Here is a 57,671-nt window from a genome sequence, read left to right as displayed (position 1 = left end):
TCTTCAGCAAGGCTCTCGAAAGAGACAAAGCCACTCCGCCGCGGTGATCGCGGCCTCGCTCGTCCTGGTCGCGGCGGCCCCCACCGCGGCCTTCGCGCAACCGTCCGGACCCCTACAGAAGCCCTCCGGGGAAACATCGTTCAGCTCCTCCTTCGAGGACGACGAAAAGCAGCCGGACTGGCGTAATACCGTCGAAGAGGGTCAGGACGGAAAGAAGAGGGCATCGGGCATCGACGGCGGTTTCTCCGCCGGAATACCGGGCAATGTCACCGATCAGGTCACCGAAGTCCGTGCGAGCGGCGAGAACACCGGCGGCGGCGAGGTCAAGGAGAACCTGGTCGATGTCGAGTCCGGCACCAAGTGGCTGGCTTTCACGTCCTCCGGCTGGGCCGAATTCGATCTTGTGGAACCCGTCAAGGTCGTGACATACGCGCTCACTTCCGCAAATGACCACGCCGAGCGCGACCCCAGGGACTGGACCCTGAAGGGTTCCGCCGACGGAAAGACCTGGACGGATCTGGACACCCGGACCGACCAGACCTTCTCCGAGCGTTTCCAGACCAAGTCGTATGATTTCACCGCCGAAACGGCCTATCAGCACTTCCGGCTGGAGATCACGAAGAACAACGGCGCGTCGGACGCGATCCAGCTCGCCGACGTCCAGTTCTCCGACGGCGACACCACCACCCCCGCGCCCGCCGACATGCGCAGCCTGGTCGACCGCGGCCCGTCCGGCTCCCCCACCGCCAAGTCGGGTGCGGGGTTCACCGGGAAGAAGGCCCTGCGGTACGCGGGCACGCACAAGCCGGACGGCCACGCGTACTCGTACAACAAGGTCTTCGACGTCGACACCGCCGTCACCGAGGACACGCGGCTCTCGTACCTGGTCTATCCCCAGATGACCGAGACGGACCTCGACTACCCGGCGACCCATGTCGCCGTGGACCTGGCCTTCACCGACGGCACCTACCTGAGCGGGCTGAAGGCCACCGACAGCCACGGCGGGCTGCTGACCCCGCAGGGCCAGGCCGACGCCAAGCGGCTGTACGTGAACCAGTGGAACAGCGTCGCCTCGCGCATCGGCACGGTCGCGGCCGGCAAGACCGTCGACCGGATCCTGGTGGCCTACGACTCCCCCAAGGGCCCCTCGAAGTTCCAGGGCTGGATCGACGACATCACGATCGCCCCGAAGGCTCCGGAGAAGCGCAAGGCGCACCTTTCGGACTACGCCTCGACGGTCCGCGGCACCAACTCCAGCGGCGGCTTCTCGCGCGGCAACAACTTTCCGGCCACCGCCGTCCCGCACGGCTTCAACTTCTGGACGCCGGTGACCAACGCCGGCTCCACGAGCTGGCTGTACGACTACTCGCGCGGCAACAACGCGGACAACCTGCCGACGCTGCAGGCCTTCAGCGCCAGTCATGAGCCGAGCCCCTGGATGGGTGACCGCCAGACCTTCCAGATGATGCCGTCGGCGGCCTCCGGCACCCCGGACGCCTCCCGCACGGCGCGCGCGCTGCCGTTCCGCCACGAGAACGAGACGGCGACCCCGCACTACTACGGGGTGACGTTCGAGAACGGCCTCAAGGCCGAGATGACGCCCACCGACCACGCGGCGCGCATGCGGTTCACCTACCCCGGTGACGACGCGATCCTCGTCTTCGACAACGTCTCCAACGACGGCGGTCTCACCCTCGACCCGGAGACCGCTTCCTTCACCGGCTACTCCGACGTGAAGAGCGGCGGCTCCACCGGGGCCACCCGGCTCTTCGTGTACGGCTCCTTCGACGCACCGGTCACCGACAGCGGCAGGCTGAAGGGCGGCGGCGGCGACGACGTGACGGGCTTCTTCCGCTTCGACGCGGGCAAGGACCGTACGGTCGGCCTGCGCCTGGCCACCTCGCTCATCAGCGTCGACCAGGCGAAGAAGAACCTCGCCGTGGAACTGCCGGCGAAGACCTCCTTCGACAAGGTGAGGAGGAACGCGCAGAAGGCCTGGGACGAGATCCTCGGCAAGGTCGAGGTCGAGGGCGCCGACGCCGACCGGCTGACCACGCTCTACTCCAGCCTCTACCGGCTCTACCTCTACCCGAACTCGGGCTTCGAGCAGGTCGACGGGAAGAGCACCTACGCGAGCCCCTTCTCGCCGCAGACCGGCGCGGACACCCCGACGCACACCGGTGCGAAGATCGTCCAGGGTGAGGTGTACGTCAACAACGGCTTCTGGGACACCTACCGGACGACCTGGCCCGCGTACTCCTTCCTCACCCCGAAGCAGGCCGGCAAGATGGTCGACGGCTTCGTCCAGCAGTACAAGGACGGCGGCTGGATCTCCCGCTGGTCCTCCCCCGGCTACTCCGACCTGATGACGGGCACGAGCTCGGACGTGGCCTTCGCGGACGCGTACGTCAAGGGCGTGGACTTCGACGCGGAGGCGGCGTACGACGCGGCCGTCAAGAACGCCACGGTGGCCCCGCCGTCCTCGGGTGTCGGCCGCAAGGGCATGGTGACCTCGGTCTTCACCGGATACGCCGACACCTCGACGCACGAGGGCCTTTCCTGGTCGCTGGAGGGCTACCTCAACGACTACGGCATCGCGCAGATGGGCAGGGCGCTCTACGCGAAGACGAAGAAGGCGCGCTACAAGGAGGAGTCCGCGTACTTCCTCAACCGCGCCCAGAACTACGTCAAGCTCTTCGACGACAAGGCCGGTTTCTTCCAGGGGAAGAAGGCGAACGGCGACTGGCGCCTGCCCTCGGACCAGTACGACCCGCGGGTCTGGGGCTACGACTACACCGAGACCAACGGCTGGGGCTACGCCTTCACCGCCCCGCAGGACAGCCGTGGCCTGGCCAATCTGTACGGCGGCCGCGACGGTCTCGGCGAGAAGCTGGACACGTACTTCTCGACCCCCGAGACCGCCGGACCCGAGTTCGTCGGTTCGTACGGCGGCGTCATCCACGAGATGACCGAGGCGCGTGACGTGCGGATGGGCCAGTACGGCCACAGCAACCAGGTCGCGCACCACGCCACGTACATGTACGACGCGGCCTCGCAGCCCTGGAAGACACAGGAGAAGGTCCGCGAGGTCCTCGGCCGGCTGTACACGGGCAGCGAGATCGGCCAGGGTTACCACGGCGACGAGGACAACGGCGAGCAGTCGGCCTGGTTCCTCTTCTCCTCGCTCGGCTTCTACCCGCTGGTCATGGGCAGTGGCGAGTACGCGATCGGCTCGCCGCTCTTCACGAAGACGACCGTGCACCTGGAGAACGGCCGCGAGCTGGTCGTCAAGGCTCCGAAGAACAGCGCGAAGAACATCTACGTCCAGGGCCTGAAGGTCAACGGCAGGAAATGGACGTCCACTTCGCTGCCGCACGACCTGCTGGCCAAGGGCGGCGTGCTGGAGTTCGACATGGGCTCCAGGCCCTCGTCGTGGGGCACGGGCAAGAACGCGGCCCCGGTCTCCATCGCCCAGGACGACAAGGTGCCCGCCCCGAAGGGCGACGTGCTCAAGGGCGACGGCGCGCTGTACGACAACACCTCGGCCACCTCGGCCGCCGTCGAGTCGGTGGACCTGCCGGTGGCTTCGGCCACGAAGGCAGTCCAGTACACCCTGACCTCGTCCGCGGCGGCGAAGGCCCCGACGGGCTGGGTGCTCCAGGGCTCCTCGGACGGCACCACCTGGAAGGATCTCGACAAGCGGTCCGGCCAGACGTTCGCCTGGGACAAGCAGACCCGGGTGTTCTCGGTGGGCGCGCCGGGCTCGTACGCGAAGTACCGGCTGGTGAGCACGGCGGCGGCGACGCTGGCGGAGATCGAGCTGATCTCCTGATCACCTGACCGGAGTTACGGGGCCGGGGGCGGCCACCCGCGTGCGCGGGTGGCCGCCCGAGCGCGCAGGCGGACAGGAGCACCGGGAAGAGCACCGCCGAGATCTACGACACGCCGTCCGGCGCGGTGCCCGCGGGCGGCGGCGGCGTCCCGGACACGGAGAGCGTCAGCTCCGGGAGTGAGTCGGACATCGGGGCGGCCTCGGCCGCGTTGGTGGCCGGCGCGGCCGGAATCGCCGGGCTGATCATGGTGCGCCGATCCGCACGCCGCCGCGACAAGGTGAAGACCTGCACGAAGGAGAAGTTCCCGGACGAAAAGGTGTACGGGGCCACCGGCCGTCCGGAGCTCAGGCTCCTGACGTGCGGCGGACGCTTCGGCAAGAAGGGCGGCTGCTCGGCCAACGTCGTCGTCTTCGCCCATCTCACGTCGATCAGGAAGAAGGCGGCCTGATCCACGGCACGCCGCACGGAACCGGCCGGTGCCTCGGGGGCGAGGTACCGGCCGTTCGTGCTGCCGGGCGCCTGAACGCCTGACCGAGAAATGCGTACCGGCCCTTCCCACGACCGATGAGTTCGCACGCGGCCGGCGGTCTATCAGTCAGAGTTCGCGTACGGCAGCCGCGCGAACGGCCGAAACCGGCCGCCGGCGGACCTGCCGGGAACCAGAACACGAGATATCGGGAGATCTTCGATGCGCACCCTGATCAGCACCGCCTTCGTCTCGCTCGACGGCGTCATGGAGGCCCCCGGCGGCGAACCGGGGTACCGGAACTCCGGCTGGACCTTCAAGGACGTGGAGTTCCTCCCCGAGGCGTTCGAGATCAAGGGCCGGGAGCAGCAGGAGGCCACCGCGATGCTGCTGGGCCGGGCCAGCTACGAGGCGTTCAGCCCGGTCTGGCCGGGCATGGCGGACTTCGCCGAGTACAAGGACATGCCGAAGTACGTCATCTCCACCACCCTCACCGAGGACGCCCTGGTGTCGGACTGGGGCCCGACGACGATCCTGCGGTCGCTCGACGAGGTCGCCGCACTGAAGGAGACCGACGGCGGCCCGATCATCGTCCACGGCAGCACGTCCCTCAACCGGGCCCTCTCGGACGCCGGACTGATCGACCGTTACCACCTGCTCGTCTTCCCGCTCCTGCTCGGCGCGGGCAAGCGGCTGTTCAGCGACACGGACAAGGACACGCAGAAGCTGAAGCTCGTCGAGCACGAGGCGTACGCCAACGGCCTGCAGAAGAACGTCTTCGACGTCGTCCGCTGACCCCGTTTGCGCCGCCCTGCCGTGCCACGGAGCGGAACGTGCCCTGGAGCGTCCGTCGGCGCCCCTCCCCCTCACGTCGCCGAGGAAGGCCTCCCGCCCGGCGCACCCGCTGCGGACAGCACGCCGTGGCGGTCGGCACCCCGGGGCAGGGTGCCGACCGCTTCGTTCACCCCACGACGCAGTCGAGCGCCAGTGCGGGGTCCGGGGCGCCGCCCGCGGTGACGTAACCGAAGTTCGTCGATTCACCGGGGTCCAGCGAACCGTTCCAATCCGCGTTGTGGACCATCACCTCCTGCCCCTGCGTCGTCATCGCGCCGCTCCAGAGACTGGCCACGCTCTGTCCGGCGGGCTGCGTCCAGTCCACCATCCAGCCGAGCATGGGCACGGTTCCGGTGTTGGTGACGGTCACCTCGGACTGATAGCCGCCGTTCCAGCTGCCGGTGGTGCTCCGGGTGGCGGTGCAGGCTCCGGGCGGGGGTTCGGTCGGCGTGGTGGAGCCCTCCTTGACCCCGGTCACCTCGCCGTTCCCTCCGTCGAAGACCACGTCGGAGCAGGAGTAGAAGGTCTCCTGGCTGTCCGAGCGCTGCCAGACCATGTAGATGAGGTGGCGGCCGTCCTTGCCGTCGGGCAGGGCCCCGCTCCACCGGTAGTCGGCCTCGACGGTGCCCGGCGAGCCGTTCAGCGCCGGGTGGTCGACGGAGAGGAAGGGGGCTTCCTCCATGTCGTCCCAGGTGAGCGTCTGCGTCGGGTCGAAGCCGTCCTTCGTGATGTAGACGTAGAACCAACCCGGGTGCGCGGCCCAGGCGTTGTACGAGAAGTCGATGGTCGCGCCCTCGGTCAGGTGGGTCAGCGGCCAGTCGTTCCGTGCCTGGTTGAAGCCGGTGAAGTTGGTGTTGCCGCCACTGCACAGCTCCCCGTCGGGCACGAAGCCCCGCGTACGGCCCGCCCCGTCGGAGCGGAGCACGGAGAACCAGTTGTAGAAGGGCGTGGTCCCGCTCTGCTGCGCGGCGGCCTTGCACGCGGGGTTGACGGGCTTGATCTCACCGGTCTCGGTGAGCCCGTCCTGCCAGCACAGGAAGGTGCGGCTGGCGGGCTTCATGGGCGTACCGTGCGCCTGGGCCTTGTCCCCCGTGGTGACGACGAGGCCAAGGGCGGGGATGGTCGTGAGGATCGCCAGCAGGGTGAGGAGCACAGCTCTTCGCCCGGTGCCGGCCAGTAATCGGTGCCTGATCAGATGGATCACGATGTACGTCCCTTCGCTGCGGGGGGCCCGGTGGGGGCCGGGGCGGTGCGATATTGGGAGCGCTCCCACTCGTACGTACTGCGGGAGGCTAGCGCTCGGCCGAAACCGTGTAAACGCTTCGCGCAGCACGGGTTCGCGCTTACCCGTCCGGGTGACGCGGCCGGATCCACGCATACGGGGGCGGGGTAACCCGCTACGTTCCGCACCATGCCACAGCCCAAGGACCTCGACCCGTACGCGAACCCGCGCACGTTCTACGGCTCGGAGCTGCGCCGCCTGCGGGAGGCGGCGGGGCTGTCGCAGAACCAGTTGGGCGAGCGGGTGTTCTGCTCCGGCACGTACATCGGCCTGTTCGAGGCGGCGGAGCGGAGGCCGCAGGTGGAGCTGTCCCGCGCGCTGGACGAACTGCTGGGCAGCGGCGAACACTTGCAGCGGCTGTGCCGGCTGGCACGGACGTCGAAGGTGGCGGGGTACTTCGCGGATGCGGCGGAGCTGGAGACCCGGGCCGCCAGCATCTGTGAGTACGCTCCGATGCTGGTGCCAGGGGTACTTCAGACGCGCGAGTACGCGGAATCGTTGCTCAGGTCGGCAAGGCGAGCCTCCGAGAACGTGCTGCAACAGCAGGTCGACGCACGTCTGGCGCGTGCCGAACTGCTGGCAGGCGGTACGTGCACGGCCTTCTGGGCCATCCTCCATGAGGCCGCCCTACAGGTGCCGATCGGTGGCACGACAATCATGCGCGAGCAACTGGCCCACCTCATCGAGACCGCTCGCACCCATCAGCACGTGGTTCTTCAGGTCCTGCCGTTTTCAGCCGGAGCTCACCCCTTCCTCAACACCATGATCTCCATCATGGATTTCCCCGACGCCCCCGCGGTCGTCTATACGGAGGGCGTCTATACCGGGCAACTCATCGATGAGCCCACGCTGGTGGCCGACCACCGGTCGGCCTATGATCTGGCCAGGGCCCTCGCTCTGTCGCCAGAGGCGTCCCTGGACCTGATCGCCTCCACCGCGAAGGACCACTCACCCCATGAGCAGTGCACGTGACCTGACGGTGAACAAGTGGCGTAAGTCGTCCTACAGCAACGCGGACGGCGGCAGCTGCGTCGAGGTGGCCGACGGTCTCCCCGGCCTCATCCCCATCCGCGACAGCAAGGTCCCCGACGGCCCCGCGCTCACCTTCACCACCACCCCCTGGACCCCGTTCGTCGACGCCCTCAGGCGCGGCGACCTCTGACTCGCCTCGCTCGCTCCCGGCTCCACGCATCGTGACCGCCCGTCGGACACGACCTCACACGTGACGGGGCGTGAGCGCCGCTACGTCGTTCCGCCGGTGTCCGCGACCATGCGAACGAGGGTGCCGACGAGTTCGTCCGCGGTGGTGAGCCACCTGTCCGCGGCCAGGTGGCCGCTGAGCTCCATGCCCGCGATGCCGTGGGCGCCGGTGAGCAGCAAGGCGCCGTAGTGCCGCGCGTTCCGCTCCCCCACCAACGCGGCGACGATGGCCACGAACTCGTCCTGGAAGCGTTCGGCCGCGCGGACGGCCGCGGCCGGGTCACCCACCGGTCCGCACAGCCGGCGCAGGACGCGTCCTTCCCCGCCCGGTCCGCGCCGCCTGAACAACAGCTGGTACAAGGTGCGGCCGGTCGCGGCCGACGCCGGGCGAACAACGCGTTGATGGCGTCGGGCACCGATACGGGCCTGGCCGCCGACGCCGCCGCCCTGGCCATCGCGAAGGCCGTGACGACCCGCAGGCCACGCACCCGCTGCACGGCGGGCCGGGATGCCGCCCTGATCATGCGCCTGGGCCCGCTGCTGCCCGACCGCACGCTCGATCGCATCCTCGGCGCCGATCTGCGCCGCCACTACCCGAAGGGAGCCACCGCCGCCGCTTCCCCGGACCGCCGGGTGGAAGAAGCCCGGTCCCAGGACCTGTCGGGTTCTCCGGTTCCACAGCATGCGCGCCCGCGTACGAGCGGGCGTGAACAGGCTGTTTCGTACCCGGGGGAGTGATCTCTCCGGATTTGGGTGGGCTGTCGGCGCGCGCCTCGTAACGATGGCGGTTCGGCATGATCGCCGCGACACGAAGGAGACGTAGAAGCATGTCCAAGCCTGTCGTCAACATCTGGGGCACCCCTGAAGGAGCTGCGCCCGCAGCCGCGCAAGCCGCCCCCTGGGACACGAAGTGGGATCTCCGGGGCGGGACCGCCTGGGTCTTCTACAGTTCGTCCGGCCGGACGAACGTGAGGCGGCCGGTGATCCTCGCCGACGGCTTCGCCCCGGGAGGCAGCGACGGCGGCGCGCTGTACGAGGGCCTGGAGAACGGGGACTACCCGTTCGTGTCCACCCTGCGCGAGGCCGGCTTCGACGTGGTCCTGCTGGGCTTCGCCGACCGCACCGCATCCGTCCTCGACAACGCCGACGTCGCGATCGAGTGCATCAGGAGGACGATCGCCGACCGCGAGGGCGAGGCCCCGCTCACGGTGGGCGGCTTCAGCATGGGCGGACTGGTCACCCGCTACGCCCTGGCCAAGATGGAACGGCAGAAGGAGCGGCACGAGACCGCCACCTACCTCTCCTACGACACCCCGCACCGCGGCGCGTGGCTGCCCCTGGGAGTCCAGGCCTTCGCCCACTACGTGAAGGAACACTGGGGAGGCCCCCTCACGCCGCTCTACAACTCCTTCTCCAACCTGGTCAACAGCCCTGCCGCGCGCCAGATGCTGCGCTGGCACCTCGACACCGCCACCGGGACCACCCTCGACGTCGCCGACGGCCGGCACCAGGACCGCACCGACTTCCTCGACGCACTGGAGAGGATGGGCGACTGGCCCCAGATCCCCCGTCTGCTCGGCGTCGCCAACGGCACCGGCACCGGCGCCGGGAACGACATCCCCGCCGCCGTCACCGCGATGGCCTCCTACGGACCCGAGCTGATCGGCCGGCTCGACACCCAGGCCGGGGGCTCGCAGACCGTCGCCCGGATGGACAAGCCCGGCCAGGAACCGACCGAGATCCGCACCACCGGCTTCCCCGAACTCGACGGCGCCCCCGGCGGCCTCTTCCCCCAGGCCCCCGCCCTCGGCGACGCCGCCAACTTCGGCATCGCCGCCATGCTCGCCGGCCGCGTCAACAGGACCGAGGCAGAACTCACCTACAACGCCTCCACCTTCGTACCCACCATCAGCGCCGTCGCGTCGGCCGACATCAACGACCACGACGCGCTCTACGCCAAGATCGACCCCGAGCGCAGCGACCTCCACGACTTCCTCTGTGCCACCACCAACGAAGGCCACACCACCATGACCCGCGAACTCGGCGAGTGGATCGTGACCAAGCTCAAGGAAGCGTGACCACCGGCAGGCCCTCGGCAGGAGCGATACCCGTGTGGGGCCCGGGGCCGTCGGGTCCCGGGCCCCACACGCGCCGCCGGGACCGAGGCCGGGGCGGCACCCTCGGCCCGCAGCCGGCCGGCTCGCCCGGACGGCGGTGCCGAAGCACCGGACCCGCGTCCCCGACGGTCACGGCGCCCGCCCTCGTACGGGCCGAGCGGACGGACGCGGGACCGGACCGACGGGCGTAGAGGCGGGAGTGGTCGCCGTGACCGATGCGCCTGTGGGCACTCCCCCGGAGCCGGACGTGGCTGCGCCTGGCCGTCCCCCGCACCCTCAGGCGCAGGCCACCCCGTACAGGCTCTCCGGCAGTGCCACGTTCAGCGCCGTGACGACCGGCTTGCCGTGTTCCGTGCCGAGGCGGGAGACCGCGCCCGTGGCCAGCTGGAACAGGGCGCCGCTCGCCGTGGTCAGTCCCAGGTAACGGGCGACGAGGACGCGCAGGAAGTGCGAGTGCGCCACCAGGACGATGTCGGTGTCGCCGAGGCGTGAGGCCGCTGCCCGGACCTCGGCCAGGACCCGGTCGGCGCGCGCGCCGACCTGGGCGGGGTCCTCCCCCGGGTTCGCCCCGGGGCCGAGGGCGACGCCGTCGGTCCAGAGGTTCCAGCCGGGGCGGGTGACGCGGATCTCGACCGTGGTGACGCCCTCGTACGCCCCGTAGTTCCACTCGTGCAGGTCGGGGGTGATGCGGGGGGCGAGCAGACCGGCCAGTTCCGCGGTGCGTCGGGCGCGGAGCAGCGGGCTGACGAGGGTGAGTCCGATGTGGCGTCCGGCCAGGACGGGGACGAGCGCGCGCGCCTGGCGTTCGCCCAGGTCCGTCAGGGGCAGGTCGGTGTGGCTCGTGTGCTGCCCGGACCGGGACCATTCGGTCTCGCCGTGCCGGATCAGGATCAGCTCACCCATGGACTCCGCCTTCGCGCCGAGGAGCCGGCCCCCGGGCAGGGACCGGCTCACAGGATCTCAGCCTACGACCGTGACCCTGTACGGCCGGTCCGTGTCCGCCGTGACCCGGACCTCACCGCTCTCACGGACCACCTCGTACGTCGCCGCGGGCGCGCCCGTCAGGTCGGGGACCGTCACCGTGCGGGTGAAGTCGCCGGTTCCGGCCGGGGCGAACACGCGGAGTTCCAGGTCGTCGAGCCACTCGCCGTCCGGGCGGGACTCGTCCGCGCCGAGCGCCAGTACGGCACCGGGGCGGACCAGGAGGGGCAGGCTGTCGAAGCCGTGGGTCTCGCGGCGCCACCCGGGGCCGGTGACGGTGTCGCCGGTGAGGAGGTGGGTCCAGGTGCCCTCGGGGACGTAGTACTCCACCTGCCCGTCGTCGGTGAAGACCGGCGCGACCAGGAGGTCCGGGCCCAGCAGGTACTGGCGGTCCGCCGTGCGGGCGGTCGCGTCGTCGGGGAACTCCAGCAGCATGGGGCGCATCGTCGGGACGCCCGTGCGGTGGGCCTGGACCGCCGCCCCGTAGAGGTACGGCATCAGGCGGTGCTTGAGCAGCGTGAACTGCCGGGCCACGTCCACCGCTTCCTCGCCGAACTCCCACGGCACCCGGTAGGACGAGGAGCCGTGCAGCCGGCTGTGCGAGGAGAGCAGGCCGAAGGCGAGCCAGCGCTTGAAGACCGCCGGGTCGGGCGTCCCCTCGAAGCCGCCGATGTCGTGGCTCCAGAAGCCGAAACCGGACAGCGACAGGGACAGCCCCCCGCGCAGGGACTCCGCCATGGCCTCGAAGGAGGACCAGCAGTCACCGCCCCAGTGCACCGGGAACTGCTGGCCGCCCGCGGTGGCCGAGCGGGCGAAGAGGACGGCTTCGCCCTGGCCGCGCTCCTTCTCCAGGAGGTCGAAGACGGCCTTGTTGTACAGGTGCGTGTAGTAGTTGTGCATGCGCTCCGGGTCGGAGCCGTCGTGCCAGACGACGTCCGTGGGGATGCGCTCGCCGAAGTCGGTCTTGAAGGCGTCGACGCCCTGGTCGAGCAGTCCCTTGAGCTTGCCCTGGAACCAGGCGGTGGCCTCGGGGTTGGTGAAGTCGACCAGCGCCATGCCGGCCTGCCACTTGTCCCACTGCCAGATGTCGCCGTCGGTGGTCTCGACGAAGTAGCCCTTGCGGGCGCCCTCTTCGTACAGCGCGCCCTTCTGTGCGATGTACGGGTTGATCCAGACGCAGATCCGCAGGCCCTTCTCCTTGAGCCGGGCGATCTGGCCCACCGGGTCGGGGAAGGCGGCCGGGTCCCATTCGAAGTCCGACCACTGGTACTCGCGCATCCAGAAGCAGTCGAAGTGGAAGACGCTGAGCGGGATTCCGCGTTCGGCCATCCCGTCGACGAAGGAGTTGACGGTCTTCTCGTCGTAGGAGGTGGTGAACGACGTGGACAGCCAGAGGCCGAACGACCAGGCCGGCGGCAGGGCCGGGCGGCCGGTGAGCGCGGTGTAGCGGGCGAGGACGTCCTTCGGTGTGGGGCCTGCGATGACGAAGTACTCCAGCGCCTGGTCCTCGACGCTGAACTGCACCTGGCCGACGGCCTCGGAGCCCACCTCGAAGGAGACCTTGCCGGGGTGGTTGACGAAGACGCCGTAGCCGCGCGAGGAGAGGTAGAACGGGATGTTCTTGTACGCCTGCTCGCTGCTGGTGCCGCCGTCGGCCTGCCAGATGTCGACGGTCTGGCCGTTCTTGACGTACGGGGTGAACCGCTCGCCGAGGCCGTGGACGGTCTCGCCCACACCCAGGGCGAGTTGGGCGACCATGTGGTGGCCGCCGCCGTCGACGGTGGCGAACGCGGTGCCCTTGCGCCCGGCGGAGGTGAGGGTCCGGCCGTCGCCGTCGAGGAATTCCAGGCCGAAGGCGCCCTCGGTGGGCAGCCGCAGGGTCAGCGGGCCGCTGGTGAGCTCGGCGGTGGCGCCCTCGGTCCGGACCGTGGCCGCGGAGCGCGCCGAGGCGCCCGGGAGCTCGAAGTCGGGGCCCTTGGGCCGCTTGCCGGTGTGGTGGGTGAGGCGCACCGCGATGACACCCTCGGCCGGCGCGTGGGCCTCGACGGTGATCAGTGGCGCGTTCAGTGTGTCGCCGCGGCGCTGGACACGCTTGACGGCGGCGTAGGCGGCGAGACGGTCCTCGTCGAGCCGGACGTCGCGGACTTCGGTGGCGTACGAGGCGTGCACACCGCTGCGCAACTGCCAGAAGCCGTCGGTGAACTTCATGGGGGTGGTCCTTAGCCGTCTCGGAAGTCGGTGATGCGGGACGTCAGGCGCCTGCGGCAGACGCGGCGACGGGTCCTCCCGATTTTGATCGTACACAAAACAAATACGACCGGGCGGGCGCGTACACGACAGGAACCACCGGATTGCCCGAGTATCCGAACCCCCGGCAGGACCGACGGATCGGCCACATTGACACCGAGTGAACGAAACATCACGGAAACGGTCTAGAAACCAACGGCGGGATGGAGTATTAGTACTGCAAGCAAACAAATTGGTCGGTCGGCGCGCAGCCGTCCGTGACTTCGTCGACAAGAGGCTGATCAATGTCGGACCGCTTCACCCCCACCGCTGCGGACAAGTTCACCTTCGGCCTCTGGACCGTCGGCTGGCGCGGCAACGACCCGTTCGGTGACGCCACCCGCCCCGCGCTCGACCCGGTCGAGTCCGTCGAGCGGCTGGCCGAGCTCGGCGCCCACGGTGTGACGTTCCACGACGACGACCTCATCCCGTTCGGCTCCTCCGAGAGCGAGCGCGCCACGCACATCGCGCGCTTCAAGGAGGCGCTGGAGCGCACCGGGCTGAAGGTCCCGATGGCGACCACCAACCTGTTCACGCACCCCGTGTTCAAGGACGGCGGCTTCACCTCCAACGACCGCGACGTCCGTCGCTACGCGCTGCGCAAGACCATCCGCAACATCGACCTGGCCGTCGAGCTGGGCGCCGAGACGTACGTGGCGTGGGGCGGCCGCGAGGGCGCCGAGTCCGGCGGGGCCAAGGACGTGCCGGTGGCCCTGGACCGCATGAAGGAGGCCTTCGACCTCCTGGGCGACTACGTCACCGAGCAGGGCTACGACCTCCGCTTCGCCATCGAGCCCAAGCCCAACGAGCCGCGCGGCGACATCCTCCTCCCGACCATCGGCCACGCCCTGGCCTTCATCGAGCGCCTGGAGCGCCCCGAGCTCGTCGGCGTCAACCCGGAGACCGGTCACGAGCAGATGGCCGGCCTGAACTTCCCGCACGGCATCGCCCAGGCCATGTGGGCCGGCAAGCTCTTCCACATCGACCTCAACGGCCAGTCCGGCATCAAGTACGACCAGGACTTCCGTTTCGGTGCCGGCGACCTGCGCCAGGCCTTCTGGCTCGTGGACCTGCTGGAGCAGGGCGGCTACGAGGGCCCCCGTCACTTCGACTTCAAGCCGGTGCGCACCGACGGCATCGACGGCGTGTGGGAGTCCGCGAAGAACTGCATGCGGAACTACCTGATCCTCAAGGAGCGTGCCGCGGCCTTCCGTGCCGACCCGGCCGTGCAGGAGGCGCTGCTCGCCTCCCGTCTGGACCAGCTGGCGCAGCCGACCGCCGCCGACGGGCTCAAGGGCCTGCTCGCGGACCGCTCCGCGTTCGAGGAGTTCGACGTGGACGCCGCCGCCGGGCGTTCGATGGCCTTCGAGGCCCTGGACCGGCTCGCGATGGACCACCTGCTCGGCGTCCGCTGATGTCGCGGGTGTCCGGCGGTCCGCCGCCGGGCACCCGGCCTTCCGCGTGCGGCCTCGCCGAATCCGCGCACGGTCTTGACGATCAGCCCGTGGGAGCGTTCCCATGGGTCGGCCACCCCCTCATGCAAGGGCACCACCGTGACAGAAATATCCCCGGACGGAACGGACCGACGCCCCAGCCGCCGCACCAGGCGGATCGTCGTTCCTCTCACCGTCGTCTCCGCGATCGTCGCCGGCACTGTTCTGTCCGGGTGCGGGCAGCAGCGGGACGAGGACGTCTACACCGTCATGAACTCCTCGACCGACGAGTCGTACCACCGCTGGGACAGTGACACGCTCGCACGCTGCAGCAAGGAGCTCGGAGTCACCATCGAGCAGCAGAGCGTGCCGGCCGCACAGGTGATGACGAAGGCGCTGCGCATGGCGTCGTCGAAGTCGCTGCCGGACGTCCTCCAGCTGGACGCCTCCGAGATGCCGACGTTCGCCGAGCCCGGCGGGCTGATCCCGCTGAAGGATCTCGGGCTGACCACGACGGACATACCCGACGGCATCGTGGACTTCGGTTCGTACGACGGGACGTACTACGGGGCCGCGCGCACGGTGAACACCCTGGCGCTGTTCTACAACAAGGACATCCTCGACGAGGCCGGGCTGAAGGTGCCCACCACCTGGGACGAGATGCGGTCGACCGCCAAGGAGCTCACGCAGGGCAAGCGCTACGGTCTCGCGCTGAGCGCGGGCGGCGCGGAGGACGGCGTCTTCCAGTTCACCCCGTTCATGTGGTCCAACGGCGGCGACGAGACGAAGCTCGACAGCCCCGAGGTCGCCGGTGCGCTCGACTACTGGAAGGGCCTGCTGAAGGACGGCTCGCTCTCCAAGTCCACGGTCAACTGGACCCAGGCCGACGTGAACGACCAGTTCATGGCCGGGAACGCGGCCATGATGATCAACGGCCCGTGGCAGGTCGAGAGCCTGAACGCCAAGAAGGGGCTCAACTGGGGCATGGCCGAGATCCCGGTGCCCGAGGCCGGGGACGACTCGGTCGGTCCGCTGGGCGGCGCCGTGCTGACCGTGCCCAACACCGGTGACAGCGAGCGCGAGAAGATGGCCGCCGAGATCATCGGCTGTATGGCGAGCGAGCAGGAGCAGATCACCTACGCCCTGAACAGCTGGATGGTCCCGGCGAACACCAAGGCCGCCGCCGTGTGGCGTACGAAGGCCCCGGAGCTGGCGGCCCTGGCCGGACAGGTCTCGACGGCCCGTTCCCGTACCGCGAAGGTCGGCGCGCAGTGGTCGTCCGTGTCGCTCGCCCTGCAGAGCGCCTTCCAGTCCGCCCTCACCGGCGAGTCCAGCGAGGCCGCTCTGAAGCGTGCCCAGCAGCAGGTCACGAGCGGGAACTGAGGTACCGAACGATGTCATCCACCACAGCCTCCGCCGCAGCGCTGCAGGCCGACCCGAAGGCCCCCGCGGCCGGCACGGTCAGGAAGCCCGTGAGCCCGCGGCGCGCCAAGCGCCGCAAGCAGCTCGCCCAGTGGGGCTTCATCGCCCCCGCCGTGATCTTCATGGCGCTGTTCTTCGGCTACCCGCTCGTCCGCAACATCGTGATGAGCTTCCAGGACTACTCGCCGTCCACGTTCTTCACCGGTGAGGCGCCGTTCAACGGAACGGACAACTGGAGCAACGTCTTCAACGACGGGCTGTTCGGCAAGGCCCTGTGGCAGACGATCCTCTTCACCGTCGGATCGCTCCTGGGCCAGTTCTGCATCGGTCTCGCCCTCGCCGTCTTCTTCACCCGCCGCTTCCCGCTGAACGGGATCCTGCGCTCGCTGATCCTGCTGCCGTGGCTGGTCCCGATGGTCGTCTCCGGCATCGTCTGGCGGCGCATCTTCGACCAGGACACCGGTGTCCTCAACTCCTTCCTGGGCACCATCGGCTTCAGCGGCGACACACCCTGGCTGACCAGCACGAGCATGGCGCTGGTCTCGGTGATCCTGGTGAACATCTGGATCGGCATCCCGTTCAACATGGTGATCCTCTACGGCGGCCTCCAGGAGGTCCCCAAGGAGCTGCACGAGGCGGCAGCGCTCGACGGTGCCTCCGCCTGGCGTACGTTCCGCTCGGTGACGCTGCCGATGCTCAAGCCCGTCATCACGGTGGTGCTGGTGCTCGGCTTCATGTCGACGGTCAAGATCCTCGACCTGGTGCTCGCCCTCACCGACGGCGGCCCCGCCGACTCCACGCAGACGCTCGGCACGCTCACGTACCAGAACTCGTTCGTCCAGATGGACTTCGGGGCCGGTGCCGTGGTCGGCAACATCCTGATCCTGATCTCCGCCGTCTTCGCGGTGTTCTACCTGCGGGTCAACCGCAACGAGGGGAAGTGACCGGCATGGCGACCACCACCCAGATCCCCGCCGCCCCGGCACCCGCGGCCACCCACCGGCCGAAGCGCCGCTGGGGTGCGACCGTCTTCGGCGTCGTCATCCTCGCCGTCATGCTGTTCCCGCTGTACTGGATGATCAACACCGCCCTGCAGCCGGACGCGAGCCTGGTCGACGTGGGCCCGGTGCCGACGGGCATCGACTTCTCCGGTTTCACCTCGGCCATCACCGACCAGGGCGCGAACCTGCTGACCTCGCTGGCCGTCGCCCTCGGCGCCGTGGCCATCTGTCTGGCGATCTCGGCCCCGGCGGCGTACGGACTGGCGCAGTTCAAGCTGCGCGGCAGCAAGACGATCGTCTTCGGCACGCTCATCACCCAGATGGTGCCGGGCATCGTCATCGCCAACGCCCTGTACAGCGCGTACGTGGACCTCGGCCTGGTCAACTCCTACTTCGGGCTGATGCTCGCGGACGCCTCGCTGGGCATCCCGTTCGCGATCGTGCTGATGCGCTCCTTCATGGTGTCCATCCCGCGCGAGGTCATAGAGGCCGCCGAGGTCGACGGCGCGGGCCGCATCCGGACGTTCGTCCAGGTCGTCCTGCCGATGAGCCGCAACTCGCTGATCACCGCCGGGCTGTTCTCCTTCCTGTACGCGTGGAGCGACTTCATGTTCGCGCTCACGCTGAACACGACGGACGACGTCAAGCCGATCACGCTCGGCATCTACCAGTACATCGGGGCCCACGTCGGCGACTGGGGCTCGGTCATGGCCGCGTCCGTGCTCTCCGCGGTGCCCGCGGCGGTCCTGCTCGTCCTGTCCCAGAAGTACATCGCCGCCGGGATCTCCGGCGGCTCGGTCAAGTAAGGGTTCCCATGAGTGACTTCCCGGTCTTCCCGCCCGGATTCGTGTTCGGCGCGGCCACGGCCTCGTACCAGATCGAAGGCGCCGCACGGGAGGACGGCCGCGGCCCGTCCATCTGGGACACGTACAGCCACACCCCGGGCAGGACGGACGGTGGCGACACCGGCGACGTCGCCTGCGACCACTACCACCGCTACCCGGAGGACGTGGCACTGCTGCGCGACCTCGGGGTGGACTCGTACCGCTTCTCCATCGCCTGGTCCCGCATCCAGGCCGACGGCAGTGGGGCGGTGAACCCCAAGGGGCTGGACTTCTACTCCCGGCTCGTGGACTCGCTCCTGGAGGCGGGCATCGAGCCGGCCGCGACCCTCTACCACTGGGACCTCCCCCAGGCCCTGGAGGACCGGGGCGGGTGGCGGGTACGGGAGACGGCGGAGCGGTTCGGCGAGTACACCGCGATCATGGCCGAGCACCTGGGCGACCGGGTGCCGCGCTGGATCACCCTCAACGAGCCGTGGTGCAGCGCGTTCCTCGGCTACTCCGTGGGCCGGCACGCGCCGGGCGCCCAGGAGGGGCGCGGGGCGCTGGCCGCCGCGCACCACCTGCTGGTCGGTCACGGCCACGCGATGGACGCGCTGCGCGCGGCGGGTGTCCGCGAGGCGGGCATCACGCTGAACCTGGACCGCAACGTCCCGGCCACCGAGTCGGACGCCGACCTCGCCGCCGTCGTCCGCGCGGACACCCAGCACAACCTGGTGTGGACCGAGCCGCTCCTCGCGGGCCGCTACCCGGCCACCGAGGAGGAGACCTGGGGCGAGCTGATCACCGGTCAGGACTTCCGCCGCGAGGGCGACCTGAAGCTGATCTCGCAGCCGATGGACTTCCTGGGCATCAACTACTACCGGCCGATCGTGGTCGCCGCCGCCCCGCACCGCGAGGCGGACCCGGCGCTGCGCGTCGCCACGGACAACCGGTACGCGGAGGGCGACTACCCCGAGGTCCGCAGGACGGCGATGGGCTGGCCGGTCGTCCCGCAGTCCTTCACCGACCTGCTGACCGTGCTGAAGCAGACGTACGGTGACGCCCTGCCGCCGGTGCACATCACGGAGAACGGCTCGGCGGAGTTCGACAGCGTCGAGGCGGACGGTTCGGTCCGGGACGCCGGCCGGGTGGAGTACCTGCGCACCCACCTGACGGCTCTGCGGGCGGCCATGGACGCCGGGGTCGACGTACGCGGCTACTACGTGTGGTCGCTGCTGGACAACTTCGAGTGGGCGCTCGGCTACGCGAAGCGGTTCGGGATCATCCGGGTCGACTACGACACCCTGGAGCGCACGCCGAAGGACAGCTACCGCTGGTACCAGCAGCTGATCGCGGCGCACAGGGCCTGATCGCCTGATTCCTCGACCCGGGGCGTACGCGTGCATCACGGCGCGTACGCCCCGGGTCCGTGTGCACGGTGGGTACGCCCCTGCCGGGAGGCTCCGGAAATCGGGAGCGCCGACGGCGAGGGCTGTGCCCTTCTGTATGGCTACTGATCCGTAGGTGTTCGTGCTGGTCGGGTTGTGCCTGGCCAGCCGGTTAGAGGTGTGGGCGGGGCGGTGCGACAGATGTCGTGCACGTATCTGGCCTCTCTTGTTGTCGGCGCGTAGGGGCACTGAGGTGAGGTACGGGTTCGAGTGCAGCCTCCTGAGGAAGGCTGATTGGACGGAGGCGGCTTTGCGCTGATCGCCCGGATGGGTGCGCGGCCGTGCTTCACCATGTCTCCTTGTGACGAGCACCTTGATGACCACGGTCATCGCGATCGTCGGCACGCTGCTGGGCAGCGGGCTGACGGCGCTTGTGACCGCTCGGATCGAGCGGCGAAAAATGAGGCTCTGGAACGGCAGCAGATACGCCAAGAGGTCGCGCAAGATCGCGCTGCGCCTCGTGAACTACGGGTCGGGCACCGGAGGTGGCGCCGGGATCGTCGACAAGCTGCTTACCAAGGCTTGATGGATGCAGCTCATGAAGCGCAGGGGGCTGTCTGGCAACTGGCACGGCTGACGCTGGAGCCCTACGACCAGCATCGTTATGACATACGGCGTGGTGCAGCCATCGATGCGGTACGCGCGCCTCGGCAGGCGGCGACCTCGGTTGAGCTCGAAGGACCCGCTGGTGTGGCGCAGCCTGGTGCCGAGTACGCCGAAGCCATAGATCGGCACATCCACCCGCCCATCCAGTACCTGATGGAACTGAGTAAGGGGCCGCCGACTGATGAGCAGAAGGATCGCTATCGCTCCTCAGCAGCGGAAACGGGCCCTCTCGTGGAGGACATGCGGCGGCGCTTCGTTCCTCTCGCCCGTGCGGCTCTGGACGAGTTGGTGGACGAGGCTGACCAGGGACGCAAGCGGCTGCATGAGGTGTGGAGCGGCTATCGGAGTTGGGTGCAGATCTTTTGAGGGTCTGGCCCACCTGCGGTTTTGTACGGATCGAGTCCATCGTCCCACGGAGCCCGTCGCAGCCGACCTGCCCGTCTGTCTCTCACAGCACCCGTTGATCCGCGTCGGCGCCGTACGGCCGGGCGTTACTGACACGGCGTAGCCCTGCTGGATCACGAACCCGCAGGTCACGCTCGTGCCAGACACCCTCAAAGGATCTGCACCCATACGGCTTGCAGGATCCGTCAGGTCCGTACGCTCTTGGGCCGGGGTTGCCGACGGGCCGCCCCGCCGATGGTGCCGACCTGCCTGAACAGGACCCGCAAGGTGCCTGGGCGCGCATGGCACAACGTGCTCGCAAGTCACGGCAGCGTGATGGAGTCCTGCCAGTGCCGGGACCGGCAAGTTCTCCCCACCGAGGAGCGTCGTCCAGTGATCGCAAGGTGACCAGCGCCTCGTACGGGGTGTCTTGAGCGCCGTGGACGACACGGTCGGCAAGGCGTTGGGCCCGGTGCGCACTCCGCCGAACCCAGCGCGGCCACCGCTGTGGCCACCGGCGGCAGCAGCGCACCGCGGCCCGCCCGGGACCCGACGAGTGAACCCACGCCCACCGCGATGGTCAGGTAGACCGTGGTGACGAACGCCGCCGGCAGGGAGTACAGGACCGTCTTGCGGATGACGGTGTCGATGTCGTACAGCCGGTACCGGAAGATCGCGATGCCGATCGCGACCGGAGGTCGGCTTTCCCTGGCCCGGCCCCGCGGCCGCGCCAACGACGAGATGCCCGCTGCACCGGGAGTGTTCTGATCGTGTCTCAGCCCGTCGCGAGTCGCGTCAGGCTCCCTTGGCGGCCGTGATCAGGTGGTCCATGACCGCGGCGAACAGGGGATGGTTCTCGGAGCCCGTGCGTACCGCGGCGAAGAGATTTCGGCTGGGCTGCTGTCCCGCGGGCGGGCGCAGCACCAGTCCGCCGCGATGCAGCGGCTGTACCAGCCGGGGTACGAGTGCCACCCCTGCTCCGGCCTCGACGAGGGCGGCAAGCGACTGCCAGTCGTTGACGGCGTGCCGGATTTCGGGGGTGAAGCCGCCGGCGGCGCATACGGAGCGGGTGACCGCACCGCAGCAGCTGCGGGCGTCCCCGACGATCCAGGGGTCGGCGGCGAGGTCTCTCAGGGGGACCCGGTCCAGATGCGCGTAGCGGTGGTCGGCGGGCAGAGCCAGGTCGAGGATGTCGGTGAGGAGACCGGTACGGGTGTAGCGACGGTCGGTGTACGGCGGTGCCTCGGCGAAGTCCACTGCGACGGCCACATCGATCTGCCCTGCGTCGAGCCGGGTGAACAGGTCCGGCGGCTCAGCCTCCACGACCGCGATGTCGATGTCCGGCCGGGTCTCGGCCAGAGCGCGCAGCACAGCGGGCAGCAGGCCCGAGATGGCGCTGGAGAAGGCACCGATGGTCACCGATCCGTGGCGGCCGTGGTTCCAGGCGGCGAGGTCCGCGCGGGCTCGCTCCATCTGGGCGGCGATCAGGTCGGCGTGCTGCAGGACGACCTGGGCCTGCCCGGTGAGCCGAACCCCGCGCCCCTCCCGCTCGATCAGCGGAACCCCCAACTCGCGGGAGAGTGCGGCGAGTTGCTGGGACACTGCGGAAGGAGTGAGGTGCAGGGCCTCGGCCGTCCTCGCGAGGCTGCCCCGGCGGCCCAGCTCGCGCAGCGCCCCCAGGCGGCGAAGATCTATCATGAAGGTTCTGCTTACCTGTTCCATATACAAACATTAACTGGACCTCAGGCGTGGGATGGGCCGACGATCGCTTCATGACCTCGTTCCTGATCCTCCATGGATTCCAGAACCACCGGCCCGCGGGCCATTGGCAGCACTGGCTGGCAGACGAACTGACCGCTCTGGGCCACCATGTGAGTTATCCGCAGCTGCCGAATCCCGACGACCCCGACCTGGAGGTGTGGCTCGGAGAACTTCACCGGCTGCTCGGCGAACTACAGGGCGAGGAGCGAGTGGTCATCTGCCACAGCCTTTCCGTCCTGCTGTGGCTGCACGCCACGGCACGGGGCACGGGTGACGTCCGCGCCGACCGGGTGCTTCTGGTCGCACCGCCTTCGCCCCAAGTGGTCGGAGAATACCCGGAGGTCGCCACGTTCGCCCCGCCGGAGGTTGACGCCCCGCGGCTCCACGCCGCCGGGCACACCCGGCTCGTCGCCGCTGACAACGACCCGTACTGCCCGGGAGGCGCCGCCGCGCACTACGGCCGGCCGTACGGCCTCGACACCGACACGGTGCCGGGCGGAGCCCATCTGGACCTGCCCGCTGGCTACGGCCCCTGGCCGTCAGTCCTCGACTGGTGCCTCGAACCCTCGGCCCCCGTCAACCCCCGGTCTGCGGGGCAGGTACTGGAGCGGCCTCCCCGCACATAGTCGCGTGTGCAGTCCGCCGGCCGTCGGCGGGCGGCGTGCCTCGTGACCGCGGGCATCCTGGTCAGGTGGATCGTGGAGATCCGACCAACAGGATTTCCCGTTGGGGGCGTCGACGTGCTCGCCTGAATTCCAGGAGGACGCTGTCGCGTTGTGACGCCCCGGGCCGGGTGGGAATGTACTCGTCCGCGGCCAGGACCCTGGGACCGACCACGAGACTCCGTACACGGGTGCGGGATGCCGGTCAGGCCGGCCGGCACTCCTTCCTGAGGGTGCGACAGGCGGTTCAGCCGGCCTCGGTCGCGGTGAGCCGCTGGCGGATCCAGTGGGTGACGGAGTCGTTCCCGGGCTTCCATCCCAGCTGATCGCGGGCCTGCCGACCGCGCACCCGACTGTTGGACCCGAGGGGTCCCTCTTGGCGATTGCCACCGATCGACGCCGTTCATCTGCCTACGATGCCGTCCGCGAGGTCGGGGATGCACGGGTTCGAAGCGGTGGCCGTCCGGCTGACGTCGATGGTGGCCCGGACGGTCGCGAATCGATGCTAACGCCGAAGGGTGCAGATCCTTTGAGGGTGTCGGGAACGAGCGTGACCTGCAGGTCTTGATTCACCACGGCTACGCCGTGTCAGTAACGCCCGGCCATACGGCGTCGACGCGTCCGGACGGGTGCCATGAGAGACAGGCGGGCAGGTCGGCCGCGAAGACTCCGTGGTGACGACGGACTCGATCCCTACGAAATCGCAGGTGAGCCGGACCCTCAAAAGATCTGCACCCATCGGAGTTCTCATCAGGGCTTGGCCTTCGTGGTGTTGAGGGTGGCCATGGCGTGACTGGCACGAGGTACTCGGAGAACGTGCCTGCGCCTCCTTCGGACACGACCCGGACCCCCTCGCCGAACGCCTCGGCGACACCGTCCGGCTGACCGTCGACGCCGACCGGAGTGACAGCCCGGTGATCGAGCTGTCCGCCACCGAGCTCGGCCGCCTGCTCGACGGTGCCGAACGTGATCTGGCCGCGTTCCTGGCACTGGCCGGCGCATGGGTCTCCGAGAATCTGCCCGGCCACTCCGCCCCGGTCACCGCGGCACTCGCGCGCGCCCTCGACCTGTGAACGGCAGGAATCCGGCGGGACCGGGCAGCGAAGCCGCTCGCGGCAACGGCCCGTCAACGCGTCGTGTACGCCGCCGGGTTGTCCAGTACGCCGTGCACCACCCGGGCCGCCGCGCCCCGCGCCGCGTCTCCGGAGAGTGACGAGGCCCGGAGCCGGCTGCCCTTCTCGTGCCACCGGCCCGACACCACGCGCGCGGTGAGCTGGGCGTCCGCGGACTCCTCCAGCCAGGGCATCAGGTTCCGGTATATCCCGCCCAGGACGACCGCCTCCGGGTCGAAGAGGTTCACCGCACCGGCCAGCACCACGCCCAGCCGGTCCCCCGCCTCCCCCAGCGCCTTCACGGCCCGCGCCTCCCCGGCCGCGGCCCGCTGCTCCAGCTCGCCGATCCCCCGGACCCCCGTGTCGGGGTCGATCCCGGCTGCCTCCAGCAGCGCCGCCCGGCCCGCGTACCGCTCCAGGCAGCCGTGTGCCCCGCAGCGGCAGAGCGGGCCCTGCGGGTCGACGACCATGTGGCCGATCTCGCCCGCGAATCCGTGCGCGCCGCGCAGCATCTCGCCGTTCAGCACGAGCGCGCCACCGACGCCGATCTCACCGGTGACGTAGAGGAAGGTGCGTACGCCGCCGAGCCCACCGAACCAGAGCTCGGCCAGGGCCGCCAGGTTGGCCTCGTTGTCGGAGCCGACCGCGAGGGCCCGGCCCGCCGGGCGCAGGGTGCTGAGCGCCTGCCCGAAGATGCCCTCGGCGGCGACCCTGTTCCAGCCGAGGTTGGGTGCCTGGCGCACGACGCCGCCGGAGACCAGGCCGGGCAGGGCCAGCTCGACGCCGACGACGCGCAGTTCCTGTTCGCGGGTGGACCCGATGACCCGGTTGGTGAGCCGGGCCGCGTGGGCGAGCACCTCGGCGGCCGGGACGCCCCGGTGGTCGGTGTGCTCGGTGACGCGGACCCGGTCGGTGCCGGTGAGGTCGACTGCGCACACCGACACGTAGTCGATGTTGATCTCCACCCCGAGCCCCGCCGGACCGGTCCTGGCGAGTTTCAGTACGGTGCCGGGGCGGCCGGCGGATCCGCTGGAGGTCTTGCCGGACTCGCCGATGCAGCCGAGCGCGAGGAGTTCCTCGACGAGGGAGGAGACGGCGGCCCTGGTGAGCCCGACGAGGCTCGCCACCCGGGCCCGGGTGACCTCGCCCTCGTCGCGGACGGTCCGGAGGACCAGGCTCAGGTTGTGACGGCGCACGGACTCGTGTCCGGCCTTGGCCGCCGGCGAGGTGAGGTTGTTCTTCATCAGGTGGTGAGCCTAACGGCGAAGGGCCGTACCCCGGGGGGTACGGCCCTCGTTGCCTTCGGATCCCTTAGCTGCGGATCAGGCTGCGGAGCACGTACTGCAGGATGCCGCCGTTGCGGTAGTAGTCCGCCTCACCGGGGGTGTCGATGCGGACGACGCCGTCGAACTCCACTCCGGTGTCGGTGGTGACCTTCACGGTGGTCGGCGTGGTGCCGTTGTTCAGCTCGGTGACGCCGGTGAAGGAGAAGGTCTCCTCGCCGGTCAGACCGAGGGACTCGGCGGTCTGCCCCTCCGGGAACTGGAGCGGGAGGACGCCCATGCCGATGAGGTTGGAGCGGTGGATGCGCTCGTAGGACTCGGCGATGACGGCCTTGACGCCCAGGAGCGCGGTGCCCTTGGCCGCCCAGTCGCGGGAGGAGCCGGAGCCGTACTCCTTGCCCGCCAGGATGACGAGCGGGGTGCCCGCGGCCTGGTAGTTCTGCGAGGCGTCGTAGATGAACGAGACGGGGGCATCCGCCTGGGTGAAGTCGCGGGTGAAGCCGCCCTCGGTGCCCGGCGCGATCTGGTTGCGCAGGCGGATGTTGGCGAACGTACCGCGGATCATGACCTCGTGGTTGCCACGGCGCGAGCCGTAGGAGTTGAAGTCACGGCGCTCGATGCCGTGCTCCGTGAGGTACTTGCCGGCCGGGGTGTCGGCCTTGATCGCACCGGCCGGGGAGATGTGGTCGGTGGTGACCGAGTCGCCCAGCTTGGCCAGGACGCGGGCGCCCGTGATGTCGGAGACCGGGGTGGTCTCCATCGTCATGCCCTCGAAGTACGGGGGCTTGCGCACGTAGGTGGACTCGGAGTCCCACTCGAAGGTGTTGCCGGTGGGGATCGACAGCGCCTGCCACTGGGCGTCGCCCGCGAAGACGTCCTGGTAGGACTTGTTGAACATGTCCTCGCCGATGGAGTTGGCGACGACGTCGTTGACCTCGGCCTCGGAGGGCCAGATGTCCTGGAGGTAGACGGGCTTGCCGTCCTGGTCGACGCCGAGGGCGTCCTTGGTGATGTCGACCTTCATCGAACCGGCGATGGCGTACGCGACGACCAGCGGCGGGGACGCCAGGTAGTTCATCTTGACGTCGGGGTTGATCCGGCCCTCGAAGTTGCGGTTGCCGGAGAGCACCGAGGTGACGGCCAGGTCGTGCTCGTTGACCGCCTTGGAGACCTCGTCCGGCAGCGGGCCGGAGTTGCCGATGCAGGTGGTGCAGCCGTAGCCGACGAGGTTGAAGCCGACCTTGTCGAGGTACGGGGTCAGGCCCGCCTTGTCGAAGTAGTCGGTGACGACCTTGGAGCCCGGGGCGAGGGTGGTCTTGACCCACGGCTTGCGGGTCAGGCCCTTCTCGACCGCCTTCTTGGCCACGAGCGCCGCGGCGACCATGACGTACGGGTTCGAGGTGTTGGTGCAGGAGGTGATCGCGGCGACGGTGACGGCGCCGTGGTCGAGCTCGTACGTCGTGCCGTCGGGGGCCGTGACCGTGACCGGGTTCGACGGGACGCCGTTGGAGGCGGCCGGGGAGTCGGAGGCCGGGAAGGACTCCTTGCCCGCCTCCTCGTCGTCCGCCACGTAGTTGCGTACGTCCTGGGCGAACTGCGCCTTGGCGTTCGCGAGGACGATGCGGTCCTGCGGGCGCTTCGGGCCGGCGATGGAGGGGACGACCGTGGAGAGGTCGAGCTCCAGCTTCTCGGAGAAGTCCGGCTCGGCGGCCGGGTCCAGCCAGAGGCCCTGCTCCTTGGCGTACGCCTCGACGAGCGCGACCTGCTGGGCGTCACGGCCGGTCAGACGGAGGTACTTCAGCGTCTCGTCGTCGATCGGGAAGATCGCGGCGGTGGAGCCGAACTCCGGCGACATGTTGCCGATGGTGGCGCGGTTCGCGAGGGAGGTGGCGGAGACGCCCTCACCGTAGAACTCGACGAACTTGCCGACGACGCCGTGCTTGCGGAGCATCTCGGTGATGGTCAGCACGAGGTCGGTGGCGGTGGTGCCGGCCGGGAGCTCACCGGTCAGCTTGAAGCCGACGACGCGCGGGATGAGCATGGAGACGGGCTGGCCGAGCATCGCCGCCTCGGCCTCGATGCCGCCGACGCCCCAGCCGAGCACACCGAGGCCGTTGACCATGGTGGTGTGGGAGTCGGTGCCGACGAGCGTGTCGGGGTACGCCTGGCCGTTGCGGACCATGACGGTGCGCGCCAGGTGCTCGATGTTGACCTGGTGGACGATGCCGGTGCCCGGGGGGACGACCTTGAACTCGTCGAAGGCGGTCTGGCCCCAGCGCAGGAACTGGTAGCGCTCCTTGTTGCGGCCGTACTCCAGCTCGACGTTCTGCGCGAACGCGTCGTTGGTGCCGAACTTGTCGGCGATGACGGAGTGGTCGATGACCAGCTCGGCCGGGGCCAGCGGGTTGATCTTCGCCGGGTCGCCGCCGAGCTCCTTCACGGCCTCACGCATGGTGGCGAGGTCCACGACGCACGGGACGCCCGTGAAGTCCTGCATGATCACGCGGGCCGGCGTGAACTGGATCTCCTGGCTGGGCTGGGCCTGCGAGTCCCATCCACCCAGTGCCCGGATGTGATCGGCGGTGATGTTCGCGCCGTCCTCGGTACGGAGCAGGTTCTCCAGCAGCACCTTCAGGCTGTAAGGGAGGCGCGCCGAGCCCTCGACCTTGTCCAGCTTGAAGATCTCGTACGACTCGTCGCCCACGCGCAGCGTGCTGCGGGCGTCGAAGCTGTTCGCCGACACGACAGTCTCCTTCTTCAATGTGCGCGTATCTCCGCGCCGCGCCTCATGGCGGCCTGCGCCGCTCGGTGCCGCCTGCGGCCCCCACCATCCGCTAAGCTAAGGATTAGTTAGGTAACCCTTACTGAGCGGCGGCTGCGGTATGCCTCGGCAGATATCTCGATGTCGAGATAACTCTAGTACATAGCCGCCGCCCGGTCATGCGCGGGCGCCCCCGTCCGTTCCCGTCCGGTCGGGTGGTTCTCCCGGCGAACCCGCTCGCCGCACCCTCCGCTCCGGCTCGCCACGCCGCCCGTTCCGGTGGACCCGGCCGCGCAGGTAATCACGTCGGAGGGCCGGGAGCACCGGCACAGGGTGGCTCCCCGGCACGTCGAGGGGCAGACCATGGAGATCACCGTCCAGTGGATACGGACGTCGTCCAAGCGGTCCCGGGGAGGGCCGGCCGCCACGCTCAGGAACGCCGCCCCGGCCGGCTTCCCCCTCCCACAGGCAGGGGCCGCCTCGGGCACGTGATCCGCATGCGCGAGGACGACGGCTTCGTACCGCGCGAGACCCGGGAGGACCGTCGCGCGGTAGCCGTCCGGCTCCGCGAGTCCGACGGGCGGCTGGGGGTCCTCCCCCGGGTGGAGCCCTGGTACGGCCTGCCGCCCCGGCCGCGTCGCCCCCCGGCGGTGCGGCTGGCCCCGGGCCAGTGGGTGCGCCGGCAGCTCAACTACCGCTTCAGCAGCAAGGCCGGGATCAGGGACTGGTCGTACTGGCTGGACACCTTCAACATCGCCTGCGGGCCGGTGGACGCCGAGGTGTTCCTGTCCACGCCCACCGTGTTCGTCGACGAGCGGGGGCCGGTGCGCCGACCCGTCCCACCGGCGTCGCGCGTCTTGGCCGACCCCCGGGCCGACACCGATCCGCCCCACCGGGCGGGTCACGCCTCCTCGCCGACCCCCGGCCCGACACCGACCCACCCCACCGGGCGAGTCACGCCTCCTCGCCGGCCTCCCAGGCGGTGCGCTCCAGTCGGTCCCGGTAGGCCGCCCACCAGGCCTGGTCGCCCGGCGGCATGCTGTCGTTGCCTCGGTTCATCCCGACGGCGCCGTCCATGAGCTCCCGGAGGATGTCGGCGTGCCCGGCGTGCCGGTGCGTGTCGGCGATCACGCGCACCACGGCATGGTGCAACGTCAGCTCGTCCCGGCCGGCCGGCCACCACGGCACCCGGGCGCGCGTGTCCAGCGTCAGCGCATCGATCGTCGCGTCCGCGTGCGCCCACGCCCGGCGGTAGAACGCGACGATGTGCTCGCGTGACTCGTCGGCGGTGGCCCACATGTCCGCGTTGGGCTCGGCGTCCTCGTCGAGCCAGGGCTGCGGCTCGCCGGACGGCCGTCCGAAGACCTCCCCGAGGTAGCCCAGCTCCGAACCGGCCGCGTGTTTGACCAGCCCCAGGAGGTTGGTGCCGGTCGGCGTCATCGGCCGCCGTACGTCGTACTCCGGGAGCCCGTCGAGCTTCCACAGCAGGGTGTCGCGGGCTGACTGCAGGTAGAAGTGGAGGTCGGCCTTCGGATCGGATGCGCTCATGGCGCCAGTCTGCCGCCCGCGCGATCTTTGTCCACCGGCCTTTCGGGGGGCACCGTGGGGCGACGATCCCGCCCCACGGTGCCCCCGAAAGTGCCCTGGTCGGCCCCGAGGGGGCCTGGTCAGGCGCCGACGTAGGCCGCGAGGTGCTCGCCGGTGAGGGTCGAGCGGGCGGCGACGAGATCGGCCGGGGTGCCCTCGAAGACGATCTGCCCGCCGTCATGTCCCGCGCCGGGACCGAGGTCGACGATCCAGTCGGCGTGTGCCATGACGGCCTGGTGGTGCTCGACGACGATGACCGACTTGCCGGAGTCCACGAGCCGGTCGAGCAGGCCGAGCAGTTGCTCGACATCCGCGAGGTGGAGGCCGGTGGTCGGCTCGTCGAGGATGTAGACGCCGCCCTTCTCGCCCATGTGCGTCGCCAGCTTGAGCCGCTGCCGTTCGCCGCCGGACAGCGTGGTGAGCGGCTGGCCGAGACTGAGGTAGCCGAGCCCGACGTCGGCGAGCCGCTCCAGGATGCGGTGCGCGGCCGGCGTACGGGCCTCTCCGTCGCCGAAGAACTCGGCGGCCTCGGTCACCGACATCGCGAGGACCTCGCTGATGTCGCGGCCACCGAGGTGGTGCTCCAGCACCGATGCGTGGAACCGCTTCCCCTCGCACTCCTCGCAGACGGACGCGACACCGGCCATCATCGCGAGGTCCGTGTAGATGACACCGGCGCCGTTGCACGTGGGGCAGGCGCCCTCGGAGTTGGCGCTGAAGAGGGCCGGCTTCACGCCGTTGGCCTTCGCGAACGCCTTACGGATCGGGTCGAGCAGTCCGGTGTACGTCGCCGGGTTGCTGCGCCGCGAGCCGCGGATCGCACCCTGGTCGATCGAGACCACGTCCTCGCCCGTGTGGATCGACCCGTGCACCAGCGAGCTCTTGCCGGAACCGGCGACGCCGGTGACGACGACGAGTACCCCGAGCGGGATGTCCACGTCGACGTCGCGCAGGTTGTGCGTCGTCGCGCCGCGGATCTCCAGCGTCCCGGTGGGCTTGCGCACGTCCTCCTTGGGGGCCGCCCGGTCGTCGAAGTGGCGGCCGGTGACCGTGTCGCCGGCCCGCAGTCCCTCGACGGTGCCCTCGAAGCAGACGGTGCCGCCGCCCGTACCGGCACCGGGACCGAGATCGACGACGTGGTCGGCGATCACGATCGTCTCCGGCTTGTGCTCCACGACGAGCACGGTGTTGCCCTTGTCCCGCAGTCGCAGCAGCAGGTTGTTCATCCGCTGGATGTCATGGGGGTGCAGGCCGATGGTGGGCTCGTCGAAGACGTACGTGACGTCGGTGAGCGAGGAGCCGAGGTGCCGGATCATCTTCACGCGCTGTGCCTCGCCGCCCGACAGCGTGCCCGCCGACCGGTCGAGGGAGAGGTAGCCGAGCCCGAGCTCCACGAACGAGTCGAGGGTTCCGAGGAGAGTGGTGAGCAGCGGCGCGACCGAGGGCTCGTCGAGGCCCCGGACCCATTCGGCCAGGTCGCTGATCTGCATCGCGCAGGCGTCGGCGATGCTGATCCTGGCGATCTTCGACGACCGGGCCGCCTCGCCGAGCCGGGTGCCGTCGCAGTCGGGGCAGGTGGTGAAGGTGACGGCACGGTCCACGAACGCCCGGATGTGCGGCTGCATCGCCTCCCGGTCCTTGGACAGGAACGACTTCTGGATCTTGGGGATCAGCCCTTCGTAGGTGAGGTTCACGCCCTCGACCTTCACCTTGACCGGCTCCCGGTAGAGGAAGTCGTGCATCTCCCTCTTGGTGAACTTACGGATCGGCTTGTCCGGGTCGAGCAGGCCCGACTCTGCGTAGACCCGCACCGTCCAGAAGCTGTCCGACTTCCATCCGGGGATGGTGAAAGCGCCTTCGGCGAGCGACTTGGAGTCGTCGTAGAGCTGGGTGAGGTCGATGTCGGAGACATTGCCGCGGCCTTCGCAGCGCGGGCACATGCCGCCGACGATCCGGAAGTCGCGGCGCTCCTTCACGGTCCGCCCGGCGCGCTCCATCGTGACCGCGCCCGCCCCGCTGATCGAGGCGACGTTGAAGGAGTACGCCTTGGGCGAGCCGATGTGCGGCTTCCCGAGCCGGCTGAAGAGGATGCGCAGCATGGCGTTGGCGTCGGTGGCGGTGCCGACGGTGGAACGTGGGTCGGCACCGAGGCGCTGCTGGTCGACGATGATCGCCGTCGTCAGGCCTTCGAGTACGTCGACCTCGGGGCGTGCCTGCGAAGGCATGAAGCCCTGGACGAAGGCGCTGTAGGTCTCGTTGATCATCCGCTGCGACTCCGCGGCGAGCGTGCCGAACACCAGCGAGCTCTTGCCGGAACCGGAGACACCGGTGAACACCGTCAGCCGGCGCTTCGGGATCTCGACGCTGACGTCCTTGAGGTTGTTCACGCGCGCCCCGTGCACGCGGATCAGGTCGTGGCTGTCTGCGGCGTGCGGCGCAGGCGACTGCGCGTCCTTCTTCGTGGCCATGCTCGTCATGTCTCCATCTGTGGGGCGGGCCCGCCGGCGCGGCCTCCGTCGGTGTCGCCCGGCTCGGTCCGACCAGCTTCCGGCAGTACGTCCGGCACCTCGTGTCGGTGCCGGTGGACGGCTCAGCGGCGCTCGTTGATGCGGACGAGGTTGCCCGCAGGGTCGCGGAAGACGCAGTCGCGGACACCGTACGGCTGCTCGGTCGGCTCCTGGACGACGTCGGCGCCGCCGGACCGAACCCGCTCGAAGGTGCCGTCGAGGTCGTCGGTGGCCAGGATGATGTGACCGTAGGTGCCCTTGGCCATCATCTCGACGACGGTGCGTCGCTCGTCGTCGGTGATGCCGGGGTCGACGGCCGGCGGGGTCAGGACGATGGACGTGTCGGGCTGACCGGCCGGGCCGACCGTGATCCAGCGCATCTCGCCGTAGGCGACGTCGTTGCGGACTTCGAAGCCGAGCGTGTCGCGGTAGAAGGCCAGGGCCGCGTCCGGGTCGTCGTGGGGGAGGAACGTCGAGTGAATCGTGAGGTCCATGGGATTCACGCTAGCTTCGGCCCGGTGGCCGCGCTTCTCGATTCCTGATCGGTCTGGTCACCTGTTTCGCCACGCACGACGGCATGCCCGCGGTGGCCCGGGCAGCCTCTCGCCGGTAGGTGCTGGGCGGCATACCGACCAGCTCCGTGAAGCGCGTACTGAAGGTGCCCAGCGACGAGCAGCCGACCTCGAAGCAGACCTCGGTGACGCCGAGGTCGCCACGGCGCAGCAGCGTCATCGCGCGCTCGATACGCCGTGTCATCAGATAGCCGTACGGCGACTCGCCGTACGCCTGCCGGAACTCACGGCTGAGGTGCCCGGCCGACATGTGCTCGCCCCGGGCCAGCGCCTCGACGTCCAGCGGCCGCGCGTACTCCCGGTCGATCCGGTCACGGATCCGGCGCAGCCGCACGAGGTCGCTCAAGCGCTGCTCCGTGGTGGGTCTGCTGGTCACGTACGAGAGCGTACGACGCACCGGGGCCACCCGGCAGCCCGATTCCACCGACGTTCTACCGAGGTCCCGCACCTGGACCGCCCCGGGACCGACGCCGGGCCTGACGCCGGGTCGGCACCCAACCATCACTCGAACGGCACACCCCGCCGCGCTCTTCATCTCATATCTGAGATAGCGTTCGGGCATGGAAGACGACTACCTCGTACGTATCGGCAAGCTCATCCGTGACGCCCGTCAGCACCGGGGCTGGACACAAACACAGCTTGCCGAGGCGCTCTCGACCAGCCAGAGCGCCGTCAACCGCATCGAGCGCGGCAACCAGAACATCAGCCTTGAGATGATCGCCCGTATCGGCGAGGCCCTCGACAGCGAAATCGTGTCGCTCGGTTACGCCGGACCGATGCACCTGCGGGTGGTCGGCGGACGTCGGCTGTCCGGCTCCATCGACGTCAAGACGAGCAAGAACGCCTGTGTCGCCCTGCTCTGCGGCTCGCTGCTCAACAAGGGCCGGACCGTGCTGCGCCGGGTGGCCCGCATCGAGGAGGTCTTCCGCCTGCTGGAGGTCCTCAACTCCATCGGTGTGCGCACCCGCTGGATCAACGACGGTGTCGACCTGGAGATCCTCCCGCCCGCCGAGCTCGACCTGGAGTCCATCGACGCGGACGCCGCGCGCCGGACCCGGTCGATCATCATGTTCCTCGGCCCACTGCTGCACCGCCTGGACCGCTTCACCCTGCCGTACGCGGGCGGCTGCGACCTCGGCACGCGGACCATCGAGCCGCACATGATCGCCCTGCGCCGCTTCGGCCTGGAGATCGCGGCGACCGACGGGCTCTACCACGCGCAGGTCGACCACGAGGTCCGGCCCGGCCGCCCCATCGTGCTGACCGAGCGCGGCGACACCGTGACCGAGAACGCCCTGCTGGCCGCCGCCCGGCACGACGGCACGACCGTCATCCGTAACGCCTCCTCCAACTACATGGTCCAGGACCTGTGCTTCTTCCTGGAGGCGCTCGGCGTCAGGGTCGACGGGGTCGGGACGACGACCCTCACCGTGCACGGCGTACCGGAGATCGACGTGGACGTCGACTACTCCCCGTCGGAGGACCCGGTCGAGGCGATGAGCCTGCTGGCCGCCGCCGTGGTGACGGAGTCCGAGCTGACGATCCGCCGGGTCCCCATCGAGTTCCTGGAGATCGAGCTGGCGGTGCTGGAGGAGATGGGCGTCGACTGCGACCGCACGTCGGAGTACGCCGCCGACAACGGCCGCACCCGGCTGGTGGACCTGACGGTCCGGCCCTCCAAACTGGAGGCACCCATCGACAAGATCCACCCGATGCCGTTCCCCGGACTGAACATCGACAACGTGCCGTTCTTCGCGGCCATCGCGGCCGCCGCGCACGGCAAGACCCTGATCCACGACTGGGTCTACGACAACCGCGCCATCTACCTCACCGACCTCAACCGCCTCGGCGGCCGACTGCAACTCCTCGACCCGCACCGCGTCCTGGTAGAGGGCCCGACCCGCTGGCGCGCCGCCGAAATGATGTGCCCGCCCGCACTGCGCCCGGCAGTGGTGGTGCTGCTGGCGATGATGGCGGCCGAGGGAACGTCCGTGCTGCGCAACGTGTACGTGATCAACCGGGGGTACGAGGAGCTGGCGGAACGCCTCAACTCCGTGGGCGCGCAGATCGAGATCTTTCGGGACATCTGAAAGTCCGCAAAAATGGCCCCGTCGCACCCCTTCTGACCTGCACAAATGCAAGTTGAGGCGGGGTGTGGCGGAGTCCCTGGGACTTTTCTGGGACTTTGGGCCAGGAGCGACGACGTGCACCGCGCTCTTCACGTGATGAGTCATCGGAAAGACGTCGACCTGGGCAAGTCACGGAAAACCCCAGGTCAGACACCATTTTTCAGCTCGCCGTCCTGCGTGTGGGTACCTGGAGCGTCAAACGAGCGTCACAGCCAACAGTCGGTGAACAGGCCGCCAAAGTGCCCGCCGGGGCCGGCTACAGGTGCAGTCCCACATGGTTCGCGATGTACCGCTTCCCCTCGGAGTCGAGGGCGAAGTAGATGCGTCCGACCTCGTTGGGCGAGACGGCGTCCCGTACCTTGATGTGCGGCAGTCCGTCCCAGCGCTTCCCGTTGACCGTGAAGTAACGCTTGTCCTTGTCCTTGCTGAGTTTCTCGTCGTTGGGCGCGAATCTCAGTCCGTGGTCGTCGTAGAACCACTGGGCCAGCCTGGGCATCTTGCCGGAATGGGAGTATAGGTCCATCGCAGCCTGCGCGAGGGCGGTCAGCCGGTCGGTCATCTCCTGGGGGGACGGGTAGCGGGAGTCCTTCCAGGCGCGCGCCGCTCTCGCCGTGAACACGATGTGCTCCTCCGACGCCTTGGTGAGAGCTTCGAAAGTGAGCACGGAATCCGATCCGAAAGGAGGGTTCTCGCTCCAGGCATCCATGCAGCTCTGTGCCATGTCCTCCCAGGACGTGGCGTCCTCTTCTAGCTGCCAGACACGCTTCTGCAGTGCTTCGAGCTCGGCGGTCGTGTCTCCGGCGGCTTGGGCGCGCGACAACTGCTCCGCCGCCCTACGGCCTGCCGCGCGGTGCACGCCACGCTGGGTGGAGCTGAACCGCTGGAGAAGCACAGCCTCGAGGGGTTGCGCATGGGTCGTGGGAACGGACGGTGCAGTCATCCGCCCACGATGGCGACGCTCAGCACTCGCAACCAGGTGCGACGCGGGTACGCCGTCCCGGCGCACCCGCCCACGCGTGGCCGGTACGCAGCACAGGCAATCACACCCGGTCGGCCTCGTCCGGAGATGGCACCGTGGATGACCTCCGGTCATGTCGAGGGGAAGGCCCCTGCGCTTCAGAGGTCTTGCAGGCGACTGCGAGGCTGCTGGTTCGACGGCGTGGACAGGACGTCTGCGGCTGCTTCTATATCGACGTCGACCTGGACTCTGCGGAACTGTTCAAGAGTCTCGAGCTCTTGGTCCGTGAAGCCTCCTTCGCTCAGACGAATGGCCTCCGCCAGGAATTGAATGGTCTGCCCGATGCGAACGGCGTCCTCTGCGGCGCCGCGGTGGAGCGATCGATAGGACGTGGCAGTGGGGCCCTGCCAGCCGGCCTCGATGCCGTCGACGATCTCGTCCATGCGCTTGAACTGCTTGCCGAGATACTCGTGCATGTCATCCAGATCGTCCGCCAGTTTTTTCAACTGCGAAGACGTATAAGCGAGTTTCGGCTCATCACCCATGTCGGTCCCCCACGTTCGAACCTGTGTTGCAAGCCGACCAACCCTAGCAACAGGGACACAACTTCACAGGCATGGGGTGTCACGCACACGGACACCTCCATCACCTCTGCCACTGAGGGGCCAGGCTTCGAATTAGGCAGACATGTGGCCGACAGGCGACCCGGTGCCCGCACGGACTCCGCTCAGGTGATGAATAGCATCATTGGTGACTGTTTTCTAGGGGGATCAGCACCGTGCCGGACGAGGACCGCATCACCGTTAATTTCGCTACTTTGCAACAGCTTTCGGGTGACCTGGAGGGCATCCTCCGCGTCCTCAACGAGAAGCTGGACACGTTGTACGAGCGGACCGCTAAAGCCGTGCTGAGCTGGGACGGTGAGGCACGCGAAGCGTTCATCGACGAGCTGGACAAGTGGAGCCACTCTGCCGGCGACCTCAAGGCAACCCAGGCTTGGCTCCACGAGGTCGTGGTGAAGGGGCACCTGAACTACGCCGCGGCCAACAGGTCCGTACTCGAAGGCTGGGGAGGCGGTGCCTGATGGCCGGCCCTTCCTCACCCGCCCAGCCGCCAGGTGGCAGCGGCACCATCGACGTCAAGCCGAGCGACCTCTGGTCGGTCTCCGGTCGGGTCGCCGCGCAGCAGGACTTCCTGGTACGGGGTGCCAAGACGCTTCTCGAGGAGCTGGGCAAGTACCCGGACGCAGGCGGTGCCGGCACAGAGGCCGAGAAGTTCGCCCGGACATACAAGAGGATCGGCAATCGCTGGCTGGAGGTCTGGGGCCGGTCCGTGCTCAGCGTCGGCGGCGTAGCGGTCGGATTCACCGAGACGGCCAATGCCTACACCAGGGCAGATGTGGCGGCCCACCCCAAGCCGGGGAAGACGGCCGAGCAGCGCCCGCGGCCCGTGGTCATCGACAAGGCCCCGAACTTCGACTCGGTACCCGATATCAAGTGGGGCGACGAAGACGGCGGCGACGACATCCTGCGCGGCCTGATGGAGGGCATACCCGAAATCGTCCGGGACGTTCTGCAGCCACTGTGCAAGAACGTGTTCCGGGTCGGAAGGGTGGCTGACGTCCACCCCTTCCCCCAGCAGCACTACCTGAACTCCCTGTGCCACAGCTGGATGAACGTGTCCATCACCGCGTCATTGGGGGCGGACCAGCTCACTCAGGCCGTGGGTGCCATAACCAACCCGCAGCAGGCCGACTGGGAAGCCGCGATGCGTACCTTCTGCAGCGCCCTGTGGGGAGGGACGGTCTGGGGGCAGCAGCGGCACGGCTACCAATGGGGGCAGACCGCCAACTCAGGTCCGGGCACGCCCCGGGTTCCCACGGGCAGTGAGCCGGTCCTGGCCGTTCTCAAGGACACGGCCGACGACATCGCCACCATCCTCCGCGAGTACGCGGAAGCCGCCGTCGATCTCAACCGAGATGTCGCGGACGAGCTCCAGCTGGCCATGCTGAAGGCGGCCAAGGAGGTTCTCGAGGATCTGGCCAAGCCCAAGAGGCTTGGAAGCGTCCTCACCTCCGCCGCAACAGTGATCGGTAAGGGTGCGGGCCTGGTCCTGTCGTTCGATGTCAAGACAGTGCTGAACATCAACACGGGCCGGCTGAACGCGATCGTCGACAAGTACACCGGCATCCTGGAGGGCCTGACCACCCGCATGGAGGCGCTGAAGGGCCCCTTGGCCGAGGCATACCTGAGCGCTCCGAAGTTCGAGGCCGGTGTCGCCCGTGCCCATGGCTTCGGCACCCGGGCCCTGGACGAGTTCAAACATGAGCAACGGTGGACCGAAGCGGGCTCCACCGGCAGTCATACCTTCGACCTTGCGAGCAACGAGTACCTGGGGGGCGGCCACACTCTGGAAAAGCACGTCGGCAAGACCGACGAGCAACTCGCTCAACGCTTGCGCGACCAGGCCGACGACAACAACAACTGGCCCGAGCAACGCAAACCAACGATCGGCGGTTCGTCGTCCTTCGACAACATGGCCGCCGCGCAGCGGCTGACGGAACACAACCTGCGGACGAAGCAGCCCCAAATCGACGCATGGCTAGCCACCAATCCTGCGGAGGGGAAGACCCAGGCATTCACGAGCCCGGCCCCCAACGGCGAGGTCAGCGGCCGATATGTGTCCAAGCAACCCACGCCCGTTCCGGACGGGTCGGGCAATACCATCCCGGGGACCGGGTACAAAGACCATGGACTCAACGCGCAGGCGATCGACGTGAAGAACGTGAATACGATCCTGAAGTACGATTCCAGACTCGATCCGCCCTATATCATCCTTACGTCCATGCCCGCCCCGTGACCGATCGACCGGAAGCCGAATGACCCCCATCGACCGCACTGTCTGGGACACCACGCTGGAACGGCTCCTCGACGACGTGTACACCTTCGCCATGACCGGACCCCGACGGGACGACGACTGGGGGCGGGACGTCCTGGCCGTCATGGACCGGTCGGCCACCGACCCGCGAGGCTGGCGGACACTGGAGTGGCAGATCGACAAGGAGGGGCGTGAGAACGTGCGCCCTTCCTTTCCGTTTCTTCCGCTCACGGCCGAGCAGGTACACGAGTGGACGTATCCCGTCACGGCCTCCGCCGCCGCTGAGCTGCTTGCTTCTCTGACTCAGGAGTGGTTCTTCGAGGGCCGCCCTGTCCGGATGCGCGTCGACCGTGACGATGTGCTGGCCGACGCCCGGATGGTGCTCAGCCGGTTCGGTACCGACGCCGTCTTCCGTACCTCCTCGGAGCTGGCCCGGGTCTCCGCCTCGCCGGACTTCCTCGCCGATGACCTCGCCGGCGGCAGGGCCTTCACCGACTATGTGATGGATCTAGGGCTGATTGCCGTGAACTCGAACGAGGTCGGGATCTTCTGGTCGTTCAACGCGAACTGAGAACACGCACACGGGCCGGCGACCACGCTGACGGGACCCGGGGGGTGTCCCGACCAGAAAACACCCTGGCACCCCTGCCGAGAAAGGCCAGCACCACATGTCCGTGGACCAGACGTCCTGGGAAGCCGCGGTACGCCACTTGTACGAGGACGCGTACCCGTACGACGCCACGGGCCCGCGTCGCCACGAGAACTGGGTCCTCGACGTCCTTGCTCTGATGGCACGGGCCCCGAACCCCCGCAGCTGGACCGGTCTCGATGACGCGACACAGAACCCGAAGTGCGAGGCGTGCCTCACGTATCCCTTCGTCGCCCACCCTCCGGAGTACATCGCGAGGCGTCTCAAGGAGATCGATCGGGACAGTGCCGAGAACCTGCTCCTCGCCCTTACGGACGACCGCTGCACCCTGTCCAACCTGAGTCGCTTCGCCGAAAGCGAGACGGAGCTCCGGGCGATGGCGCGCACGATCCTCACGCGCTACGGAGACTCCGCCAGCTTCCACACCAACGTCAACAAGCCCGGTCACGTGAGCGGCACGCTCGACTTCACATCGTCGGGCTGGGCGTACAGCCCGCTGAGCGTGTACTCGGAGGACTACGGCCTGATCGTCGTCTCGGACACCGAGGTGGGCATGTTCTGGAACTTCGCCGACTACTGAACCGCCTGCCAACCGTAGGAGTTCGGCTCCTGACGAGGCAACTTGAGAGGATGCCCCCGTGCTGACCCGTTCCGCATCCTATCCCGACCGGGAGACCGCCCAGTGGGCCACCCAGCAGGTGGTGACCGCCAACGAACAGGCCGTCCACCGCTGGCTCGCCCAGAACACCCGGGCCCGCCTCACCCTCGAGGCAGCCTGGCCGTCCCGTGAGGAGCCCGTGGGCCGGGTCCAGCTGGAGGGCGACCTGCTGGCCGGGCGCGGCCCCGTCAACGTGCGCGCGGCGCGCGTGGTGCTGCGCCGCGAGGCGACGAGTCCGCTCGGCTTCGTCGTCCACACGACCGTCCCGTTCTACCTGTAGGGGTCGCACGCACATGTCCATGAAGCCCCTCGAACACGACCGGCGGTACGGCGAGCTGGACCAGGTGATGCGCGCGTATCTGGGTCAGCCGGCCGACGACACCCCGGAGCGGCGCAGTCGCGCCCTGGACGCGTACCTCCGTCACACCTGGCACACCCGCCCCTCTGCCATCGCGGAAGCGGAGCGACAGCTGCGCGAGTACAGCCGTAATCCTCCGGGCCGCATCCGGCAGGAGCTGGGCGAGTTCTACTCGATTCCGGACACCGGAAAGCCCCAGCCGGACATCGGCGACTGGCTGACAGTGCTGGCCGACCACCTGAAGAGAAGCATCGAGGAGGGCGACGTCCCGGAGCCATCGTCCCCGCAGACGCACTGGGAGTGGCACGCGCGTTTCCCGGAGACCGCGCAACTGCTGGGCGGCTGGTTCTCCCAGGACATCGTCGACGAGTTTCCCGACCACGACGCCGCGGTCGCCGACTACGCCGACACCACAAACCCGCAGTTGGTCGCCCGCCTCGTGGGCGAACTGCACGAGTTGCTCGCCCTCCCCCTGGACGAGGGGGACTATGCCCTGGCCGCCGCCGAACTCGGCATGGAGGTGGGCCCGCCGGAACCGTTCTCCCACGGCGCCTGGTTCCAGTCGCTGGCGGCGACACGCTCCGGTGTCTGATCCGGCGGGACGGCCGGGAGACGGGCGCTCCGCAACCGTAGGATGGCACGAACGTGGACAGCGCCCCAGGGCGTACGGGGCAGCGCGCCACACCGTCAGTGTCCGCAGGCGGCTGACCTTCCTGGGGTGCACTGAAGGTCATCCGCGCCTCAGCTCCGAGGCCACGGTGTCGGGTGATTCCGCTTGGGGTACGCACGCAGCACGGCAGGACCGACAGAGGCCGTCCGGGAGCGCTCCTGACGGGCCTGGGCGACTGCATTTTCGGTGCGCTCAGAGGCTCAACGGGTGATCAAAGCGGGCGTCACTTGAGCGTCAAGAACGTTCGCAAGGCAATCCCCGCGACAACCTTGGATATTGCTCTCGCTTCAAAGGCGCAGAACACAGCGCCTCGGACCGATCGACCTGTTAACAAGGGAAATGGGTCGAGAAACGAACCTGATACATAAAGCCGCAGGTCAGACGCCCTTCGCAACAGGCTCAAGAATGGCCACACACTCAACGTGCGAAGTCATCGGAAAGATGTCGGCCTGGGAGAGTCTCGGAAAAGCCCAGTTCAGAGCCCCTTTTAGGGGTCGCAGTACCGCGTGCTGACGCCCAGAGCGTCAAACGAGCGTCATGACCAACAGTCCAGTCCTCCTCCTCGGGACGGAACAGGTTGCCACGATTAGCGCCCCCTGCACGAGCGCTCGGATCATTGATCGCCAGGGCACACTGGTGGACTACCAGCTCGCGAGGGCAAGGACACCGGCATCGTCACCCCCTACGGGACCTAGGCGGAGGCGACGTTGGAAGCCTTGCGGGACGCAGAGAGCGACGGCCGCTCGCTCACGAAGATGGACACCACACCGCATCCAGGGCTCCCGCAAAACAGGCGCGGCCGGGGACCGGTAGGTCTTGCCCTCGCGACAGCGGGCACCGCCTGCCGCCGGGTCAACCAGTACGGGGACGCTAACCTCGATCTTTCGTGAGGGTCCGCCGACGGAGTCGGTGGACCCTTTTGCTTTCTGGAGCTGATGCCGGGCAGGCCGGTGGCCCGTCTGCCGCGTCGGGTGGGCGCCGGGTTCCACTGCCCAGGGCGGTGATGCTGTCGCAGGGACGGTGGGTTGCTGGTCAGCCGGGGTCGGGCAGGAGCGCAAGCCGTTCAAGGGCGGCGGTGATCTCGCCGGTCCAGGGCCAGTGCCGGGCGAGGCGGAGAATCCTGCGCCGACCGGTGGTGACGAGCTTGCCGGCTGTGGAGAGCAGGCGGAACCGCACGCGACGCGGTTCCCAGAGCCTCGCCCGGCCGGTCAGAGCGAGCATGGGCATCCAGGCCAGCAGGTCGAGCGCGATCTGGGCGATCTCCATCCAGACCCTGTTCTGGGCGCTGTCGTGCAGGGGCAGGTTGCGCAGGCCAGCGGCCCGGGCGGCCCGGATCCGGTCCTCGGCCCGTGCCCGGAGCCGGTGACGGAGCTCGAGCTCGGCGATCGGCCGGTCAGGGGTGTTGGTCGCGAAGCACGTGATCCGCATGCCGTCCGCGTCCGTGATCCGCAACTGGGCTCCGGGATGGGGCCGTTCCTTTCGGACGATCAGTCGCATGCCCTTGGGCCAGCCGTCCAGGACGTCACCAGTGAGTTCGGCGACCCAGGCCCCGTCCCGGATCTCCCCGTCGGTCTCGACGGCCGGGGTCCAGGCAGGGGCGGGGGCATTCAGCACGTGTTGGTGGATCGCTTCGGTGACCGTCATGCCGACCGAGTAGGACAGCCATCGTCCTCGCCGGGCGAGCCAGGCCACGAAGTCGTGGGTGCCGCCCGCGGAGTCGGTGCGGATCAGGGTCTGGCGCCCCCGCCGGTAGGACTTGGGTAGTTGGGCCAGGGCGAGCTGGGCGGTGGTGATGTGGTCGGCTGCCGTGTTGGAGCCCGCGTTTCCCGGTCGCAGGAGAGCGGCGACGGGCTCACCGGTTCCGCCCGGTCCGTGGTCGACAAATGCCGTCAGCGGGTGATGGCCGTAGGTCTTCTTCCAGGTCGCGGCCGCGTCCTGCTTATCGGAGTGGGCGATCACGAGGACGCCGTCGAGGTCGACGGTGACCTGACCGTCGGCGTCCGGGGCGTTCCCGCCGGCCAACGACCAGACACGATGACGGACTTCGGAGCGTGCGGACCGGACGGCGTGCAGGGCTTTCTCGCCGGAGGCGGCGAGGGTGTCGATCAGGCGGGAGACGGTCGGGTCGGAGGCGACCGGGCCGAAGACCGCCGGCTCACACCTCAGCATGGCGACATCCGCGAGGCAGTCCGCGCCCAGTGCGACCGCCATGGCGACGTCCAGGAGGATCTTGCCGGGATCGTGGACGGCCCGCGGCTTCCGCCACGGAGCCAGAGCTGCGGATATCGCCTGGTCAAGGCCCGTCTTGCGGACCGTCTCCAGCAGCAGGACCGCACCGGCCTGCGAGACCACCTGCCGACCGTCTCCCTGGACACGGACACGTGGGTACGACGAGATACGCTCTCTCACCTGGAAAGTGCTCTTTTCCTTGCAGCCAACAGGACCCTCAGCAAGTCCTATCGATGCAGGTCAAGGGCACTTTCCGTGTTTCTGATCAACTCCTGGACAGCCCACCTCGTGAAAGCGCGAGGCTAGGGGTGTAGCAGTTGATCGCTGCCGGGGCGGTGCTCGTCCCGGCAGCCTGAGCCACCACCGGTGCGGCACCCTCCGGAGGGTGCCGCACCGGTGGTGGAACCCAAGGTGCGGCCGGGGGCTCCACCGCGCCTGGAACGTTCAGACGCGCTGATCTCCGGCCTTCTGGACGGATTCCTCGCCGCGGCTGGTGGGTACGCCGACCGGTGCGGTGGTGGCCACTGGTGAACCCGCCTTCGAGGGAAGGTGGTTGAAGAGGACGTTCAGCGCGATGGCCGTCAGGCAGCCCGCGCTGATCCCGCTGTGCATCACCGTCTGGAACCAGGCCGGGAACTGGTCGTAGAGCGTAGGCACCCCGACCGGAAGCACACCCATCGCCACCGAGACGGCGACGATCGTCAGGTTGTGGTTGTCCTTGAACTCGACCTGGGCAAGGGTCCGCAGGCCGCTCGCCGCGACGGTCCCGAACATCACCAGGCCCGCACCACCCAGCACCGGAGCCGGAATCGCCGCGATCAAGGCGCCCAGCTTGGGCAGCAGCCCGAGCAGGACGAGGATCCCGCCCGCCACGGCGACCACCCAGCAACTGCGGACCTTGGTCATACCGACCAGGCCCACGTTCTGGGCGAACGCCGTGTAGGGGAAGGTGTTGAACACGCCGCCGAGGACCGTGGACAGACCGTCGGCCCGCAGGCCGTCGGCCAGGGCGCGGGGCTCGACCTTGCGGTCGGTCATCTCGCCGACGGCGATGAAGTCCCCCGGTCGTCTCCGTCATCGTCACCAGGGCCACCACCAGCATCGCGATGATCGCCGAGGCGTGGAACGTCGGAGCGCCGAAGTGGAAGGGCGTGCTGATGCCCACCCAGTGCGCGTCCCCGACCCCGTCGAAGTCCGTGAACCCGAACGGCACCGACACCGCCAGGCCGACCGCGATACCGATCAGCACGGCGATCCGGCTCAGGAAGGCCGGCGCGAAGCCCTGGACAGCCAGTACGACGACCAGGACGAAGCCCGCCAGGGCGAGATTCTTCGGAGCGCCGAAGTCCGGCGCACCCGCGCCGCCGGCCACCCAGTTACCGGCCACCGGCAACAGCGAGACGCCGATGATCAGGATCACCGCGCCCGTCACGAGCGGCGGGAAGAACCTCAGCAGCCGGCCGAACACCGGGGCGAGGAGGACGATCGCGAGTCCGGCGACGATCACGGATCCGTAGATGGCCGGCAGCCCGCCCCCCTCCGTTCCTATCAGCACCATGGGCGAGACGGCTGCGAACGTACAGCCCTGCATGATCGGCAGACGCACGCCGAAGCGCCAGAAGCCGACACACTGGATGAGGGTCGCCACCCCGCAGATCAGCAGGTCCGCGGTGATCAGATAGGCCAGATCGGCGGGCGGCAGCTTCATCGCGCCGCCCACGATCAACGGCACGGCCACCGCGCCGGCGTACATCGCCAGCACATGCTGCAGCCCGGAGGCCGCCAGTTGGCGTATCGGTGGAACCGCGTCGACGGGATGTACGGGTGTTGCGGACACCACGGGGCGCTCCAAGGACGGGTGGGCGGGGACGGAGAAGGCCCAACAGCACCAGACCGTAAGGGCTTTAAACAATTTGTTGATTGCGTGTCTGTTGCCGGGATGTGTCGTACCCGCCGGGTCCTGTGCGACCCGTCCGCGTGGCGTCCGGCGCGGGGCGGCGCGGGAGGTGTTACGAAGGCGCCCTTGTGGAGAGTTCCAGCAGCCCGATAAGTTCCACGCCGGAGCAAGAACTACGCTCACCGGCGCGGTCCGCACGGTGATCTGAACGCGCGGGACGGCCTGCACCCGCTCACACCTTGCGGTAGTCGTACGCGTCCACGGCCGCCGCCTCCACCGCGGCCAGATCGCCGCCCGCCGACGCGGTCACCAGTGCGGCGACCGCACCCTCGACGAATGGCGCGTCCATCAGCCGCGCGCCGTCGGGCAGTTGGTCGCCCTCGGCCAACATGGCCTTCACCGTCAGCACAGCGCTCCGACGGGCAGCGCCACCCCGCACCCCTGCCCAACGAGTTGCGGTCGCGGTTACTCATGTGGTCCGGGTGCGTCGTGCTCGGCTTCGAGCCAGCCCAGCCGAGCCGCCTGGAAGCCCAGCTGTATGCGATTCTGCACCTTCGCGACGTCCATCAGGTGCCGGACCCGGCGCTGCACCGTTCTCAGGGAGCTGTGGAGTTGGGCGGCGATCGCTTGGTCGGTGAGGCCGGTCAGCGACAGGCTGAGGATCTGTGCATCCAGATCTTCGATGCCGGACGCGTTCTGCAAGGCCCCGGCAGAGGTGACGAACTGCGTCGCTTTCTCCCATTCGGACTCGAACAGTGCTACCAGCGCGTCGAGCAGGCTGCTCGAGTACACGAGCAGGGCTTCCGCCGGTGCGGCATCGGTTCGACCGAGGAGCGGAACAATGGCGAACTCACGGTCTACGATGAAGAGTTTCAGTGGCACGATCTCGGCGAATCGGACCTCCTCTCCTGCGACCCGCGCCTGGACGATCTCGTCGAACGACGGGACTCCCTCATCGAGCATCGCACCTTTGGGCATCGGGCGTTCGACCACCACGCGGTAACGGACACCGCGCGCGATGACAGCGCCGTCGGTCCTGTTGCCGACCACGAAGACCGGCGCCTTGACGAAGTTCATGACCTCTTTCCGTGCGCCGAGTTGTATTTGTCCGACACGCTCGCGTATGGCCTCGGTGCCGTGGATCAGATCGATGACGTCACCGACGCCGCGCCCGAGGGCCGCCGAGCGGTAGATCTTGTCGAGGGAGTCGAGTTCGAGTTCCGCCTGCTTGAGTTCGTTCTGCCGCTGGCCCAGGCGTGCCTGCAGCGCCGCCGCCGGTGGGGAGGCCACGAACCGGGTGGTGTCGTCAAGGCCGCGCGTGGCGAGTCCCCGGCCTTCGAGCACGCCGAGGATGCCCACGACCTGGCGGGTTTCGCGGCCGACGGACTCGGCGAGTTCGGCGGGAGTGGCGGAGGCTACCGAGATGAGCGCGCGGTAGGTCTCCAACTCTGCGGTGCTTAGTCCCAGCACGTCCGACAGCATGGTGCTCCTCCGCAAGTTGGTCGGCCCTGGCTATTTGGCTGGGTTTGATCTGATTCCCTGATGGCCGGTCAGCGAACTGGCGGCTGCCTGCGGGAATGGGCGATCGGGCCCGCGGGGCGGCCCTTCGGCTCCTCGGCTCTCCGTGCTTTGGCGGCCCTGGACGAGCGTGCGCTGGGCCGGATCGTCAGCGCGGGCGCGGGGCCCCACGATCTGGACTGCTGGGAACCGACGGGGCGGGCAAGTACTGGCAAACGATCTGCGACCGTTGGCCCTGCCCGTATTCGGCGAGGCTTCGCCGAATACGCGAGAGACGGCCGGGGCGAGACTCACGTCTCGCCCCGGTCGCGGCCCTCCGGTTGGGTTCATCGCTTCATCGGTTCACCTCAGCGCAGTTGGTACGCCTTGGGAATCGTCTGCTTGACGGTGTCCCCCGCGCTGTCGGTCGCGGTGATCCGCAGTCCGACTCCTCCGGGAGCCTGGTCACGCTTCGGGTGCTCGATTTGCGCGGTGAACGTGTTCTGCGCGGCGGCCCGGGTGGTGATCGCCGGCTGCCAGGTCTTGCCGCCGTCGACGCTGGCCTCGACCCGCAACTCCGTCACGGTCGGTGGCTTGCTGAGCCGATCCTGGTAGTAGCCGGTGACGGTGATGGGGTGGAGACCGCCGGTCTTGGCGGTGTTGTCCAGTTCCAGGCCCAGGTCGTACCGCAGGAAGATCAACGGCTCCGGACGGCACTTACCTGGATCCTTGACGATGGCGTCCGCGATGCACGGCTGCGACGTCGGCGTGTCAGGTTTGGCCGGCCGGTCGGACATGTACTCCCACACGGTCTTGACCCCGTTGGTTTCCGTCTCGAACGAGTAGCGGGCTGACTGCGCAGGCAGGTCATACGTGATGACGTCACCACTACCGCAACCCGCCACCGCAAGCACCCCTACGGCTGTCAGCGCCGCCAGGTTCACTGTCCGGCGCCACCTCGATGGCGCGGTCGCTTTCATCGGACCGGTCTCCTTCCTCGCTTCGGTCATCACTGCTTGCTCCCCGACACCAGGTCCGGCGCGTTGCCGGGCTCGCCGAGCTGGAAGTTGAACTCGAGCGGGACGAGCCGTTGCTCGAGTTCGTCGCCGGCCTGGTTGGAGAGGCTGACGTCGCAGGTGCTGCAGGTGTCCATCCCGTAGAGGAGCGGGAACAAGATCGTTGCATTGGCCACGCCGATCACGGCCTGGCGGCCGCCTCCGCTGCCGGTCAGGTACATGGTTGGCCAGAAACGGTCGGCCTCGCGGCAGCCGGCGCACGGCAGACCGGTGCTGTGGGTGAAGCCCGACTTGGTGCGGACCTGGGGCACCGCGCCAGGCAGGGACGGCCCCGAGTTCCAGTCGATCGTGTTCTTCTTGTCGAGCGCCAGGTCCTGAGTTTCGCCAGGGTCCGATGCAAGTGTCAGCACGGACGGCGCGACGAATTGCCTGGTGGCCAGCTCAAATGTGTCTACCGCGTTGTCGTCCCGCGTGACCCACGTGGTGAGTTGCCGTTGGCTGGCCGGCTTGGGCAGGTCCATGTCCGCTACAACCGGGCCGGCGTCGGTGGTCCGGCTCCAGCCGAAGTAGGTAGTCGCCCCGGGCCGGTCAGCGTGGATACGGTGGTTGACACGGTCGAGTTCTTCGGGCACGACCTGGTGCGGCAGGCTGGCGGGGATCCGACCGCTGGTGCTGAACGCCAGCGCGTAGCTCTTCGACACCTCGCTGTTGCCGCCGAGTTCGACCTGGACGCCGGGCGCCGCCCCGCCCCCGATCCGCTGGATCAGCGTGGCGGCCTCGGCCGGGGGTACCGTCACGATCGGCAATGCTGCGTACGGCTCGACCGGCGGGCAGCTGTCCGGACCGTTCACGCAGTTGTAGAGCCGGGTCCCGTACGACTCCAGGGTGACCCGATCGGTTTCGCCGGTCACCAGCACCCCGACCGCGCCCGCCGCGGCAGCCGCCGCCACTCGCTCACGGAGTGCGGTGAAGTTGCAGGTCGTCTTGCAGATGTCGGTCGGCCGCACCAGCACCAGCGCACCCGTCGCGTCGACCTTGGCGAGCTCCTCGGCCGAGCCGGTGCCCGCGTAAACCACGGGCTTCTGCCCGTTGGTGGGCAGTCGGGGGATCGTCGACTGCACGAGGCGGTTCACGTTCCTCCCGTCTTCCTTCCATTGCTGGGTGCCGGCGTGGATGGAGGCGTCCGGCGTCGCGTAGCGGGCGTCCAGGTCGAAGGAGTCACCGTTGCCCGTGACCTTCATCGTTACCGACGGCGGTACCAGGACATGTTGGCTGTTGAAGGAGAGCGTGCCGAGGCTCACCTCGCTGGTCGGCAGTGCCCACCAGTTCGGTTCACCGGGACCGTAGGTGCCGGCCAGCTTTGCGGTAAGCCCCCAGCTGCTGTCCACAGAGGTCCGCTGGATTTGGAAGGCCGCGCGGTATGTCTCCGTCAGCTCCGGGGCGTTCACTCTGATCGGCTTGGCCTTCCGCAAGTCCAGCTCCACCGTGGTCGCCCCGGTGACCTGCACCTGCGGTGCCATCGGTGCGGCCCTGTGCAGCTCACCGGCCGCGTCCCGCCACGTCATCGTGAGTGACGACGCGACAGTGCCGGCGAAGACCTTGGTCTTGATCGTCTCGCCACCAGGTGCCACCTCCGGGTCCTCGTAGAGGTGCAGCTTGTCCTCGTGCATCGGGACGATCAGCGCGTTGCCGTACCGGATGTCGGTGGCGTCGGCCGGAGGAATGACCTTGATGGTCAGGTCGTGACGGATCGGCTCCAGGAACGCCGAGATCCGCGACGTTCCCAGCGTCGTCCCCGTGCTGTCCTCGGCGGTCAGGGCGCCTGTGTATCCGCCGTACTGCCCGGAATCGTCCACCACCTTGCCGTCCAGGGTCACCGTCACGTCGGCCGAACCCTTGGCGGGCACGGTCACCTGGTTGGCGCTGAGCGTGAACAGCCCCGCCGGCGCGGGCTTGCCCGAGAAGGAGGCCGAGGCGGAAAGCGTGAGCGTGATCGGCTCGTCGGTCCAGTTGGTGTAGGTGACCGTCCTGGACGCCGGCGAATGCGGGTATTCGGATCGGCCGAAGCTCAGGCTCCCGTCCGGGATGATCTTCGGATCGATTGCACGGGCCACGTCCACCCGGCCGGCACCCTGCGCGTACAGGTCGTGCCCGAGATCCTTGGCGGTGGCCATCAGCAGCGCCTTGATCTGCCGCCCCGTGAAGTCCGGGTGCTGCTGGGCGATGATCGCCGCGGCGCCGGCCATATGGGGGGTGGCCATGGAAGTGCCGCTGGCGGACGTGTAGTAGTCGTCCACGATCGTGCCCATCGCGGTGCCCTTGGCCCGGGCTGCGGCGATGGCGACGCCCGGAGCCGCGATGTCCGGCTTGGCCCCCCCGTCCCCGACCCGAGGCCCGCGGCTGGAGAAGGCGGCCATCTGGTCGCTCTTGTCCACGGCCGCGACCGTCAGCGCCTCGTCGGCGGCACCCGGCGACCCGACCGTCTTGGCGGTCGGTCCGTTGTTGCCCGCGGCAATGACGAACAGGGTGCCGTAGTCAAGGCTGAGTTTGTTGACCGCCTTGCTCAGCGCGTCCGTTCCGTCGGAGGGCTGGCCACCGAGGCTCATGTTCACCACATCGGCACCGGACTGGGCGGCCCACTCCATGCCGGCGATGATCGCGTCGCCGGGGCACGAGCCGTCCGGACCGCAGACTCTGCCGATGAGCAGCTCCGCACCAGGCGCCACACCGCGACGCAGCCCGTCGGAGGCCTTTCCGGTGCCGGCGATCGTGGACGCCACATGGGTTCCGTGTCCGTGTTCGTCCACCGGACCCGTCGGGCTGTTGGTGAAGTCAACCGCCTCGGCGATCCGGTCGGCGAGATCGGGGTGGGTGGCATCGATGCCGCTGTCCAGCACCGCGACCTTCACGTTTGAACCGTCGTAGCCGCGGCTCCAGGCGGCGGGCGCGCCGATCTGCGGTACGGACTTGTCGAGCTGAATCTTCGTCAGCTCGTTCAGCCACACCTTCTTCACTCCGGCCAGCGGGCCGACGGCCCGAGCGGCGGAGGCGGACTTGCCGGCGGTCTTCTCCCGTACCTCTCGCCACCACTGGCCGTTGCCCTTGATGGTCATCGAGCGGGCGTTGATGCTCTTCAGGACGCGCTTGGCCTTGGTACCGTCGGCGGTCGGCGCCGTCCGAGCGCTGGTCTTTCCGGTGTACGCGGCGATCGCCGGGACCTCACCGGTCGTACCCTCGGCCGCCCAAGCGGCCAGCTTGTCAAGGTTGAAGAGCTCCCAGTCCAGCAGGTCGGCATGGAGCAACGGCAACACGTCGTCCGGTACGACGTAGACCTGGCCGCTCTTGGTGATGGTCTGGAAGAGTACCGACTCGTTCCCGGGTCGCGGTGCCGGCTCGATCTCGTGGACGACCGGCTTCCCGTCCGCGGTGACACCGATCTGCACCTTGTCGCCGGTCACCAGCGTCAGTGGCAGCTTTGCCTGAGTTCCGGCGGCAGTGCGGAGAAGGCTGTCGGCGACCGAAGTGGGCAGGATCTGTTTGAGGGTGGTAGGGGCAGACGGGGCGGGGGTGGGGTCGGCGGCATTCGCCGAGGTCGGTATGGCCATCCCGAGGACGGTGATGCCGGTGATCGCGACGGCGAGCCGTTGCCCGAAACGCCTCATCGCCAGGCCTCCTGAGATGCAGTTCTTTGAGTTTCGCCGTAAATCTGCTGTTTTGAATGCACAAGCTGCTCCTAGTTGTCGTGTCCAAGAAGTCCTTGACAGGTCAAACAGATACTCAGGCTTGACATGGGCAAAGACAACTGATGGACAGTGTCGTATTTCTTCCTTGTCGGAAACCCGCCACAGCGGCCGCCCGGACAACCGACGGGGAACCACCACGCCGCCCTGACGATGCTGTTCGGGCGTGACGGAGTGCCACTTCGAGATGCACGGCGATTCCCCGGCAATCCAACCCCCGGAGAATTCCCGGAAGGAAGGACGGCCGGGGCCACATAAAGACCCGAGGTCGTGAAGTTATTAAATTCCGGGAAACAACTTGTTGCTTTCGATCTCGACCTTCGCTATTGCGCTACAGACATACCGGAAGGCGCCCAGGCCTTGCCGACAGCAGAATTCCAGGTGCGTTCCCGCACCTGAATGAGCTTCAGCGGCGGTTGATGCCGGTTCCGAGGCCGGTCGCCGGGCCACGGCGTAATCAGGGTGGCTGCGCCTGTGCAGCCGGACTTGACCGACCCTGCCGCGTAGCGGGCATCGCCCTGGAACAGCACGGTGCTTGTGCCTGTGGTGCCCAAGATCTCCGGCGCCCAGCGGGAGGTCGATCAGCCTGCGGGGTTCGCCCCGGACCCTGGCTGCGTCAAAGGGCCAGGACGGCTGGGCCGGTCGAGGCGGCCCGTCGGATTCGGCCGTGCGGCAGAACCTTGCGGACGCGGGGCCGGGCGACGGTTCGCGGATCAGGCCACGGGCCGACGCGGGCTGCGGTGCTCGCATGGGGCTAATTGGCAACGGGCGAAGGTGCTGTTCTCCACGCGGCTGAGTGTTGTTCCCGCACCGGTTACCGGACTACTGGGCAGATGACCCAACATTGCCCCCGCGCGCCCACCTGGCGGCCGGGTCACCGATGACGACGCCGGCTTCGACGACCCTCACGGCCAGCGCCGTCCGGGACGACACCTCGAGTTTGCGCATCGCTGCTCCCACGTGCCGCGCGACCGTCTTCGGCGACAGGACAAGGACACCAGCGATCTCCGGGTTGGTCCGGCCCTCGACGAGCAGCCGGACCACGTCGCGCTCCCGGGGAGACAGTTGATTGCCGTAGCTTCGCCGCCCACCCTGCCACGACGGACGCTTCACCTCGACACCGTGTGCACGCAGCGTATGCATGACGCGCTCGGCATCGCGACGAGCGCCGAGGGTGGACAACCCCTGGAAGGTCTCCGCAAGGACGGAGAGCGCCGCATCCGACCGGTCCGCACGCAGCAGACAGCCGGCCTGTCGCTCGCGGCTGAGCAGGGCCTCGTACGGCCGCGGGAGGCTCTGCCACTCGTCGGCGGCACGCGCGAACAGTCCGGCGGCGTCGAGGGGATCGCCTTGATACTCAGCCAGGATCGCCCTGCAGGTCGACACGGCGGCGTGCGGGCCAGGTGCGAGGCGATCGCGCACTCCCGCTGCGAAAGCGTCGACCAGGTCGTCGGCTTCGTCGGAGCGGCCGGCCATGAGCAGCGCCTCGGCCCGCACCGGGGCGAGTTCGGTGGCCCAGATCCAGGTGCCTTTGTGTTCCAGGAACCGGATCGGCTTGTCGGTCAGTTCCAGCACGTCGTCGATCCGGCCGGCGCCGAGCCGAAGCCTGGCCAGGGCTCCGGCAGGTTCGATGGAGTACTCCGCCCCGCCATGGCGGTCCGCCTGTTCGAGGACGAGCCGCAGGCACGCGTCCGCTCGGTCCCGATCACCGCGGGCCGCGTACAGCAAGCCGGTGACCATGGCCGGCGCCAGGCGACTCACCGGCTGCAGGAGTTCCTCGTCACCGGCCAGCGATCCGGCCCGGTCGGCCAGCCCGTCCCAGGCCCCGGTGAGCCAGTCCAGGTGAGCCAGCGTCGCCTGCCCGATCCTGCGAAGGTTCAGGTACTCATACCTGTCGGCAAGGCCAACGGCGCACGTGAGCCACCGTCCTGCCTCCGGGTACCTTCCCCATATCAGCGCCATGTGCCCGACGTTGAGTCGGCCGATCGTAATGTCCTGCCTCTCCTCGGTGGTGGAGGCGTCATCGGCGATCAACGCTGCCTCCGCCCACCCCTCCTCCTCACCGAGCAGCAAAAGCCCGCTCGCCCGTCCGACCCGGATCTTCATCCGGTCCCGCGGCGCCATCGAGGCCGGCACCTGCGCCACGCGCCGCAGCCACCTGAGGTGTTCGGCCGCCGGTGTCGTCGTCCCGTACGGCAGGCCGAGGAGCATCATCGCGCGGGCCGCCTTCGCCGGGTCGTGCCCGAGGTCGGGCAGCGCGCGTTCCACCTCGATCCGCGACTGCTCGAACGCCTCGGTCTGCTGCAGCAGACGGGCCACATGGAAGCGGATCTCCGCTGCCTCGTTCGGCGCCGGCTCACCGGTGTCCAGCACGAGGCGGAGGGCGTCCATCAGTTCGCGGTAGCTTTCGTGCCCGCCGAGCAGGGCGAACGGAACTTTACTGGTCAGCCGGACCACGTCGGCGGGCGGCAGATCGGGGTTGGTGAGCAGATCGTGCAACAGGGCGACCGCCGTCGCGTCGTCGCCCGAGGCGAGGGCGAGGTCGGCAGACTGTTCCGCGTACCGGCACCATGCCGTCATGTCGCCGGCCTCCCGGAAGTGGCGCGCCAGCTGGGCGACCGGGGACGGGGTGGCGTCTTCGAGGACGTGTGCGACACGCAGGTGCATCGCCCGTCGCTGCGGCGCAGGAATCGCCTCGTACACCGCGCGGCACGCCAGCATGTGCCGGAACGAGACCAGCCCGCTCGGGTCCTCCCTCAGCAGACCTGAACCCACTGCCTCCGCCAGGCCTGCCAGCCGGCTCGCCGGATCGCCTGCCGGCGCCATCACCTCGACGACGGTGTCCTCGGGGGTGGGGGCCGTGAGTACGGCGGCCGCGCGCAGCGCCGCCTGTGCCGCGGGGCCGAGCCGTGCGCTGCGTTCCAGTACGGCATCCCGCACCGTGGGCGGTACGTCGATCTCACTCGGCAGCTGCCGCACCCAGGAATCACCCCGCCGGGTCAGGTCGGCGCGGCTCCACATCAGCCGGACGGACTCCTCGATCGCGAGCGGAAGCCCATCGGTCCGGTCGTGCAGGAAGGCTGCGAACTCGTCGGAAACCCGTTCCCCACCGAGCATCGAGGACACCATTTCGGCAGTCCCGGGGACGTCCAACGGCTCCAACGACAGCCGCAGCGTCGCCGTTCCCACCGGTTGCCGCGACGACAACCGCAGCAGCAGAGAGTCCGGCGCGATTTCCTCCGGACGGTAGCTCACGAGCAGGCTGACCCGTTGCCGCGGACGTGACGCCAGGAACAGCAGAAACTCCAGGGTGGCCTCATCTGCCCAGTGCACGTCCTCAACCGCGAGCAACCCGATCTCGAGCCGTTCGAGGATCTCCTCGATGGCCCGGAACAGCCGGTGTCGTGACGCTGCTGCGTCTTCGGCCGGGTCGGGTACCGGCGGCAGCGCCGAAGCCCACTCGGGGAACAACGGCCGGAGCGCCCCCGCCAACCCGCTCAGGCCGAGCCCGGAGACATCTTCGGTCGCCGATCGGATCGCGTCCACCACCGGACCGAGCGTAAAGGGCTGCCGAACGGCCGGGCAGGTCGCCTGCAGTACCCCCTGCCGGGCCGGGGCATGCGCCGCGAGGAGCTCCTGCACCAGCCGGCTCTTACCGATCCCGGCCTCGCCCTCGACCAGCACGATCACCGGCGGGTCCAACAGCACGGCTCTCAGTGCGGCGAGCTCGCGCTCGCGTCCGATCAAGCCGGGTGACGCGATCGCCAGCAGGTTGTGGGGGTCAGAACCGCAGGTAGACATGTGCCCTATCACGGGGGGAGAGCTGACGGCGTTCCCGAACCATCGTGCCGGGTCGGGTGGTCGGGGAGCAACGTGAGCATGGTTACAAGGCGGGATGGCGGGCGCGTAGGCCACGGCGGAAGCCGCACTAGGTGGGAACCGAGAGCCTTGTCGGGGCTGTCCTCGGGTAGGCCCGGGCAGGCGGCGCCGCCCCGGGAGCGCCGCCGTGGCCCTCCCGGGCATCGGCTTCTGAGGGGCGGCGCGTTCCCGGCGGTGTGTGCTGCGATGTTCCGTGCCTGTGATCCGGCCGGCCTGCTCGTGCCTGCGCGGTGCGGACGGCATCGAGGTTGAGGCGGGTGTCGACGCCGGGGTGGGAGGTCATCGCAATGTGGGTGCCGCCGCTATGCCGGGCGGCGGACTCGCGCACGGCGCGATGGGCGCTCGACCACGATCTGCCGTAGTACGCGATCGGGAAGGAGCTGATGTTGGGCACGACCAGTGCGCCCCGGTCGCGGGGCTGGACGCCGGCGGCGCGGAGCAACGTCGCCACTCGGGCGCTCGCGCCGTCCAGTTCCACGTATGTCAGGAGGGCCTCGGACTCGTGGACGGCGACTCGACCGCCATGCTCCTGGGCGGCGTGCACCAGGAATGAGGCGAGGTTGGTCACGTTGTTGCCTCCTTGGGTCGGCACGGTCGGCGCGTCGGGCCCGGTGCCGCATGTCCTGTCCCTGGTCGAACGGGGGATCATCTGCCAGGGTGTCCTGCGCGGTCGCCGGCCGGCCGTGGGACACCTGCGGTGCATCCCGCGGAACCACAACAATAGGTCGCACGACATCCGAGCGCTTGACGTGGCGGGACAGCCGACTTGCCTTTCGGGGACAGGACCGAGAGGAGCGCGACGAGACCGCTTGTTCGCACCGCAGCCTGCTGCGCCATGAACACATGTACAACGAGGCACTGCTGTTGCCGGCCGAGCGGTGCTCGGTGGACCATGTCGCCCGTAGCCAGGGCGTGGACCGGCGCAGCGTCCACAGGCGCCTCGCGTTCTCGGGCGGGACGTTCTCGGGCGGGACGGCGTCTGCTGGAGCTGTGCTCGGCCGTCCGCGGCGCCGTGATCGTGGGGACGGGCCCCACCGTCGTGAGCGAGCTCGCCGTGCGCACAGACCTCACCGACGGACGCCCGGTGGAGGTGGTGACGGAGAGTATCGATCTGCACTACGCTCTGCGCGCGGTGTGGACCTCCGGGCGCATCCCGATCGGCCCGCCCGCGGAACTGCTCGGCGTCGCGCGAGGCCAGTGACGCCCGGGTTTCACAGTTGGTGAGCATGCGACAGCGCCGAATCCGTGGCTTGGCCTGAGCTGGCCGCCGCGTTACGGCGAGGTGTTGATCCCAGGTTCTCCGCCTCGGGCCGCTCAGCGCGCCGCCGCACCATCCGGGTGCGCACTCGAGGTGTCGTCCCGGACGGTGCCGGCCGTGAGGGTCGTCGAAGCCGGCGTCGTCATCGATGACCAGGCCGGCGACGGCCGCCAGATGAGCGCGCGGGGGCAAAGATGGGTCATCTGCCCAGTAGTCCGGTAACCGGTGCGGGAACAACACTCAGCCGCGTGGAGAACAGCACCTTCGCCCGTTGCCAATTAGCCCCATGCGAGCACCACAGCCCGCGTCGGCCCGTGGCCTGATCCGCGAACCGTCGCCCGGCCCCGCGTCCGCAAGGTTCTGCCGCACGGTCGAATCCGACGGGCCGCCTCAACCGGCCCAGCCGTCCTGCGCTCTTTGACGCAGCCAGGTTCCGGGGCGAACCCGCAGGCTGATCGACCGGTGGCGGATCACTGCCGCAACAGCAGGGCGCGCGGTCCGCAGCCAAGGCGCTGCGGTTCCGATCGCGCCGGAGAGCAGCGCCGGCCCGCACCACATGAGGAGGCACTTGTGCATTCCTCACCACGTTCACGGCGAACCCGAGGGAACGGCATCTCAGGAGGTCTGGCGAAGAGGCGTTCCGGGCAACAGCTGGCCCCCGCGGTCACCGGCATCACCATCCTCGGGGTGGTCTTATCGACCACCCCGGCGAATGCGGCCGGCCCGCCCCCGCCCCGTCTGCACATACCGCCCTCAACCAGATCTTGCCCGACTTCGGTCGGCGACAGCTTTCTCCGCGCTGCCGCCGCAGCGACCGACAGTGCTGGGGACACCGTCAAGCAGACGATTCCCAAGGCGTACCGACTGCGCCGAGGTGAACCGACGAAGCGGTGAACCCAACCGGAGGGGGCCGCGACCGGGGCGAGACATGAGTCTCGTCCCGGCGTCTCTCGCGTATGCGGCTCAGCCTCGCCGAATACGGGCGGGGCGGCGGAGCCAATGCTCGCGGACCCCGCAATCCTCGCCTATCGGTTGGCGACGGCTGCCCTGGCGGGCTGCCGGTCGACTCCACCGCAGAAAGGAATTCACGTGACCCGCAGACGTCGCCAATTGCTCGCCGCACTCGTGGCCGGGATACTCGCTGTCTTGGCCTGTGTAGTGGCAACTTATCCGTCAGGAACCACCGCACAGGTCGCGCTGGGCCAGAATCTGGACAAGCTGCACCAGGCCGACCCTGGTGACCCGCTCGAGGAAGGCGAGGAAGGCGAGGAAGGCGAGGAAGACCCGGGATCCGCCGGTCAAGCCGCATTCCGCCAGCGCGCCTACCCCGGTGACACCATCACCGTGGCGCAGATGAACGGCGCGCGCGCCGCCTACCGCACGGCCAAGGGCCGCGCGCTCCCGACAGGCAAGGGACAGAAGGGCACCTGGGTCACGGTGGGGCCCAAGGAGGCGGTCTACCCGTACGCCCCGTACCGCGACTCGTCCAGCTAT

45 protein-coding genes and 4 pseudogenes (2 of these 49 only partly in view) are annotated in these 57,671 nt (G+C 68.8%); 27 read left to right on the top strand and 22 right to left on the bottom strand.

Translation table 11 applies throughout. The features are described 5' to 3' along the window. The 3 genes and pseudogenes from OG524_RS29200 to OG524_RS29190 all read left to right on the top strand — a co-directional run. Positions 1-3,832, top strand: the 3' portion of a protein-coding gene (locus OG524_RS29200; RefSeq protein WP_405811963.1) for a GH92 family glycosyl hydrolase. Its footprint begins 17 nt before the window's first position; the window shows 3,832 of its 3,849 coding nt (coding positions 18-3,849); the start codon falls outside the window, past its left edge; its stop codon occupies positions 3,830-3,832. A gap of 272 nt (positions 3,833-4,104) precedes the next feature. Further along, a pseudogene (locus tag OG524_RS29195) lies at positions 4,105-4,281 on the top strand (class F sortase); the annotation flags it as partial. A gap of 240 nt (positions 4,282-4,521) precedes the next feature. After that, positions 4,522-5,094, top strand: a complete 573-nt coding sequence (locus tag OG524_RS29190) for a dihydrofolate reductase family protein (protein ID WP_405387730.1) — start codon at positions 4,522-4,524, stop codon at positions 5,092-5,094. A gap of 166 nt (positions 5,095-5,260) precedes the next feature. On the opposite strand, the gene OG524_RS29185 is transcribed toward OG524_RS29190, so the two are convergent. Further along, the gene (locus OG524_RS29185; RefSeq protein WP_405387731.1) at positions 5,261-6,337 is read right to left on the bottom strand and encodes a lytic polysaccharide monooxygenase; all 1,077 of its coding nucleotides are present in this window, start codon (positions 6,335-6,337) and stop codon (positions 5,261-5,263) included. Positions 6,338-6,544: 207 nt separating this feature from the next. On the opposite strand from OG524_RS29185, the gene OG524_RS29180 reads away from it, so the two are divergent. Then, entirely contained in the window at positions 6,545-7,387 is an 843-nt protein-coding gene (locus tag OG524_RS29180) for a Scr1 family TA system antitoxin-like transcriptional regulator (protein ID WP_405811962.1), read from the top strand. After that, positions 7,371-7,577: a DUF397 domain-containing protein gene (locus OG524_RS29175; protein ID WP_405811961.1), complete on the top strand. Its 207-nt coding sequence runs from the start codon at positions 7,371-7,373 to the stop codon at positions 7,575-7,577. The genes OG524_RS29180 and OG524_RS29175 overlap by 17 nt, the downstream gene beginning before the upstream one ends. An 80-nt stretch (positions 7,578-7,657) precedes the next feature. On the opposite strand, the gene OG524_RS29170 is transcribed toward OG524_RS29175, so the two are convergent. Further along, the gene (locus OG524_RS29170) at positions 7,658-7,975 is read right to left on the bottom strand and encodes a WHG domain-containing protein (protein ID WP_405387734.1); all 318 of its coding nucleotides are present in this window, start codon (positions 7,973-7,975) and stop codon (positions 7,658-7,660) included. A gap of 42 nt (positions 7,976-8,017) precedes the next feature. Here OG524_RS29170 and OG524_RS29165 point away from each other — a divergent pair, with 42 nt between their 5' ends. Together OG524_RS29165 and OG524_RS29160 are read left to right on the top strand one after the other, a co-directional pair. Beyond that, positions 8,018-8,353, top strand: coding sequence for a hypothetical protein (locus OG524_RS29165; RefSeq protein WP_405811960.1), 336 nt, complete (start codon positions 8,018-8,020; stop codon positions 8,351-8,353). An 89-nt stretch (positions 8,354-8,442) separates the two neighbouring features. Then, positions 8,443-9,693 carry an esterase/lipase family protein gene (locus OG524_RS29160; protein ID WP_405387736.1) on the top strand — a complete coding sequence of 417 codons (1,251 nt, stop codon included), beginning with the start codon at positions 8,443-8,445 and terminating at the stop codon, positions 9,691-9,693. Positions 9,694-10,008: 315 nt separating this feature from the next. Here OG524_RS29160 and OG524_RS29155 read toward each other — a convergent pair whose 3' ends face one another. Together OG524_RS29155 and yicI are read right to left on the bottom strand one after the other, a co-directional pair. Next, complete coding sequence (locus OG524_RS29155) at positions 10,009-10,635, bottom strand: histidine phosphatase family protein (protein ID WP_405393053.1); 627 nt, start codon at positions 10,633-10,635, stop codon at positions 10,009-10,011. A 57-nt stretch (positions 10,636-10,692) separates the two neighbouring features. Beyond that, entirely contained in the window at positions 10,693-12,921 is a 2,229-nt protein-coding gene (gene yicI / locus OG524_RS29150; protein WP_405811959.1) for an alpha-xylosidase, read from the bottom strand. 323 nt (positions 12,922-13,244) lie between these two features. On the opposite strand from yicI, the gene xylA reads away from it, so the two are divergent. The 8 genes from xylA (at position 13,245) to OG524_RS29110 (ending at position 20,885) form a co-directional block, all read left to right on the top strand. Beyond that, positions 13,245-14,414 carry a xylose isomerase gene (xylA, locus tag OG524_RS29145; RefSeq protein WP_405811958.1) on the top strand — a complete coding sequence of 390 codons (1,170 nt, stop codon included), beginning with the start codon at positions 13,245-13,247 and terminating at the stop codon, positions 14,412-14,414. A 138-nt stretch (positions 14,415-14,552) separates the two neighbouring features. Beyond that, the gene (locus OG524_RS29140; protein ID WP_405387738.1) at positions 14,553-15,815 is read left to right on the top strand and encodes an extracellular solute-binding protein; all 1,263 of its coding nucleotides are present in this window, start codon (positions 14,553-14,555) and stop codon (positions 15,813-15,815) included. A gap of 11 nt (positions 15,816-15,826) precedes the next feature. After that, a complete protein-coding gene (locus tag OG524_RS29135) occupies positions 15,827-16,798 on the top strand; it encodes a carbohydrate ABC transporter permease (RefSeq protein ID WP_405387739.1) in 972 nt (323 codons plus the stop codon). A gap of 5 nt (positions 16,799-16,803) precedes the next feature. Next, the gene (locus OG524_RS29130) at positions 16,804-17,661 is read left to right on the top strand and encodes a carbohydrate ABC transporter permease (RefSeq protein WP_405387741.1); all 858 of its coding nucleotides are present in this window, start codon (positions 16,804-16,806) and stop codon (positions 17,659-17,661) included. A gap of 8 nt (positions 17,662-17,669) precedes the next feature. Then, a complete protein-coding gene (locus OG524_RS29125; protein ID WP_405811957.1) occupies positions 17,670-19,049 on the top strand; it encodes a GH1 family beta-glucosidase in 1,380 nt (459 codons plus the stop codon). Positions 19,050-19,428: 379 nt separating this feature from the next. Beyond that, positions 19,429-19,653 (top strand): hypothetical protein, encoded by a 225-nt coding sequence (locus tag OG524_RS29120; protein WP_405387743.1) that lies wholly within the window; start codon positions 19,429-19,431, stop codon positions 19,651-19,653. After that, positions 19,653-20,099, top strand: a complete 447-nt coding sequence (locus OG524_RS29115) for a hypothetical protein (protein ID WP_405387744.1) — start codon at positions 19,653-19,655, stop codon at positions 20,097-20,099. Before OG524_RS29120 ends, OG524_RS29115 begins: the two co-directional genes overlap by 1 nt. Before the next feature lie 654 nt (positions 20,100-20,753). Then, entirely contained in the window at positions 20,754-20,885 is a 132-nt protein-coding gene (locus tag OG524_RS29110; RefSeq protein WP_405811956.1) for a hypothetical protein, read from the top strand. A 27-nt stretch (positions 20,886-20,912) separates the two neighbouring features. Here OG524_RS29110 and OG524_RS29105 read toward each other — a convergent pair whose 3' ends face one another. Continuing rightward, on the bottom strand, positions 20,913-21,815 hold the full coding sequence (locus OG524_RS29105) for a LysR family transcriptional regulator (protein ID WP_405387747.1): 903 nt from the start codon (positions 21,813-21,815) through the stop codon (positions 20,913-20,915). Positions 21,816-21,889: 74 nt separating this feature from the next. On the opposite strand from OG524_RS29105, the gene OG524_RS29100 reads away from it, so the two are divergent. Then, complete coding sequence (locus tag OG524_RS29100; protein ID WP_405811955.1) at positions 21,890-22,504, top strand: RBBP9/YdeN family alpha/beta hydrolase; 615 nt, start codon at positions 21,890-21,892, stop codon at positions 22,502-22,504. Between the two features lie 950 nt (positions 22,505-23,454). Further along, positions 23,455-23,613 (top strand): hypothetical protein, encoded by a 159-nt coding sequence (locus OG524_RS29095; RefSeq protein ID WP_405387749.1) that lies wholly within the window; start codon positions 23,455-23,457, stop codon positions 23,611-23,613. Between the two features lie 53 nt (positions 23,614-23,666). On the opposite strand, the gene OG524_RS29090 is transcribed toward OG524_RS29095, so the two are convergent. Together OG524_RS29090 and acnA are read right to left on the bottom strand one after the other, a co-directional pair. Beyond that, positions 23,667-24,896, bottom strand: coding sequence for an ROK family protein (locus OG524_RS29090; protein ID WP_405387750.1), 1,230 nt, complete (start codon positions 24,894-24,896; stop codon positions 23,667-23,669). Positions 24,897-24,963: 67 nt separating this feature from the next. Continuing rightward, positions 24,964-27,678, bottom strand: coding sequence for an aconitate hydratase AcnA (gene acnA, locus OG524_RS29085; protein ID WP_405387751.1), 2,715 nt, complete (start codon positions 27,676-27,678; stop codon positions 24,964-24,966). Positions 27,679-28,059: 381 nt separating this feature from the next. Between acnA and OG524_RS29080 the strand changes: the two are divergent. Continuing rightward, positions 28,060-28,526, top strand: a pseudogene (locus tag OG524_RS29080) (hypothetical protein); the annotation flags it as partial. A gap of 124 nt (positions 28,527-28,650) precedes the next feature. Here OG524_RS29080 and OG524_RS29075 read toward each other — a convergent pair. The 4 genes from OG524_RS29075 to OG524_RS29060 all read right to left on the bottom strand — a co-directional run bounded on the left by OG524_RS29075 (position 28,651) and on the right by OG524_RS29060 (position 32,738). Next, a complete protein-coding gene (locus tag OG524_RS29075; RefSeq protein ID WP_405387752.1) occupies positions 28,651-29,244 on the bottom strand; it encodes a DinB family protein in 594 nt (197 codons plus the stop codon). Between the two features lie 119 nt (positions 29,245-29,363). Continuing rightward, a complete protein-coding gene (locus tag OG524_RS29070) occupies positions 29,364-31,760 on the bottom strand; it encodes an ATP-binding cassette domain-containing protein (RefSeq protein WP_405387753.1) in 2,397 nt (798 codons plus the stop codon). A 113-nt stretch (positions 31,761-31,873) separates the two neighbouring features. Next, positions 31,874-32,284, bottom strand: coding sequence for a VOC family protein (locus tag OG524_RS29065; protein ID WP_405387754.1), 411 nt, complete (start codon positions 32,282-32,284; stop codon positions 31,874-31,876). A gap of 10 nt (positions 32,285-32,294) precedes the next feature. After that, positions 32,295-32,738: a helix-turn-helix transcriptional regulator gene (locus tag OG524_RS29060; RefSeq protein ID WP_405387755.1), complete on the bottom strand. Its 444-nt coding sequence runs from the start codon at positions 32,736-32,738 to the stop codon at positions 32,295-32,297. Between the two features lie 184 nt (positions 32,739-32,922). Here OG524_RS29060 and OG524_RS29055 point away from each other — a divergent pair, with 184 nt between their 5' ends. After that, positions 32,923-34,452 carry a helix-turn-helix domain-containing protein gene (locus OG524_RS29055; protein WP_384493963.1) on the top strand — a complete coding sequence of 510 codons (1,530 nt, stop codon included), beginning with the start codon at positions 32,923-32,925 and terminating at the stop codon, positions 34,450-34,452. 295 nt (positions 34,453-34,747) lie between these two features. On the opposite strand, the gene OG524_RS29050 is transcribed toward OG524_RS29055, so the two are convergent. Next, the gene (locus OG524_RS29050; RefSeq protein ID WP_405387756.1) at positions 34,748-35,431 is read right to left on the bottom strand and encodes a hypothetical protein; all 684 of its coding nucleotides are present in this window, start codon (positions 35,429-35,431) and stop codon (positions 34,748-34,750) included. A 176-nt stretch (positions 35,432-35,607) separates the two neighbouring features. Next, the gene (locus OG524_RS29045; protein WP_405387757.1) at positions 35,608-35,994 is read right to left on the bottom strand and encodes a WXG100 family type VII secretion target; all 387 of its coding nucleotides are present in this window, start codon (positions 35,992-35,994) and stop codon (positions 35,608-35,610) included. Between the two features lie 233 nt (positions 35,995-36,227). Between OG524_RS29045 and OG524_RS29040 the strand changes: the two genes are divergently transcribed. The 6 genes from OG524_RS29040 (at position 36,228) to OG524_RS29015 (ending at position 40,583) form a co-directional block, all read left to right on the top strand. Then, positions 36,228-36,533, top strand: coding sequence for a WXG100 family type VII secretion target (locus tag OG524_RS29040; RefSeq protein WP_283518897.1), 306 nt, complete (start codon positions 36,228-36,230; stop codon positions 36,531-36,533). Then, on the top strand, positions 36,533-38,308 hold the full coding sequence (locus OG524_RS29035) for an RNase A-like domain-containing protein (protein WP_405811954.1): 1,776 nt from the start codon (positions 36,533-36,535) through the stop codon (positions 38,306-38,308). The genes OG524_RS29040 and OG524_RS29035 overlap by 1 nt, the downstream gene beginning before the upstream one ends. Before the next feature lie 19 nt (positions 38,309-38,327). Beyond that, a complete protein-coding gene (locus tag OG524_RS29030) occupies positions 38,328-38,897 on the top strand; it encodes a hypothetical protein (RefSeq protein ID WP_405387759.1) in 570 nt (189 codons plus the stop codon). Positions 38,898-38,994: 97 nt separating this feature from the next. Next, positions 38,995-39,555 (top strand): hypothetical protein, encoded by a 561-nt coding sequence (locus OG524_RS29025; protein WP_405811953.1) that lies wholly within the window; start codon positions 38,995-38,997, stop codon positions 39,553-39,555. Between the two features lie 58 nt (positions 39,556-39,613). Then, complete coding sequence (locus OG524_RS29020; RefSeq protein ID WP_405387761.1) at positions 39,614-39,913, top strand: RNase A-like domain-containing protein; 300 nt, start codon at positions 39,614-39,616, stop codon at positions 39,911-39,913. Positions 39,914-39,926: 13 nt separating this feature from the next. Further along, positions 39,927-40,583, top strand: a complete 657-nt coding sequence (locus OG524_RS29015; RefSeq protein ID WP_405811952.1) for a contact-dependent growth inhibition system immunity protein — start codon at positions 39,927-39,929, stop codon at positions 40,581-40,583. A gap of 1,110 nt (positions 40,584-41,693) precedes the next feature. Here the strand turns inward: OG524_RS29015 and OG524_RS29010 are convergent. The 8 genes and pseudogenes from OG524_RS29010 to OG524_RS28975 form a co-directional block, all read right to left on the bottom strand. Next, positions 41,694-43,070, bottom strand: a complete 1,377-nt coding sequence (locus tag OG524_RS29010) for an IS1380 family transposase (protein WP_405387763.1) — start codon at positions 43,068-43,070, stop codon at positions 41,694-41,696. Between the two features lie 264 nt (positions 43,071-43,334). After that, positions 43,335-44,730: pseudogene (locus OG524_RS29005) on the bottom strand (nucleobase:cation symporter-2 family protein). A gap of 289 nt (positions 44,731-45,019) precedes the next feature. Continuing rightward, positions 45,020-45,205 (bottom strand): annotated as a pseudogene (locus OG524_RS29000) (PTS fructose transporter subunit IIA); the annotation flags it as partial. 47 nt (positions 45,206-45,252) lie between these two features. Then, complete coding sequence (locus OG524_RS28995) at positions 45,253-46,269, bottom strand: helix-turn-helix domain-containing protein (RefSeq protein WP_405387764.1); 1,017 nt, start codon at positions 46,267-46,269, stop codon at positions 45,253-45,255. A gap of 383 nt (positions 46,270-46,652) precedes the next feature. Further along, entirely contained in the window at positions 46,653-47,297 is a 645-nt protein-coding gene (locus OG524_RS28990; RefSeq protein WP_405811951.1) for a hypothetical protein, read from the bottom strand. Beyond that, positions 47,294-50,962, bottom strand: coding sequence for a S8 family peptidase (locus OG524_RS28985; RefSeq protein WP_405811950.1), 3,669 nt, complete (start codon positions 50,960-50,962; stop codon positions 47,294-47,296). Before OG524_RS28985 ends, OG524_RS28990 begins: the two co-directional genes overlap by 4 nt. Before the next feature lie 900 nt (positions 50,963-51,862). Then, positions 51,863-54,841, bottom strand: coding sequence for a helix-turn-helix transcriptional regulator (locus OG524_RS28980; protein WP_405811949.1), 2,979 nt, complete (start codon positions 54,839-54,841; stop codon positions 51,863-51,865). Between the two features lie 127 nt (positions 54,842-54,968). Next, the gene (locus OG524_RS28975) at positions 54,969-55,487 is read right to left on the bottom strand and encodes an AMP-binding protein (protein WP_405811948.1); all 519 of its coding nucleotides are present in this window, start codon (positions 55,485-55,487) and stop codon (positions 54,969-54,971) included. Positions 55,488-55,931: 444 nt separating this feature from the next. On the opposite strand from OG524_RS28975, the gene OG524_RS28970 reads away from it, so the two are divergent. Then, entirely contained in the window at positions 55,932-56,120 is a 189-nt protein-coding gene (locus OG524_RS28970) for a hypothetical protein (protein ID WP_405811947.1), read from the top strand. A gap of 1,230 nt (positions 56,121-57,350) precedes the next feature. Here the strand turns inward: OG524_RS28970 and OG524_RS28965 are convergent. Further along, the gene (locus tag OG524_RS28965) at positions 57,351-57,479 is read right to left on the bottom strand and encodes a hypothetical protein (protein WP_405811946.1); all 129 of its coding nucleotides are present in this window, start codon (positions 57,477-57,479) and stop codon (positions 57,351-57,353) included. Between the two features lie 51 nt (positions 57,480-57,530). Between OG524_RS28965 and OG524_RS28960 the strand changes: the two genes are divergently transcribed. After that, positions 57,531-57,671, top strand: the beginning of a protein-coding gene (locus OG524_RS28960) for a hypothetical protein (protein WP_405811945.1). 2,403 nt of this gene lie beyond the right edge of the window; only the first 141 of its 2,544 coding nucleotides appear in the window; it begins with the start codon at positions 57,531-57,533; its stop codon lies beyond the right edge, outside the window.

The sequence above is a fragment of the Streptomyces sp. NBC_01520 genome, assembly GCF_045040375.1.
In the GTDB taxonomy this organism is placed as follows: Bacteria; Actinomycetota; Actinomycetes; order Streptomycetales; family Streptomycetaceae; genus Streptomyces.
This window is presented reverse-complemented; position numbering and strand designations above follow the sequence as displayed.

What these genes read in the sequence shown, in the direction of transcription:
- OG524_RS29190 (WP_405387730.1), top strand. Translation starts at nt 4,522, where the DNA reads ATGCGCACCCTGATCAGCACCGCCTTCGTCTCGCTCGACGGCGTCATG.
- OG524_RS29180 (WP_405811962.1), top strand. Translation starts at nt 6,545, where the DNA reads ATGCCACAGCCCAAGGACCTCGACCCGTACGCGAACCCGCGCACGTTC.
- OG524_RS29175 (WP_405811961.1), top strand. Translation starts at nt 7,371, where the DNA reads ATGAGCAGTGCACGTGACCTGACGGTGAACAAGTGGCGTAAGTCGTCC.
- OG524_RS29165 (WP_405811960.1), top strand. Translation starts at nt 8,018, where the DNA reads ATGGCGTCGGGCACCGATACGGGCCTGGCCGCCGACGCCGCCGCCCTG.
- OG524_RS29160 (WP_405387736.1), top strand. Translation starts at nt 8,443, where the DNA reads ATGTCCAAGCCTGTCGTCAACATCTGGGGCACCCCTGAAGGAGCTGCG.
- OG524_RS29155 (WP_405393053.1), bottom strand. Translation starts at nt 10,635, where the DNA reads ATGGGTGAGCTGATCCTGATCCGGCACGGCGAGACCGAATGGTCCCGG.
- yicI (WP_405811959.1), bottom strand. Translation starts at nt 12,921, where the DNA reads ATGAAGTTCACCGACGGCTTCTGGCAGTTGCGCAGCGGTGTGCACGCC.
- xylA (WP_405811958.1), top strand. Translation starts at nt 13,245, where the DNA reads ATGTCGGACCGCTTCACCCCCACCGCTGCGGACAAGTTCACCTTCGGC.
- OG524_RS29135 (WP_405387739.1), top strand. Translation starts at nt 15,827, where the DNA reads ATGTCATCCACCACAGCCTCCGCCGCAGCGCTGCAGGCCGACCCGAAG.
- OG524_RS29130 (WP_405387741.1), top strand. Translation starts at nt 16,804, where the DNA reads ATGGCGACCACCACCCAGATCCCCGCCGCCCCGGCACCCGCGGCCACC.
- OG524_RS29125 (WP_405811957.1), top strand. Translation starts at nt 17,670, where the DNA reads ATGAGTGACTTCCCGGTCTTCCCGCCCGGATTCGTGTTCGGCGCGGCC.
- OG524_RS29115 (WP_405387744.1), top strand. Translation starts at nt 19,653, where the DNA reads ATGGATGCAGCTCATGAAGCGCAGGGGGCTGTCTGGCAACTGGCACGG.
- OG524_RS29110 (WP_405811956.1), top strand. Translation starts at nt 20,754, where the DNA reads ATGACGGTGTCGATGTCGTACAGCCGGTACCGGAAGATCGCGATGCCG.
- OG524_RS29105 (WP_405387747.1), bottom strand. Translation starts at nt 21,815, where the DNA reads ATGATAGATCTTCGCCGCCTGGGGGCGCTGCGCGAGCTGGGCCGCCGG.
- OG524_RS29100 (WP_405811955.1), top strand. Translation starts at nt 21,890, where the DNA reads ATGACCTCGTTCCTGATCCTCCATGGATTCCAGAACCACCGGCCCGCG.
- OG524_RS29090 (WP_405387750.1), bottom strand. Translation starts at nt 24,896, where the DNA reads ATGAAGAACAACCTCACCTCGCCGGCGGCCAAGGCCGGACACGAGTCC.
- OG524_RS29075 (WP_405387752.1), bottom strand. Translation starts at nt 29,244, where the DNA reads ATGAGCGCATCCGATCCGAAGGCCGACCTCCACTTCTACCTGCAGTCA.
- OG524_RS29070 (WP_405387753.1), bottom strand. Translation starts at nt 31,760, where the DNA reads ATGACGAGCATGGCCACGAAGAAGGACGCGCAGTCGCCTGCGCCGCAC.
- OG524_RS29065 (WP_405387754.1), bottom strand. Translation starts at nt 32,284, where the DNA reads ATGGACCTCACGATTCACTCGACGTTCCTCCCCCACGACGACCCGGAC.
- OG524_RS29055 (WP_384493963.1), top strand. Translation starts at nt 32,923, where the DNA reads ATGGAAGACGACTACCTCGTACGTATCGGCAAGCTCATCCGTGACGCC.
- OG524_RS29050 (WP_405387756.1), bottom strand. Translation starts at nt 35,431, where the DNA reads ATGACTGCACCGTCCGTTCCCACGACCCATGCGCAACCCCTCGAGGCT.
- OG524_RS29045 (WP_405387757.1), bottom strand. Translation starts at nt 35,994, where the DNA reads ATGGGTGATGAGCCGAAACTCGCTTATACGTCTTCGCAGTTGAAAAAA.
- OG524_RS29035 (WP_405811954.1), top strand. Translation starts at nt 36,533, where the DNA reads ATGGCCGGCCCTTCCTCACCCGCCCAGCCGCCAGGTGGCAGCGGCACC.
- OG524_RS29030 (WP_405387759.1), top strand. Translation starts at nt 38,328, where the DNA reads ATGACCCCCATCGACCGCACTGTCTGGGACACCACGCTGGAACGGCTC.
- OG524_RS29025 (WP_405811953.1), top strand. Translation starts at nt 38,995, where the DNA reads ATGTCCGTGGACCAGACGTCCTGGGAAGCCGCGGTACGCCACTTGTAC.
- OG524_RS29015 (WP_405811952.1), top strand. Translation starts at nt 39,927, where the DNA reads ATGTCCATGAAGCCCCTCGAACACGACCGGCGGTACGGCGAGCTGGAC.
- OG524_RS28995 (WP_405387764.1), bottom strand. Translation starts at nt 46,269, where the DNA reads ATGCTGTCGGACGTGCTGGGACTAAGCACCGCAGAGTTGGAGACCTAC.
- OG524_RS28985 (WP_405811950.1), bottom strand. Translation starts at nt 50,962, where the DNA reads ATGAGGCGTTTCGGGCAACGGCTCGCCGTCGCGATCACCGGCATCACC.
- OG524_RS28980 (WP_405811949.1), bottom strand. Translation starts at nt 54,841, where the DNA reads ATGTCTACCTGCGGTTCTGACCCCCACAACCTGCTGGCGATCGCGTCA.